The organism is Aeromonas enterica (genome assembly GCF_054052465.1).
In genome coordinates this window covers 1-46,618 of record NZ_JBSTYL010000033.1, presented here as the reverse complement: position 1 = coordinate 46,618, position 46,618 = coordinate 1, and the positions used below count along the sequence as shown (strand labels likewise).

At 61.1% G+C, this 46,618-nt stretch carries 48 protein-coding genes, 1 rRNA gene and 1 pseudogene; 28 read left to right on the top strand and 22 right to left on the bottom strand.

The features are described 5' to 3' along the window. Nucleotides 1–91: ribosomal RNA gene (rrf, locus tag ACW5XD_RS22085) — 5S ribosomal RNA — on the top strand; the annotation flags it as partial. 90 nt (nt 92–181) lie between these two features. On the opposite strand, the gene ACW5XD_RS22080 is transcribed toward rrf, so the two are convergent. Together ACW5XD_RS22080 and ACW5XD_RS22075 are read right to left on the bottom strand one after the other, a co-directional pair. Next, nucleotides 182–2,755, bottom strand: a complete 2,574-nt coding sequence (locus ACW5XD_RS22080) for a bifunctional acetate--CoA ligase family protein/GNAT family N-acetyltransferase (protein ID WP_456496741.1) — start codon at nt 2,753–2,755, stop codon at nt 182–184. 72 nt (nt 2,756–2,827) lie between these two features. Continuing rightward, nucleotides 2,828–3,019, bottom strand: a complete 192-nt coding sequence (locus ACW5XD_RS22075) for a hypothetical protein (protein WP_456496740.1) — start codon at nt 3,017–3,019, stop codon at nt 2,828–2,830. A 171-nt stretch (nt 3,020–3,190) separates the two neighbouring features. Between ACW5XD_RS22075 and ACW5XD_RS22070 the strand changes: the two genes are divergently transcribed. Further along, a complete protein-coding gene (locus ACW5XD_RS22070) occupies nt 3,191–4,063 on the top strand; it encodes a hypothetical protein (RefSeq protein WP_456496739.1) in 873 nt (290 codons plus the stop codon). On the opposite strand, the gene ilvY is transcribed toward ACW5XD_RS22070, so the two are convergent. After that, a complete protein-coding gene (ilvY, locus tag ACW5XD_RS22065) occupies nt 4,052–4,945 on the bottom strand; it encodes an HTH-type transcriptional activator IlvY (RefSeq protein ID WP_456496738.1) in 894 nt (297 codons plus the stop codon). The genes ACW5XD_RS22070 and ilvY overlap by 12 nt on opposite strands. Nucleotides 4,946–5,132: 187 nt before the next feature. On the opposite strand from ilvY, the gene ilvC reads away from it, so the two are divergent. After that, a complete protein-coding gene (ilvC, locus tag ACW5XD_RS22060) occupies nt 5,133–6,614 on the top strand; it encodes a ketol-acid reductoisomerase (RefSeq protein WP_456496737.1) in 1,482 nt (493 codons plus the stop codon). A 152-nt stretch (nt 6,615–6,766) separates the two neighbouring features. Here ilvC and pgi read toward each other — a convergent pair whose 3' ends face one another. Further along, complete coding sequence (pgi, locus tag ACW5XD_RS22055) at nt 6,767–8,416, bottom strand: glucose-6-phosphate isomerase (protein ID WP_456496736.1); 1,650 nt, start codon at nt 8,414–8,416, stop codon at nt 6,767–6,769. A 432-nt stretch (nt 8,417–8,848) separates the two neighbouring features. On the opposite strand from pgi, the gene ACW5XD_RS22050 reads away from it, so the two are divergent. Next, entirely contained in the window at nt 8,849–9,037 is a 189-nt protein-coding gene (locus ACW5XD_RS22050; protein ID WP_456496735.1) for a holin, read from the top strand. A gap of 165 nt (nt 9,038–9,202) precedes the next feature. On the opposite strand, the gene ACW5XD_RS22045 is transcribed toward ACW5XD_RS22050, so the two are convergent. The 5 genes and pseudogenes from ACW5XD_RS22045 to coaBC form a co-directional block, all read right to left on the bottom strand. Then, nucleotides 9,203–10,039 carry a mechanosensitive ion channel domain-containing protein gene (locus ACW5XD_RS22045; protein ID WP_456496734.1) on the bottom strand — a complete coding sequence of 279 codons (837 nt, stop codon included), beginning with the start codon at nt 10,037–10,039 and terminating at the stop codon, nt 9,203–9,205. Between the two features lie 150 nt (nt 10,040–10,189). Then, nucleotides 10,190–10,291: pseudogene (locus ACW5XD_RS22040) on the bottom strand (nucleoid occlusion factor SlmA); the annotation flags it as partial. A 118-nt stretch (nt 10,292–10,409) separates the two neighbouring features. Continuing rightward, nucleotides 10,410–11,006, bottom strand: coding sequence for a nucleoid occlusion factor SlmA (gene slmA / locus ACW5XD_RS22035; RefSeq protein ID WP_005321293.1), 597 nt, complete (start codon nt 11,004–11,006; stop codon nt 10,410–10,412). A 68-nt stretch (nt 11,007–11,074) separates the two neighbouring features. Then, on the bottom strand, nt 11,075–11,533 hold the full coding sequence (gene dut, locus ACW5XD_RS22030; RefSeq protein WP_005321291.1) for a dUTP diphosphatase: 459 nt from the start codon (nt 11,531–11,533) through the stop codon (nt 11,075–11,077). 89 nt (nt 11,534–11,622) lie between these two features. Then, complete coding sequence (gene coaBC, locus ACW5XD_RS22025) at nt 11,623–12,825, bottom strand: bifunctional phosphopantothenoylcysteine decarboxylase/phosphopantothenate--cysteine ligase CoaBC (protein ID WP_456496733.1); 1,203 nt, start codon at nt 12,823–12,825, stop codon at nt 11,623–11,625. Nucleotides 12,826–12,972: 147 nt separating this feature from the next. Between coaBC and radC the strand changes: the two genes are divergently transcribed. From radC to ACW5XD_RS21995, 6 genes are all read left to right on the top strand, one after another. Continuing rightward, nucleotides 12,973–13,647 (top strand): RadC family protein, encoded by a 675-nt coding sequence (gene radC / locus ACW5XD_RS22020; protein ID WP_290042846.1) that lies wholly within the window; start codon nt 12,973–12,975, stop codon nt 13,645–13,647. A 139-nt stretch (nt 13,648–13,786) separates the two neighbouring features. Then, the gene (gene rpmB, locus ACW5XD_RS22015) at nt 13,787–14,023 is read left to right on the top strand and encodes a 50S ribosomal protein L28 (RefSeq protein ID WP_005307492.1); all 237 of its coding nucleotides are present in this window, start codon (nt 13,787–13,789) and stop codon (nt 14,021–14,023) included. Between the two features lie 11 nt (nt 14,024–14,034). After that, nucleotides 14,035–14,202 (top strand): 50S ribosomal protein L33, encoded by a 168-nt coding sequence (gene rpmG, locus ACW5XD_RS22010; protein ID WP_005323752.1) that lies wholly within the window; start codon nt 14,035–14,037, stop codon nt 14,200–14,202. A gap of 90 nt (nt 14,203–14,292) precedes the next feature. After that, nucleotides 14,293–14,748 carry a hypothetical protein gene (locus ACW5XD_RS22005; protein WP_456496732.1) on the top strand — a complete coding sequence of 152 codons (456 nt, stop codon included), beginning with the start codon at nt 14,293–14,295 and terminating at the stop codon, nt 14,746–14,748. A gap of 30 nt (nt 14,749–14,778) precedes the next feature. Beyond that, nucleotides 14,779–15,591, top strand: coding sequence for a bifunctional DNA-formamidopyrimidine glycosylase/DNA-(apurinic or apyrimidinic site) lyase (mutM, locus tag ACW5XD_RS22000; protein WP_456496731.1), 813 nt, complete (start codon nt 14,779–14,781; stop codon nt 15,589–15,591). Nucleotides 15,592–15,769: 178 nt separating this feature from the next. Continuing rightward, nucleotides 15,770–16,639, top strand: a complete 870-nt coding sequence (locus ACW5XD_RS21995; RefSeq protein WP_456496730.1) for a VirK/YbjX family protein — start codon at nt 15,770–15,772, stop codon at nt 16,637–16,639. 76 nt (nt 16,640–16,715) lie between these two features. On the opposite strand, the gene coaD is transcribed toward ACW5XD_RS21995, so the two are convergent. After that, nucleotides 16,716–17,198 (bottom strand): pantetheine-phosphate adenylyltransferase, encoded by a 483-nt coding sequence (coaD, locus tag ACW5XD_RS21990; protein WP_043555919.1) that lies wholly within the window; start codon nt 17,196–17,198, stop codon nt 16,716–16,718. 222 nt (nt 17,199–17,420) lie between these two features. On the opposite strand from coaD, the gene ACW5XD_RS21985 reads away from it, so the two are divergent. Next, the gene (locus ACW5XD_RS21985) at nt 17,421–18,464 is read left to right on the top strand and encodes a glycosyltransferase family 9 protein (RefSeq protein WP_456496729.1); all 1,044 of its coding nucleotides are present in this window, start codon (nt 17,421–17,423) and stop codon (nt 18,462–18,464) included. 55 nt (nt 18,465–18,519) lie between these two features. Here ACW5XD_RS21985 and ACW5XD_RS21980 read toward each other — a convergent pair whose 3' ends face one another. Further along, on the bottom strand, nt 18,520–19,308 hold the full coding sequence (locus tag ACW5XD_RS21980; protein WP_456496728.1) for a glycosyltransferase family 2 protein: 789 nt from the start codon (nt 19,306–19,308) through the stop codon (nt 18,520–18,522). 241 nt (nt 19,309–19,549) lie between these two features. On the opposite strand from ACW5XD_RS21980, the gene waaF reads away from it, so the two are divergent. Both waaF and waaA read left to right on the top strand, forming a co-directional pair. Next, nucleotides 19,550–20,665: a lipopolysaccharide heptosyltransferase II gene (waaF, locus tag ACW5XD_RS21975; RefSeq protein WP_456496727.1), complete on the top strand. Its 1,116-nt coding sequence runs from the start codon at nt 19,550–19,552 to the stop codon at nt 20,663–20,665. 1 nt (nt 20,666) lies between these two features. Beyond that, a complete protein-coding gene (waaA, locus tag ACW5XD_RS21970) occupies nt 20,667–21,932 on the top strand; it encodes a lipid IV(A) 3-deoxy-D-manno-octulosonic acid transferase (protein WP_456496726.1) in 1,266 nt (421 codons plus the stop codon). A 69-nt stretch (nt 21,933–22,001) separates the two neighbouring features. Here the strand turns inward: waaA and ACW5XD_RS21965 are convergent, their stop codons facing one another. From ACW5XD_RS21965 to ACW5XD_RS21955, 3 genes are read right to left on the bottom strand one after another with little or no spacing between them, the layout of a single operon-like run. Further along, complete coding sequence (locus tag ACW5XD_RS21965; RefSeq protein ID WP_456496725.1) at nt 22,002–23,258, bottom strand: PTS ascorbate transporter subunit IIC; 1,257 nt, start codon at nt 23,256–23,258, stop codon at nt 22,002–22,004. Between the two features lie 52 nt (nt 23,259–23,310). Continuing rightward, nucleotides 23,311–23,598 (bottom strand): PTS sugar transporter subunit IIB, encoded by a 288-nt coding sequence (locus ACW5XD_RS21960; protein WP_456496724.1) that lies wholly within the window; start codon nt 23,596–23,598, stop codon nt 23,311–23,313. Between the two features lie 32 nt (nt 23,599–23,630). Beyond that, complete coding sequence (locus ACW5XD_RS21955) at nt 23,631–24,074, bottom strand: PTS sugar transporter subunit IIA (protein ID WP_456496723.1); 444 nt, start codon at nt 24,072–24,074, stop codon at nt 23,631–23,633. 251 nt (nt 24,075–24,325) lie between these two features. On the opposite strand from ACW5XD_RS21955, the gene ACW5XD_RS21950 reads away from it, so the two are divergent. The 4 genes from ACW5XD_RS21950 (at nt 24,326) to ACW5XD_RS21935 (ending at nt 27,027) form a co-directional block, all read left to right on the top strand. Next, on the top strand, nt 24,326–25,348 hold the full coding sequence (locus tag ACW5XD_RS21950) for a LacI family DNA-binding transcriptional regulator (protein ID WP_456496722.1): 1,023 nt from the start codon (nt 24,326–24,328) through the stop codon (nt 25,346–25,348). A 30-nt stretch (nt 25,349–25,378) separates the two neighbouring features. Then, the gene (gene acuI / locus ACW5XD_RS21945; protein ID WP_456496721.1) at nt 25,379–26,359 is read left to right on the top strand and encodes an acrylyl-CoA reductase (NADPH); all 981 of its coding nucleotides are present in this window, start codon (nt 25,379–25,381) and stop codon (nt 26,357–26,359) included. 74 nt (nt 26,360–26,433) lie between these two features. Continuing rightward, nucleotides 26,434–26,556, top strand: coding sequence for a hypothetical protein (locus ACW5XD_RS21940; protein WP_016349017.1), 123 nt, complete (start codon nt 26,434–26,436; stop codon nt 26,554–26,556). 135 nt (nt 26,557–26,691) lie between these two features. Then, complete coding sequence (locus tag ACW5XD_RS21935) at nt 26,692–27,027, top strand: DUF2799 domain-containing protein (protein WP_180344095.1); 336 nt, start codon at nt 26,692–26,694, stop codon at nt 27,025–27,027. A 22-nt stretch (nt 27,028–27,049) separates the two neighbouring features. Here the strand turns inward: ACW5XD_RS21935 and ACW5XD_RS21930 are convergent, their stop codons facing one another. Both ACW5XD_RS21930 and ACW5XD_RS21925 read right to left on the bottom strand, forming a co-directional pair. Then, complete coding sequence (locus tag ACW5XD_RS21930; protein WP_005321246.1) at nt 27,050–27,214, bottom strand: hypothetical protein; 165 nt, start codon at nt 27,212–27,214, stop codon at nt 27,050–27,052. 103 nt (nt 27,215–27,317) lie between these two features. Beyond that, a complete protein-coding gene (locus ACW5XD_RS21925; protein ID WP_456496720.1) occupies nt 27,318–27,755 on the bottom strand; it encodes a flagellar basal body-associated FliL family protein in 438 nt (145 codons plus the stop codon). Nucleotides 27,756–27,900: 145 nt separating this feature from the next. Here ACW5XD_RS21925 and ACW5XD_RS21920 point away from each other — a divergent pair, with 145 nt between their 5' ends. Beyond that, entirely contained in the window at nt 27,901–28,437 is a 537-nt protein-coding gene (locus ACW5XD_RS21920; protein ID WP_456496719.1) for a chorismate--pyruvate lyase family protein, read from the top strand. Beyond that, complete coding sequence (ubiA, locus tag ACW5XD_RS21915) at nt 28,434–29,297, top strand: 4-hydroxybenzoate octaprenyltransferase (protein WP_456496718.1); 864 nt, start codon at nt 28,434–28,436, stop codon at nt 29,295–29,297. The genes ACW5XD_RS21920 and ubiA overlap by 4 nt, the downstream gene beginning before the upstream one ends. 125 nt (nt 29,298–29,422) lie before the next feature. On the opposite strand, the gene plsB is transcribed toward ubiA, so the two are convergent. After that, nucleotides 29,423–31,846 (bottom strand): glycerol-3-phosphate 1-O-acyltransferase PlsB, encoded by a 2,424-nt coding sequence (gene plsB, locus ACW5XD_RS21910; protein ID WP_456496717.1) that lies wholly within the window; start codon nt 31,844–31,846, stop codon nt 29,423–29,425. A 204-nt stretch (nt 31,847–32,050) separates the two neighbouring features. On the opposite strand from plsB, the gene lexA reads away from it, so the two are divergent. From lexA to ACW5XD_RS21890, 4 genes are all read left to right on the top strand, one after another. Beyond that, the gene (lexA, locus tag ACW5XD_RS21905) at nt 32,051–32,674 is read left to right on the top strand and encodes a transcriptional repressor LexA (RefSeq protein WP_456496716.1); all 624 of its coding nucleotides are present in this window, start codon (nt 32,051–32,053) and stop codon (nt 32,672–32,674) included. 471 nt (nt 32,675–33,145) lie between these two features. Beyond that, nucleotides 33,146–33,433 (top strand): hypothetical protein, encoded by a 288-nt coding sequence (locus tag ACW5XD_RS21900; RefSeq protein WP_456496715.1) that lies wholly within the window; start codon nt 33,146–33,148, stop codon nt 33,431–33,433. Nucleotides 33,434–33,653: 220 nt separating this feature from the next. Continuing rightward, nucleotides 33,654–34,283 carry an SCO family protein gene (locus ACW5XD_RS21895; protein WP_456496714.1) on the top strand — a complete coding sequence of 210 codons (630 nt, stop codon included), beginning with the start codon at nt 33,654–33,656 and terminating at the stop codon, nt 34,281–34,283. A gap of 22 nt (nt 34,284–34,305) precedes the next feature. Further along, the gene (locus ACW5XD_RS21890; RefSeq protein ID WP_456496742.1) at nt 34,306–35,673 is read left to right on the top strand and encodes an MATE family efflux transporter; all 1,368 of its coding nucleotides are present in this window, start codon (nt 34,306–34,308) and stop codon (nt 35,671–35,673) included. 67 nt (nt 35,674–35,740) lie between these two features. Here the strand turns inward: ACW5XD_RS21890 and trmL are convergent, their stop codons facing one another. From trmL to ACW5XD_RS21875, 3 genes are all read right to left on the bottom strand, one after another. Next, complete coding sequence (gene trmL / locus ACW5XD_RS21885) at nt 35,741–36,205, bottom strand: tRNA (uridine(34)/cytosine(34)/5-carboxymethylaminomethyluridine(34)-2'-O)-methyltransferase TrmL (protein WP_456496713.1); 465 nt, start codon at nt 36,203–36,205, stop codon at nt 35,741–35,743. An 81-nt stretch (nt 36,206–36,286) separates the two neighbouring features. After that, entirely contained in the window at nt 36,287–37,642 is a 1,356-nt protein-coding gene (locus ACW5XD_RS21880) for an ATP-binding protein (protein ID WP_456496712.1), read from the bottom strand. Further along, nucleotides 37,639–38,334 carry a response regulator gene (locus ACW5XD_RS21875; RefSeq protein WP_456496711.1) on the bottom strand — a complete coding sequence of 232 codons (696 nt, stop codon included), beginning with the start codon at nt 38,332–38,334 and terminating at the stop codon, nt 37,639–37,641. The genes ACW5XD_RS21880 and ACW5XD_RS21875 overlap by 4 nt, the downstream gene beginning before the upstream one ends. A gap of 86 nt (nt 38,335–38,420) precedes the next feature. On the opposite strand from ACW5XD_RS21875, the gene fieF reads away from it, so the two are divergent. From fieF to ACW5XD_RS21855, 4 genes are all read left to right on the top strand, one after another. Beyond that, nucleotides 38,421–39,332: a cation efflux pump FieF gene (gene fieF, locus ACW5XD_RS21870; protein ID WP_456496710.1), complete on the top strand. Its 912-nt coding sequence runs from the start codon at nt 38,421–38,423 to the stop codon at nt 39,330–39,332. Between the two features lie 8 nt (nt 39,333–39,340). Continuing rightward, a complete protein-coding gene (gene cysE, locus ACW5XD_RS21865; RefSeq protein WP_456496709.1) occupies nt 39,341–40,120 on the top strand; it encodes a serine O-acetyltransferase in 780 nt (259 codons plus the stop codon). A gap of 21 nt (nt 40,121–40,141) precedes the next feature. Then, on the top strand, nt 40,142–41,422 hold the full coding sequence (locus ACW5XD_RS21860; RefSeq protein ID WP_456496708.1) for a hypothetical protein: 1,281 nt from the start codon (nt 40,142–40,144) through the stop codon (nt 41,420–41,422). A 347-nt stretch (nt 41,423–41,769) separates the two neighbouring features. After that, nucleotides 41,770–41,979, top strand: coding sequence for a cell division protein ZapB (locus ACW5XD_RS21855; protein ID WP_033136398.1), 210 nt, complete (start codon nt 41,770–41,772; stop codon nt 41,977–41,979). A 72-nt stretch (nt 41,980–42,051) separates the two neighbouring features. Here the strand turns inward: ACW5XD_RS21855 and elbB are convergent, their stop codons facing one another. Continuing rightward, nucleotides 42,052–42,702 (bottom strand): isoprenoid biosynthesis glyoxalase ElbB, encoded by a 651-nt coding sequence (gene elbB / locus ACW5XD_RS21850; RefSeq protein WP_456496707.1) that lies wholly within the window; start codon nt 42,700–42,702, stop codon nt 42,052–42,054. A 400-nt stretch (nt 42,703–43,102) separates the two neighbouring features. On the opposite strand from elbB, the gene polA reads away from it, so the two are divergent. Then, nucleotides 43,103–45,859: a DNA polymerase I gene (polA, locus tag ACW5XD_RS21845; RefSeq protein ID WP_456496706.1), complete on the top strand. Its 2,757-nt coding sequence runs from the start codon at nt 43,103–43,105 to the stop codon at nt 45,857–45,859. An 84-nt stretch (nt 45,860–45,943) separates the two neighbouring features. Here the strand turns inward: polA and ACW5XD_RS21840 are convergent, their stop codons facing one another. Further along, a complete protein-coding gene (locus tag ACW5XD_RS21840; RefSeq protein WP_456496705.1) occupies nt 45,944–46,483 on the bottom strand; it encodes a gamma carbonic anhydrase family protein in 540 nt (179 codons plus the stop codon). Between the last annotated feature and the right edge of the window lie 135 nt (nt 46,484–46,618).

The window sequence follows — 46,618 nt, the reverse complement described above, 5'->3', positions numbered from 1 at the left end:
CCACCTGATCCCATGCCGAACTCAGAAGTGAAACGCGGTAGCGCCGATGGTAGTGTGGCATTCGCCATGCGAGAGTAGGACACTGCCAGGCTCCCAACATTGAAAGCCCGCTCATCTGAGCGGGCTTTTTTATTGTCTGAAATCAGTTACTTATAAGCGATAAACTGTTGACTCCCCTTCTTCATTGGCCCTGACTGGCACAGGGTAACTCCATATTGACCACCCCATCTTCCAGCTGAATATCGATCTTGAAGCCAAGCCGCCTGGCCAGATTGATCATGCCGCGATTGCTGGGCATGGTCATGCCCGATAGCTGGCCAATGCCCCGTTCTCTGGCGTAGCGCACTATCTTCTCCATCATCAGCTTGCCGAGCCCGAGTCCTTTCAGGTCGGAACGTACCAGAATGGCAAATTCTGCATCGGATAGGTCCGGGTTGGAAATGGCCCGCACCACCCCGAGGATCTGCTGACTGAGAGCGCCGTCCTGCCCGACGGCAACGAAGGCCATCTCCCGGTCGTAGTCAATCTGGGTCATGCGGGCCAGTTCTTCGTGACCCAGTTCACCCACATCGGCAAAGAAGCGTTTGTACCTGTCTTCATCCGATACCTTGAGCACAAACTGCTTGTGGGCGGGTTCATCCTCCGGCCGGATCGGGCGCAGCAGCACATGGTTCTGATCCTTGAGCCAGGCTCCCTCTTCCAGTTCGGTGGGATAGGGGCGTATGGCCAGCGTATTGAGTCCCTGCACCACAGGCATCAGTGTCAGGCTGGCATCCAGAATGACCATCTCGGCCCCGCATGCCTGCAACGGATGCAGGTCCAGCTCCTGGATTTCGGGGAAGGCCAGCAGCAGCTCCGACAGCTGGCACAGCACCTGACCCAGAGCGTCAATATCGAGTTTTTCGGGCGTGGCCTGCTCGCGGATCTTGCGACTCTTGAGGGCACCAATGATCTGGTAACGTGCCAACGCCTGGTTCAACGGCGGCAGGGCCGCCATCATCTCCTGCGGTTCGGCGCCTGATTCACCGAGCAGGATGACGGGGCCGAATATGGGGTCTTGTTGCAGCCGGATCCGCAGCTCTAGCCCCCCACTGCGGCGCGCCATGCGCTGCACCAGCAGGCCTTCGATGCGGGCGCCGGGATCGTGCTGTCTGACCCGATCCAGAATGGCATCCGCAGCCTGGGCGACTTCGGCCGAGGTACGCAGGTTGAGCATGACGCCGTGTACCGCCGACTTGTGAAGGATGTCCGGCGAGCGCAGCTTGACCGCGACCGGATAACCGATCTGCTCTGCGGTCAGGGTAGCCTCAATGGCATCGGAGACGATCCAGGTCGGCAACGTAGAGAGCCCGGCGGCTTGCAGTATGGGGTGCACCAGGTGGGTATCGAGCGTGAGCTGTTTGCGCTCCAATGCTTGGCGGATCAACTGCTGACACAGCTCGACGTTGAGCTTGTCACCCTGCAGGGAGGCTGGCGTTTCCATCAGCTGCTTCTGGTTGCGGCGGTATTCCACCATGTGCATGAAGGCGGCGACGGCGCTCTCCGGGGTACGATAGGTAGGAAATCCTGCCTCGCTGAACAGACGACGCCCCTCCTGCGCCGAGTATTCTCCTGCCCAGTTGGTCAGGATATTGAAACGCCTGGCCCTGGGATGTTGTTTGACGTAGTCGATCAGGCTGCGGGCCAGTTCGGCTCCGCGCGCCGTGAGGGACGGGGCGTGAATGAGCAGGATGGCGTCGGCTTCATCCCCTTGCAGCAAGGTCTCCAGCGCCTGCCGATAGGCGGCAATATCGGCATCACTGCCAATGTCCCGTGGTGGCATGGCCAGTTTGCCGCCCCGTTCCAGCAATTTGTCGATCGCCATGTTGGCCAGTCCACGGCCGTTGGAGATGATGGCCAGTCTTTCCCCCTTGAGGGTGAGGGAGTGGCTCAGAGTCTCGACTGCGGCAAACAGCTCGTGGGTATCTCGTACCCGCAGCATGCCTGCGCGCCGAATGGCTGCATCGTAGACGTTGTCGAGGCCATTTGCCGGATCGTGACGGCCGCTCTTGAGCACCAGGATGGGCTTGTTGCGTGAGGCCGCCCGTGCTGCCGAGAGGAAGTGGCGGGCATCGTGCAGCTTGTCCATGTAGAGCAGGATGGCGCGCGTGGTGCCATCGCGAGAGAGCTGATCCAGCAACTGGCCGAAGTCGATATCACAGTGATCGCCGAGGGAGATGAAGGCGGAGAAACCCAGCTCATGTTGCTTGGCCCAATCGAGGATAGTGGTGCTGACGGCGGCTGACTGGGAGAGAAACGCCACCTGGCCCGGTTTGGCCGCGATGGGGGAAAAACTGGCGTTGATGCCTTGACCCGGCAACAGCATGCCCATGCTATTGGGGCCGAGCAGGCGAATACCGTATTGGCGACTCAGCTGTTGTAGCTGCGCTCTCTCCTGCATGGAGAAGTCGGCAGCCAGTATGATGGCCGCTCCGGCGTTTTTCTTGCCCAACTCCTCGATGAGTGGCAGTACACGTTCGCGTTTGGTACATATGATGGCGAGATCGGGGGAAACCGGCAGGCTGCTGATATCGGGATAGGCCAGTACGCCGGCGATGGCCCTGTTGTGTGGGCTGACTGGTAGTATGGGGCCCTTGAACTGGCCCGCGAGCAAGTGCCTGATCACCACATGACCCGCTTTCTGCGGGTTGGTCGAGGCACCGATGACGGCGATTGACTGGGGTTTGAAGAGCCGATCCAGGCCGCTTTGTTTCATGGGCACTCCCGTGGGTGGCGGATGGTGCCAGTGTAATACGCTTTGACTGCCTGTTCTGTGACCGGTTGCGGATCACTGTTTGGTGAGGGCACTGGCTCGCAGATAAAACTTCATCTTGCCCTGGATTTGGCGCACCGCCGCCAGATGGCGTTCCTGCAGATAGATATCTTGCTCCCGATCCAGCGGGGTTTGCGGTATCCCCAGGCTCTGCAGGTACTCTTCAAACAATTGTGAGCTGTTGATTTCGATCAGATGACGCATCATGGCGAGGCTCCTTCCATTCAGGCTGAACATAGAGTCTAGTCTGTGACCGCCATCTCGTTATGGCCATTGTCAGATTTGACACGAAGCAGCTCACACATCTGCGGGGTCAGGCTCAGGTACCGGGCGTGCACGCATTATAGTGAGTGCATGAAGCGCTGAGGGGCGAGGGATATGATCAGGATCTGGCTATGGTGCATCACATTATTTACTGGCAGTGTCTTGGCTGCCGAGTCGAACATTCGGGTCTGGAACTTGCTGCTGGATCATCCCAATCCGGCCGTGGCCAGTCTGCTGCGCCTCTCCCTCGATCTCACCATTCCCGAATATGGCCCCTATCGCCTGATTGCCAGCCCGCCGATGGAGCAGGGGCGAGCCGTCAAGGAGTTGCGGGGGGGCGAGCTGGTGCAGGTCGGGGTATTCGCGCCCGACGAGGAGCGGGAACGCACCCTGCTGGCTATCCATATTCCGCTGGCGAAGGGCCTACTGGGCTGGCGGGTTTGCCTCATCCGTCCGGGGGATGAGGGACGGTTTGCCAGGATTCACTCCTTGGCTGACTGGTATCACTCCGGGCTTACCATAGGTCAGCACAGATCCTGGCCCGATACCCGCCTGCTCAAGACGAATGGCCTCAGAGTCGTGGTGGGCAGTCTGTATGAAGCCTTGTTCAACATGCTGCGCAAGCAGCGTTTCGACTGCTTCCTGCGCTCGGTCATTGAGATCGAGGATGAACTCAAGCAGCATCCGGATCTGGCCATCGAGCCTCATCTGGTGTTCCGTTATCCGTTGGCGCTGCTGTTTTTTGTCTCACCCAAATATCCCGAGCTGGCGCAACGCATCAAGCTGGGGTTGCAGCGTGCGCACCAATCGGGTGCCTTCGAGCGGGTTTTTGGGGAGGGATTCGGCAGCACGATTCGTCGTCTGAAGCTGGATGAGCGGGCCATGCTGGAGTTGGATAACCCGGATCTGCCCGCCAGCAGCCGCGCCATGATGGCCGACCCAACTCTCATCTATGTCCCGGTCTCAGTCAGCTCGTCAGCGCAGTGACCCCTGGCCGCGCGCTGTATCCCAGAAGGCGCGGATCAGCGGCTCTTCCAGCCGCTTCTTGAGCACAGCGATGCCGACATCAAACGGCTTGAGCGCTGGCTTGGGCAGGGCGATGCGTACCTTCTCGCCCATAGGGCTGTGGTCGATCACCGCCGCCGGCACCAGCCCCACTCCGAAGCCGAGGGCCACCATGGCGACTATGCCCTCGTTGCCGGCTACCTCCGCGTAAATATTGGGGGCGATCCCTTTGTTGCGAAACCACTGGTCACAGCGCTTTCTCGCCAGCCCTTGCTCGGAGAGGATCAGCGGCAGCCGCTCCCAGTCAGGCTCTCCCTGCAAGAACCACTGGTTGGGTTGAGGCGGGTTGCGTGGGGCGATGAACACCAACGGTACCTGTTGCAGGCTGGCAAATTCCAGTTTGGCGGAGAGTGCATCCGGCCGCGCGGCTATGGCGAGATCGGCCTCGTCGGCCAGGACCTTGTCCACCGCCAGCGCCGGATCGCCGGTCTCCAGCTTGATCTCCAGCTGGGGATAGCGGCGACGAAAGCGCTCCAGCACCTCGGGCAGCAGAAAGTAGCTGGCGGTGACCGAGCAGAACACCCGCAGCCGCCCTTGCAGCGGTTCGTCGCTGCGTTTGAGCTCCAACTTGAGCTGGCGCCACTCCTGCAACAGGCCGCCACCGAACTCCCGCAGCTTCTCGCCAGCGGGGGTTAATCGCACCGAGCGGTTGTCCCGATCGAACAGCACGCAGCCGGTTTCTTGCTCCAGTCGCTGGATGGCACGGCTCAGGGTGGAGGGGCTGACCGCCATGGCATCGGCGCTTTTGCCGAAGTGGAGTGAGTCGGCGAGGTGGAGAAACAGCTCGAGATTGCGAAGGTCCATCTTTCAATTCCTGCCGCGGCGCGTTTGCCGATCTGGGATGACACTGGGTGAGATCGCCAAGAATAATCTTTCAATTCTTGCAACATACTGTTTCGAATATATCAGTTCAGGCAATAAGTGTCCCGCGCTATAGTGGTTCAGACAACGCCGTTACCCGGCATGGAATCAATCGAACGGAGCAATCACCATGGCTAACTATTTCAACACCTTGAACCTGCGTCAGCAGTTGGCCCAGCTGGGCAAGTGTCGTTTCATGCAGCGGGCGGAATTCGCCGACGGTTGCGACGTGCTGAAGGGCAAGAAGGTGGTGATTGTGGGCTGTGGTGCCCAGGGGCTGAACCAGGGTCTGAACATGCGCGACTCCGGGCTGGATATCTCCTACGCCCTGCGCAAGGCAGCCATCACCGAGAAGCGCGCCTCCTGGCAGAAGGCCACCGACAACGGCTTTGCGGTCGGTACCTATGAAGAGCTGATCCCGAGCGCCGATCTGGTATTGAACCTGACCCCGGACAAGCAGCACTCCGACGTGGTGAAAACCGTGATGCCGCTGATGAAACAGGGCGCCGCGCTGGGCTACTCCCACGGCTTCAACGTGGTGGAAGAGGGGCAGCAGATCCGCTCAGACATCACTGTCGTGATGGTAGCGCCGAAGTGCCCGGGTACCGAGGTGCGTGAAGAGTACAAGCGTGGTTTCGGCGTACCGACCCTGATCGCCGTTCACCCGGAGAACGATCCCAAAGGCGAGGGCATGGCCATCGCCAAGGCATGGGCCTCCGCTACCGGCGGCGACCGTGCCGGCGTACTGGAATCCTCCTTCGTGGCGGAAGTGAAATCTGACCTGATGGGTGAGCAGACCATCCTCTGTGGCATGCTGCAGGCCGGTTCCCTGCTCTGCTACGACAAGCTGGTTGCCGAAGGGACCGACAAGGCCTACGCCGGCAAACTGATCCAGTTCGGCTGGGAAACCATCACCGAAGCCCTCAAGCAGGGCGGCATCAGTCTGATGATGGACCGTCTCTCCAACCCGGCCAAGCTGCGCGCCTTCGATCTGTCCGAGCAACTGCGTACCCTGATGCGTCCGCTGTTCGAGAAGCATATGGATGACATCATCGCCGGTGAGTTCTCTCGCGGCATGATGGCCGACTGGGTCGAGGATGATGCCAAGCTGTTCGGCTGGCGCGAAGAGACCGGCAAGTCCGCCTTCGAAAACGCGCCGGCGTTCGCTGGCAAGATCGCCGAGCAGGAGTACTTCGACAATGGCGTGGTCATGGTGGCCATGGTCAAGGCGGGCGTCGAGCTGGCGTTCGAAACCATGGTGGCTTCCGGTATCTACGAGGAGTCTGCCTACTACGAATCCCTGCACGAGCTGCCGCTGATCGCCAACACAGTTGCTCGCAAGCGTCTGTATGAGATGAACGTGGTCATCTCCGACACCGCCGAGTACGGCAACTACCTGTTCGCCAACGCCGCAGTACCCTTGCTGCGTGAGCACTTCATGCCGACTCTGAAGGCCGGCGATCTGGGTGCCAGCAAGGCGGAAGGGCAGAGCGTGGACAACCTGGCACTGCTGGCGGCCAACGAAGCGACCCGCAACCACCCCATCGAAGCGATCGGTCAGGTACTACGTGGCTACATGAAGGATATGAAGCGCATCGCCGTCGGCGGTTAAGCAGGCATCGGGCAGGATGATGAAGGTGCGGGGATGACGATCCCCGTCGCCGCTCGGACTGGACACCCGATCGGCCAGAGTCCTAACCTGACCAAGCATAAAAAAGCCCCGCTCATTGAGCGGGGCTTTTGCATTTAGAAATGCCTGATAAATCAGGCTTTCCACGCTTTCCAGGTGTTGATCAGACCGTTGGTGGAGCAGTCGTGGCTGGTGACAGCCACATCGGTGTTGAGCTCCGGCAGGATCTTGTTGGCCAGCTGTTTGCCCAGCTCCACGCCCCACTGGTCGAAGGAGAAGATGTTCCAGATTGCGCCCTGTACGAAGATCTTGTGCTCGTACATGGCGATCAGGGCACCCAAGGTTTTCGGGGTCAGGCTCTTGAACAGTATGCTGTTGGTCGGGCGGTTGCCTTCGAACACCTTGAACGGCACCAGATCCTTGACCTGCTCCAGGGTTTTACCGGCGGCCAGGAACTCGGCTTCGACCTGTTCTTTGCTTTTGCCGAAGGCCAGCGCTTCGGTCTGGGCGAAGAAGTTGGCCAGCAGTTTCGGATGGTGGTCACCGATCGGGTTGTGGCTGATGGCCGGTGCCAGGAAGTCACAGGGGATCAGCTTGGTGCCTTGGTGGATCAGCTGGTAGAAGGCGTGCTGGCCGTTGGTGCCCGGCTCACCCCAGATGATGGGGCCGGTCTGGTAGTCAACCGGCTTGCCGTTGCGATCCACCTGCTTGCCGTTGGATTCCATGTTGCCCTGCTGGAAGTAGGCAGGGAAGCGGTGCATGTACTGGTCGTACGGCAGAATGGCTTCGGACTCGGCACCATGGAAGTTGTTGTACCACAGTCCGATCAGCGCCAGCAGCACAGGCACGTTCTGCTCATAGGAGGCAGTGGCGAAGTGCATGTCCATCTCGAAGGCGCCTTGCAGCAGGGCTTCGAAGTTTTCGAAACCGACGGACAGGGCGATGGGCATGCCGATGGCAGACCAGGAGGAGTAGCGACCGCCAACCCAGTCCCAGAACTCGAACATGTTGTTGGTGTCGATGCCGAACTCGGCCACGGCCTTGCCATTGGTGGAGAGGGCAGCGAAGTGCTTGGCAACGTGGGCCTTGTCACCGGCGATCTTGATGAACCAGTCGCGGGCGGTCAGGGCGTTGGTCATGGTCTCCTGAGTGGTGAAGGTCTTGGAGGCCACCAGGAACAGGGTGGTTTCCGGATCGATCTTCTTCAGGGTTTCGGCGATGTGGGTGCCATCGACGTTGGAGACGAAGTGCATCTGCAGGTGGTTTTTGTAGGGGCGCAGCGCCTCGGTGATCATCACTGGGCCGAGATCCGAGCCACCGATACCTATGTTGACCACGTGCTGGATCGCCTTGCCGGTGTAGCCTTTCCACTCGCCGGAAATGATCTTCTCGCAGAAGCCCTTCATCTTGGCCAGCACGGCGTTCACTTCCGGCATTACATCCTTGCCGTCGCACTCGATGGGACGGTCGGAGCGGTTGCGCAGGGCCACGTGCAGTACCGAGCGGCCTTCGGTCATGTTGATCTTCTCGCCATTGAACATGGCATCGATCGCGCTGCGAAGATCGGTCTCTTTGGCCAGATCAACCAGCAACTTGAGGGTTTCCTCGGTGATCAGGTTCTTGGAGTAGTCGACCAGAATGTCGCCGCCAAAGGTGAGGGAGAACTTGTCAAAGCGCTTCGGGTCCTGCGCGAACAGATCCTTGAGCCGGGTCTCTTTGTTAGCTGCAAAATGGGCTTCCAGCGCCTGCCAGGCCTGGGTCTGGGTTGGATTGATATTTTTCATAGGATTACCGATCTTCCAAGTTGTGTTTGAACCTTGCAGGCAAGGCTCCCGCCAAACCTTATTATTCGAGCACTCTATCGGGCCCATTATACCGAGCACATAGTGCGGCTCGTGTAACAGAGCTTTACCAATTGTCTGCCATCGACCGAGTTTACAACCAAAACGCTGCGATTATGAGTCACTCATGGCCAGGGGATCTTGAGTTTGCTCATACTTCACCCGGCTTGCGCAGGCTGAAAGGGCTTTCATCTATGGCTGGCTGCGGCTTGCTGCCTGGCAAGTGCGTGTTACAGCTAAAGGGGTATCTGATAGCCGCTTTTCGGCTCATTTTATGAGCAAACGCAAATTGTCGGGGTTGGGCCTTGGCTAGCATATGAGCCGAATGGACGAGATCTCCCAGGGATGGCCACTGTCTGGAATGAGGAGATCGATATGAAACACGTATTATCCCTGTTTGCCCTGAGCCTGATCGCCACCGGTCTCATCGGCCTGTTGACCATGGTGCTGACCAGTGCGGCGCCGACTCTGGAGATACGGGTGCTGGCCGTGATCGGCGCCATACTGGGGGGCTATGTGCTGGTGCAGCCGTTGCTAAACCGGATCGCTCGTCGACTGGTCTGAGGGGACAAGCCGGCCTGCCCGTATGGATGGGCGTGTCGGCCCATGATGATTGCTGAGCAATTTCCGGCCCCGGTGGCCGGATTTTTTATGCCTGCGGTGTGCGCATGAGGCCCAGAAACGACCATGCCAGCCCGGAGGCTGGCATGGTGGCATTCAAATCCAGATTCAGATCTGGGGTTTTTGCATGTGCATGACCATCTGCGGGAAGGGGATCTCGACACCTTCGGCGTCGAAAGTCAGCTTCACCTTCTCGTGAAAGTCGAACCAGACACCCCAGTAATCGGCGGTCTTGACCCAGGGGCGTACCACGATATTGACCGAGGAGTCTGCCAGGGCCGCGACGGCGATGGTAGCGGCAGGATCCTTCAGGATGCGTGGCTCTTCATTCACCAGGCGTTCCAGGATCTGTTTGGCCTTGCGCAGGTCCGAGCCGTAGCCGATGCCGAAGGTCATGTCGACGCGACGGGTATCCATGCGGGAGTAGTTGACTATGGTGCCGTTGAGGATGGCGGAGTTGGGCACCACCACCATCTTGTTGTCACCCGAAGTGAGGGTGGTGGTAAACAGCTGCACCGACTGCACGACGCCCGCAGTGCCCGCCACTTCGATAAACTCGCCCGCCTTGATGGGGCGGAAAATGATCAGCAGGAAGCCGGCGGCGAAGTTGGAGAGCGAGCCTTGCAGCGCCAGACCAATGGCCAGACCGGCGGCACCTATGATGGCGACGAAGGACGCGGTCTGTACCCCGACCCGACCGAGGGCGGCGATCACCACGAACACCAAAATGGTGTACTTGAGGATGCTGCCGACGAAATGAGTGACTGTGGTATCCAGCTTGCGGGCCTGCATCACCTTGACCACTGCGCTGCTGAGGAGGTTGGCGGCGATGTAACCGACCAGTAAGGTGATCAGGGCGGCCGCGATGTTGACGGCATACTCGAGCAGCAGGCCCTGGTTATTGACCAGCCATGTCTGCGCTTCGGTAATGATTTCGGGTTCCATAGGGTGTCCTGTCAGGCAGTAAAGGTTTATGACGCGTGAATCTAACACTGGAATGCGACAATCCGGGTCGTATCTGGTGCTCATCCCCTCTTTTTTGCCACAAAAAACAAGGGAGGCCAAGGCCTCCCTGTTTGTACCACCCCGTCTGGTTCAGCTTTGTAGCAGCTGGCTGCGGATGAATAGCCATTGATCCTCGAAGCCGGCGGTGGGCTTGAGTTTGAACTCGGAGCGAACGCATTGGCCGATCCGCCCCATCTGGTTCAGCTTTGTAGCAGCTGGCTGCGGATGAACAGCCATTGATCCTCGAAGCCGGCGGTGGGCTTGAGTTTGAACTCGGAGCGAACGCATTGGCCGATCCGCCCCGTCTGGTTCAGCTTTGTAGCAGCTGGCTGCGGATGAACAGCCATTGATCCTCGAAGCCGGCGGTGGGCTTGAGTTTGAACTCGGAGCGAACAAACTGGCTGATGCGCCCCTCGGTATAGGCCAGCAGCAGATTGGCCAGCATGGTCTCGTCAAGCTGGAAGCCCTGGCCTTCCCGCAGCCGCTTTTCCCGCAGTACCTGCTTGATCTGGGTCTCCAGCTTGTCGAACAGGATGCTGATGCGATCCCGCAGCCGGTCGTGTTCGCCGAGCAGAGCGTCGCCGTTGAGGATGCGGGTGATGCCGGGGTTGCGCTCGGCGAACACCAGCAGCAGCTGGAGGATGTGATGGCAGCGGGCCATGGTGTCCTTCTCTTCGGCCATGATCAGGTTGACCCGTGACAGCAGGGAATCCTCGATAAAGTCGATCAGCCCCTCGAACATCCGCGCCTTGCTGGGAAAATGTCGATAGAGGGCGGCCTCAGAGACACCCACCTCGGCTGCCAGACGTGCCGTGGTAATACGCTGGCCAGGACTGGTCTCCAGCATATGGGCGAGTGCTTGCAGGATCTGATCGCGCCGACTCTGTTTCTGATTACTGCTTGCCATGGATTCCCCTAAAAAAACAATGGCTTGATTCTATTATTAGGCACGGCCACAAGGGCCTGTGTGGTCTGTTATTGGCGACCAGAAGAACCAAAACCGCCTTCACCCCGTTCACTCTGATTGAACTCATCGACCAGTTGGAAGCTGGCCTGCACCACCGGCATGATCACCAGCTGGGCGATGCGCTCGCCGGGCTGCATGGTGAAGCTGTCGTTGCCACGGTTCCAGACCGAGACCATCAGCTGGCCCTGGTAATCGGAATCGATGAGGCCGACCAGATTGCCCAGCACTATGCCGTGCTTATGGCCGAGGCCGGAACGGGGCAGAATGGTGGCACACAGGCCGGGATCCTGGATATGGATAGCCAGACCGGTCGGTACCAGAATGGTGTCACCCGGCGCCAGAGTGATGGGCGCATCCAGCAGGGCGCGCAGATCCATGCCAGCAGAGCCCGGTGTGGCGTAAGCAGGCAGCGGGTACTCGGTGCCGATGCGGGCATCCAGAATCTTCAATTCAATTTGTGTTGTCATGGATAGTTCGTTTTTCAATGAGTGCTTGTATGGACGCCCAGCATGGCCAATGCAGTCTGTGTCGTCGTGAGTCGTTCGCCTGCCGGGTGCTAGCCCCGGTAGTGACGTGCAATCAGGGCGATGAGGTGACGGGCCAGCGTCAGCTTATCGGCCAGCGGCAGAGGGGCTTGACCCCCTTGCCAGAAGACGGTCAGGGCGTTGTCATCGGCATTGAAGCCCTGGCCTGCGCGGGACACGTCGTTGGCGGCGATCATGTCCAGCCGCTTACGCTGCAGTTTATCGAGGGCGTATTGTTCCACATCCACGGTTTCGGCGGCAAATCCAACGGTGAAGGGCTTGTCTGATAGCGCCCCCACAGCGGCGATGATGTCGGGATTCTTGACCAGGGTCAGCACCATCTGGTCGTTGTCGCCGGTCTTCTTGATCTTCTGGCTGGCCACCTGCTCGGGCCGATAGTCGGCCACGGCGGCACACCCGATGAAGAGATCGCAGTCGGCCACCCGGCTCATCACCGCCTGATGCATCTGCTCGGCGCTCTCCACATCGATTCGTGCTACCCCGCCCGGTGTCGGCAGAGCGACCGGGCCGCTTACCAGCGTCACCTCGGCCCCCGCCTCACGGGCGGCGCGGGCGATGGCGTAACCCATCTTGCCGGAGCTGTGGTTGCTGATGTAGCGCACCGGATCCAGCGGCTCGCGGGTCGGCCCTGCGGTGAGCAGCAGTCTGACGCCCGCCAGCAGCGGCTCGGCGGCCAGTTGCTGGCAGCAGCGCTCAACCAGTTCGAGGGGATCCAGCATACGGCCCGGGCCCACGTCACCACAGGCCTGGCTGCCGGAATCCGGGCCCCACAGCAGGATACCGCGACTGGCCAGGGTCTTGAGATTGGCCTGGGTGGCAGCGTTGAGATACATCTGCTGGTTCATGGCCGGGGCCAGTGCTACCGGTGCCGGTGTCGCCAGACAGAGGGTGGTGAGCAGCTCGTCGGCCATGCCTGCGGCCATGCGGGCCATCAGATTGGCGCTGGCCGGGGCGATCAGCACCAGATCCGCCCACTTGGCCAGTTCGATGTGGCCCATGCCCGCCTCGGCGGCGGGATCCAGCAAGCTGTCGGCCACCGGATGGCCGGAGACGGCCTGCAGGGTCAGCGGGGTGATGAACTCCTTGGCGGAGCGGGTCATCACAACCCGTACCTCGGCTCCCTGATCTTTCAGGCGGCGTACCAGTTCGGCACTCTTGTAGGCGGCGATCCCGCCACTGACACCCAAGAGGATGCGTTTATCGGCCAATCTCATCTGCTGCTTCTCTTCCGGCTCACTCTGACTGGTCGGCTAAGATACCACAGGCAAGGGATGACGACAGAGGCTGACATGGGGGACTTGTGGTCGGGCTCCCGTGATTTTTTGCTATGTTTTCTCTCAATAGGCATGCGGGAGAGACAAATGAGCATCAAGGAGTGGCCAGAGGATGAGCGTCCCCGAGAGAAGCTGTTGCGCCAGGGGCCCGGCGCCTTGTCCGATGCCGAGTTGCTGGCGATCTTCCTGCGCACCGGCGTCAACGGGCTGAGCGCGGTGGATCTCTCGCGCCAGCTGTTGCAGCAGTTTGGATCCTTGCGGGCGCTGCTCGGGGCCGATCAGTCGGCCTTCTGCGATGCTCATGGGCTGGGTCCGGCCAAATACGCCCAGCTGCAGGCGGTGCTGGAGATGGGCAAGCGCCATCTGGCCGAGCAGTTGCAACGGGGCGATGCTCTCACCTCGCCCCAGTTGACCCGGGATTATCTGCAGGCCCAGCTGCGGGATCGGCCGCGCGAAGTGTTCGCCTTGTTGCTCCTGGACAACCAGCACAGAGTGATTCAATTCGTTGAACTTTTTTACGGAACCCTCGACTCGGCGAGCGTCTGGCCCAGAGAAATCGTGCAGATCGCGCTCAAACATAATGCAGCCGCCGTGATTCTGGCGCATAATCACCCGTCCGGCGTGGCCGAGCCCAGTCGGGCCGACCGCCAGATCACGGATCGGATCTTGGCCGCCTTGGCCCTGATCGATATCAGAGTGCTGGATCACTTGGTGATCGGTGATGGCATCACGGTTTCTTTCGCAGAGCGTGGTTGGTTGTAACTGGGCTCTGGCACTGTATTAGTTGATCTTTGATCACGGATGCTGTATAAAATGCCGCCTTCTGTTTGCCCCGCAATCGAAGGCCAGCGGGGCAGATATTTGCTCGAGCAATAATGAAGTAAGATTTGGAGAGACTGACATGTCTAGAGTATGCCAAGTAACCGGCAAGCGCCCGGCAGTTGGTAACAACCGTTCGCACGCTAACAACGCGACCAAGCGTCGTTTCCTGCCGAACCTGCACACTCACCGTTTTTGGGTTGAGAGTGAAAAACGCTTCGTAAGCCTGCGCGTATCCGCAAAAGGCATGCGTATCATCGACAAGCGCGGCGTTGAAGTGGTTCTGGCTGAACTGCGTGCCAGCGGCGTTAAGGTATAAGGAATTAGATCATGGCTAAAGGTATTCGCGATAAGATTCGTCTGAACTCCAGCGCCGGTACTGGTCACTTCTATACCACTACCAAGAACAAGCGCACCATGCCCGAAAAAATGGAGATCAAGAAATTTGATCCCGTTATTCGTCAGCATGTGATCTACAAAGAAGGCAAAATCAAGTAATCTCTTGGTTTTGTCGCAAAAACCCGGCCTTGTGCCGGGTTTTTTTATGGCTGGAATTCAGTACACTGCCGGTTCTAAGGGGGGCTTGCCATGTTCAGATTGAGCCGAAAAGGCTGGAATAACGTGATCATAGTGGCCGTGCTGGCGGTGATCACCCTGCTGCACCGGCTGGAGACAGCCCAGCAGGAGAACAGCGCCCAGCGCGCCCGTCCCCTGTTGCCGGACAGTGCCGTCGTGCTCACCTGGCAGGGACCGAGCTGGCAGATCGAGCGCATTGGTCAGGGCTGGCGCAGCGGGCCGGATCTTGGGCTCAGCAGTGCCCAGCTGGCCGCTCACATCGAAAGCTGGCAGGGGTGGTTGTTGCCACCGGGTGGCGCAGTGCGGGGCACGCCTGTCACCCTCAAGATATGGATCGCCGGTCAGAGCGACCCGATTGAAGTGGGGCTCTATCAGGACAGCGGCAAGTTTGCCGCCCTGCTATCCCCTTCGACCTGGCTCAGCCTGAGCCAGGAGCAGTACCGCAGTCTGCTGCGTCCCGCTCCCTAACCCCTTTTTCAGCGTCAGCACGAGGATCCTATGCCTGAATTACCGGAAGTCGAAGTCAGCCGCCAGGGCATCTCCCCCTGGCTCACCGGCATCAAGGTCACTCGCGTCGTGGTGCGGGATGGTCGGCTGCGCTGGCCGGTGCCGGGCGAAATTCAGGAGCTGGTGGATCTCACCATTCACAGGGTCAGCCGCCGCGCCAAGTATCTGCTGCTGGAGACCGACTTCGGCACCGCCATCCTGCATCTGGGCATGTCGGGCAGCCTGCGGGTGCTGGATATCGGCACCCCGGCCGAGAAGCACGATCACGTGGATATAGAACTCGCCAACGGCAAGCTGTTGCGACTCAATGATCCGCGCCGCTTCGGCGCCCTGCTGTGGACCCGTGAACCGGCCGAGGCGCACGCCCTGCTGGTCAAGCTGGGACCGGAGCCGCTGACCGATGCCTTCAACGCCGACTACCTGCAGGCGCGTGCCAAGGGGCGCAGCACCGCCATCAAGACCTTCCTGATGGACAATCAGGTGGTGGTCGGGGTGGGCAACATCTACGCCAACGAGGCGCTCTATGCCGCCGGCATTCATCCCAAGCGGGCAGCGGGCAACATCAGTGCCGAGCGACTGGCGACTCTGGTGGCCGAGATCAAGCGGGTGCTGGCCGAGGCCATCAAGCAGGGCGGCACTACCCTCAAGGATTTCACCAGCGCCGATGGCAAACCGGGCTATTTCGTGCAGCAGTTGCAGGTCTATGGGCGAGGTGGCCAGCCCTGTTTTCATTGCCACATCCTGCTCAGTGAAATCCGGCTGGGGCAGAGAACCACGGTGTTTTGCTCCCACTGCCAGCGCTGAATGGCCGTTATTTCGGTCTGAAACGGCCAAGTTGTAAGAGAGTATTTCCAGTCTGTTGAAGATTTGCGCGCCCGTCACTAGTATCTCGACCGTTCAGGCAGTTTGAGAATATAAAATGACAGCTAAATCAATAGACTGGGACCATTTATCCCGGCAGGGGCACTATTGTGCCCAAAAAATGGCCCGCTTCCTCTATCCCGATGACAGCGCCCGCAAGACCTTCAATCGCGCCAAGTTCGTGTTGCGCAGCCTGCTCTATCGGCAGCAGCTGAGCCGGGTGTTCGAGCTGTTTCAGGCCGAACCCCTCAAAGCTCTGCCTGCCCACTATCCCGAGCTGCTCGACAAGCCGATGCGGCCCTATCGTTTTGCCGGCTCTACCGCGACCGAACGGGTCGAGATGCTGGAAAACCACTACCGGCTGCTGCTGGCCCGTTATCCTGCACTGATCGATCCACTCTATCTGGGGGAAGGCATAGCGCTCGGTCACTATCCCGAGAGCGAGTGCCGCATCGTGCTGCGTCATGATGGCACCTTTCGCCGCGAGGCGGAGCTGGCGCTTTCCATTGTCGATCGGCAGGGCAAGCGTCTCTACAGCTGTGCCTTCTCGATGGCGGGCACTCCCAGCAAGCTGGCCCTGGTGATTGGTTCTGTGCAGGGGCCCGAGCCTTGCGTCGAGCAGGCGCAGGACAAGGTGCGGGCGCTGACCAAGGAAGGCCAGGGTCTGAGGCCCAAATCACTGGTGGTGATGCTGGTGATGCAGCTGGCCGAAGCGATGGGCGCCGAGCATATTTCGGCGGTGCGAATGAAGGCGCACATCTATCAGGCCAGGCGCTACAGCAAGAAGAAGAAAGCCTGTCTGCAGGCAGATTATGACGAACTGTGGCAGGAGTTTGGTGCCATCGATCAGGATGAAAACTTCGTGCGGTTGCAGCCTGCCCAGCGCAAGCCGCTGGAGGAGATCGCCTCCAAGAAGCGGGCCATGTACCGGCGTCGCTACGCGTGGCTCGACACGTTGGCGCTCTCCTGCCAGCAGGTGCTGGCTCGCTAGGCAGGCTGACGACCAATGCCGGCGGGATGAATGTGCTCCTCAAGAAACAGGCTACCTTCGGGTAGCCTGTTTTTGATCACTTGCCTTGTTTGGCGGCGATGGCCTTGGCGACGATCGGATCGACAAACTGGCGTATGTCCCCCCCGTGCAGGGCGACTTCCTTTACCAGGGTGGAGGAGATGAAGGAGTTCTCCTCCGCCGGGGTGAGGAAGACGCTCTCCAGCTCCGGCATCAGGCGGCGGTTCATGTTGGCCAGCTGGAATTCGTATTCAAAGTCGGAGACGGCGCGCAGGCCGCGGATCAGCACGTTGGCCTGCTGCTCTTTGGCGAAATCCACCAGCAGGCCGGAGAAGCCCACCACCTTGACGTTGGGCAGGTGGGCGGTCACTTGCTGGGCAAGCAGGACACGTTCTGCCAGATCGAACAGCGGGCGCTTGCTCGGGCTGTTGGCGACGCCGACCACCACTTCATCAAACAGTCTGGCGGCCCGGCCAATGAGGTCGGTGTGGCCATTGGTGATGGGGTCGAAGGTGCCGGGATAAATTACCTTGTTGGTCATGTTGTTGATTCCTGCAACCTGGGAATTTGGTCGCATTATAGGGTCTGTTGGCGTTTTGTCGCGACCGGGATGGGGTGAGTGCCGGGGCGAGGCGCTAAGTTTGGTCGTTCAAATCGCTGTCGCCTGGCGTCTTCGCTTGAGAATAGCCCTGCATCAGGCAAGAATACCCGCACCGCGCATCAAGCCTCCTTGCATTGGTGACAGGGAGCAAAGGGATTTTTTATGAAACGTATTCTGGTAGTACGCAATGACAAGATTGGTGACTTCATGCTGGCCTGGCCGAGCTTTGCCATGCTCAAGCACTCCATGGAGTGTCATGTGACTGCCCTGGTTCCTGCCTACACGGCGCCGTTGGCCCGCCTCTGTCCCTGGATCGACGAAATCATCCTGGATCCGGGTTCACGGGCCGACAAGGAACAGCAACGTGCCTTGCAGGCGCGCATCAAGGCGGCCGCCTTCGATGCCTCCATCTGCCTCTTCTCCAACTCTCGCAACGCCATGCTGGTGTGGAAGGCGCACATCCCTTACCGGCTGGCCCCTGCCACCAAGCTGGCCCAGGTGCTCTACAACCAGCGCCTGATCCAGCGCCGCTCCCGCTCCCAGAAGCCGGAGTACGAATACAACCTGGATCTGGTGCGCCGTTTCCTTGCCGACCAGCAGGTGAGCGCGGTGGAGCCGCAGGGCCCTTACCTCAGCTTCGATGCCGAGAACCTGCAACAGGTGCGCGAGCAGGTTGCCACCCGCTTGAAGCTGGATGCCAGCCGCCCTTGGCTGATGGTGCATGCCGGCAGCGGCGGCTCGGCCAACAACCTCTCCATCGAGCAGTACGCCCGTCTCATCATCAAGCTCAATCAGGCCTGCCCTGAGTTGCAGTGCATACTGACGGCGGGGCCGGGGGAGGAGAAGATCGCCGAACAGCTGGCGGCCGAGTTGCTGGCCCACGGCGGTAACGGCTGGATCTACCGTTCCGACGAGGGGCTGCCCAAGTTCTGCCAGGTGATGGCCAATGCCGCCCTGTTCGTGGCGGGCAGCACGGGGCCGCTGCACATAGCCGCGGCGCTGGATGTGCCTACCATAGGCTTCTTCCCGGCGCACCGCTCGGCCACGCCGCTGCGCTGGCGTCCGCTCAACAGCGAGGGGCGCCACCTGGCGTTCAGCCCGCCGGAAGACAGCGATCATCCGGAAGACATGAGCCAGCTCGATCCCAAAACCATGGCGGCGGCGATCGCCCGCTGGGCACCACCCTTCTGGCGGACAGAGAGCTGATAGATGCAGACAGGGCCCCTCGGGGCCCTGTCTCGTATGGGGGACTGCTGGCGGCTTACTTGTCAGCCTGATCCGGCGCCTGCGGCTGCTGGCGGATCCAGAGGTCGGCGTACTTCACGAAGGTGGAGTGGGCCGATAGGATGGCCAGCAAGAGCCCCTGTTTGCCATCGAGGAAACCCGCCTTGAGCAGGTACATCTTGAGGAAGCAACCCAGCGCATGCACCAGCCCCTGGCTGAGGGAGCCCTTCTTGCCACGGGCGGTGCGTTGATCGGCCCAAGCGCGGGCATAGCCAGCGGATTTGACCAGGTAGTGCTCCAGATCCCGATAGGTGAAGTGGAGCAGGTCGCCGTGCAGGTTGACGATCTTCATGTTGGCGCGCACCTCCACCTTCTCGTGCACCAGCACCTCGTTGTAGCTGGTGAGCGCTTTGGGGTAGAGGCGCAGCACCCGATCCGGATACCAGCCGCTGTGACGGATGAAGCGGCCAAACACCCAGGAGAGGCGCGGGATCGAGTAGATGGTATCGCTGGCCGGGTTGGCCATGACGGTGGCGATGGCCGCTTTCAGCTCGGGAGTGAGCCGCTCGTCGGCATCCAGCCACAGCACCCACTCTGACTGGACATGGGACTGGGCGAGGCGGCGCTGGCGACCGAAGCCCGGCCATACCGGGTTGACGAAGAAGCGGGCGCCGAATTCGGCGGCGATGGCAGGGGTTTCGTCCTGGCTGCCTGAGTCCATGATGACGATCTCGTCCACCAGGCCATCGAGGGAGGCGAGGCAGGCTCTCAGGTTTTCGGCTTCATTCTTGACGATCAGGACGGCCGCCAGGGTCGGTTTTTTCACGGATTAAGGGCTCTTGTTGGCGCCCGGCTGGCGGGCCATGCTCGAATTGGCGCCCATTCTAGCCTAAAACGGCAGGCGGGGCATGGTTCCGGCGCCTATGGTGCGTCAGTTTCAAATGGCTTCTTTTTTGGCATGAGAGCGGGTGGTACGGGGATCTTCTGTTATTTCTCGGGCCATTCTTGGGGCATAATCTCGGCCAGCAACGATTAACCGCAGGGCTTGGCCCCAAGAGACGCGTGAGATGAAGATATTGGTGATCGGCCCCTCCTGGGTCGGCGACATGGTGATGTCCCAGAGCCTCTACAAGGCGATCAAGGCCAATCACCCCGACAGCGAGTTGCATGTGATGGCGCCCGCCTGGTGTGGCGCCCTGCTGGAGCGGATGCCCGAGGTGGACAAGGCGATCCCCATGCCGCTCGGCCACGGCGACTTCAAGCTGAGCGCCCGTCGTCGGCTCGGCAAGCAGCTGGCGGCGGAGAAGTACGATCAGGCCATCATACAGCCGAACTCCATGAAGTCGGCGTTGATCCCCTGGTTTGCCAGGATCCCGGTACGCACCGGCTGGAAGGGGGAGCACCGCTTCGGCCTGCTCAACGACATGCGCAGCAACAAGTCCGCCTTCCCGCTGATGGTAGAAGCCTATCTGGCGCTGGCCTATCCCAAGGCGCAGATGAAGAGCCGGGCCGACATTCCCGCCATTCCTCATCCGTCGCTCAACGTCGATCTCATCAATCAGGGCAAGGCGCTGGATCGGCTCGGTCTGGATCGCGCCCGCCCCGTGCTGGTGCTCTGCCCGGGGGCCGAGTTCGGCCCGGCCAAGCGCTGGCCGGAAGGGCACTACGCCGTGGTGGCGCAGAAGCATCTGGATGAGGGCTGGCAGGTGTGGATCTTCGGCTCCGGCAAGGATGTGCCCGTGGCCAACACCATTCGCGACCGGATCAATCCCCTGTCGCGCCCCAACTGCCACGTGCTGGCGGGCAAGACCAGCCTGTACGAGGCGATCGACCTGATGGCGCTGGCTGGACGGGTCATCGCCAACGACTCCGGCCTGATGCATATAGCTGCCGCCCTCAACCGGCCGCTGATCGGGGTCTATGGCTCCACCTCGCCGCTCTACACGCCGCCGCTGGCGGACAGGGTCGAGATCGTCCACACCGACATCGAGTGCCGCCCCTGCTTCAAGCGCACCTGCAAGTTCGGTCACCTCAAGTGCCTGATCGAGCTGATGCCGGAGCAGGTGATAGAGGCGGGCAGGCGACTGGAGTGCGGCGAATCGCCGGCTCAACCGATCGTGCTGCAAGTGGGTGAGCCGCCGCGCTTCGTCTCCGATCCTGGCAAGCGATCGGAGCCGAAATAGCATGGGCTATCGGCTGCTCTACAACCTGCTGATCCACCTGGGCTTGCCGCTGGCGCTACTGGCGCTCTACAAGCCGAGGAAGGGCAAGCCCGGCTTTGGCGCACGCTGGGCCGAGCATCTGGGGCGAACGCCCGCCAGCGGGCAGGAGGCGCCGCTCTGGATCCATGCAGTGAGTGTCGGCGAGACGCTGGCCATCACGCCCCTTATCCGGGCCCTCAAGGCCGAGCGGCCGGACTTGCCGATCCTGCTCACCACCACCACTCGCACCGGCGCCGAACAGGCGGCCAGACTCGGCGATCTGGTGGTGCATCGCTACGCGCCGCTCGACTACCCCTGGGCGGTGGCCGCCTTCCTCAAGCGCATCAAGCCGCGCGCCCTCTGGGTGATGGAGACAGAGCTGTGGCCGAACTGGCTGGCGGCCTGCGAGGCGCGCCACCTGCCGGTGACCATCATCAATGCCCGCCTCTCGGAGCGCTCCTGCCAGCGCTATGCCCGTTTCCAGGGGGCGTTTGATGCCCTCAGCCGGCCGCTGACCCACTTGCTGTGCCAGCATCAGGACGACGCCGACCGTTTCGCCCGTCTTGGCATCGGTCGCAAGCGGCTGGCGGTGACCGGCTCCATCAAGTTCGATATCCAGTTTGGTGACGAGGTGCAGGCCAGAGGGCGTGCCCTGCGCCAGCGTCTGGGACAGGACAGGCCGATCTGGATCGCCGCCAGCACCCATCAGGGGGAGGACGAGCAGGTGCTGGCCGCCTTCGATCTGCTGCTCATACGCCATCCCGACGCGCTGTTGATCCTGGTGCCGCGTCATCCCGAGCGGTTCGACCGGGTGGCCGAGCTGTGCGCGCCCTATGGTTGTGTGCGGCGCACCGGCGACGCCCCGATCCACGAGACGGACAAGGTCTATCTCGGCGATACCATGGGTGAGTTGCCGCTGATGCTGGCGGCGGCCGATGTGGCCTTTGTCGGTGGCAGTCTGGTCAAGATCGGCGGTCACAACCTGCTGGAGCCAGCGGCGCTCGGCAAGCCCTGTCTGACCGGCCCCGCCTACTTCAATTTCAGCGACATCACCCGCCAGCTGGTGGCTCAGGGGGGCGCTGCCATCGTGGCCGATGCCGCCGCATTGGGCGAGCAGGTGAGCCAGTTGTTCGATGATGTGAACGCCTGTCGCGAGATGGGGGAGCAGGCCTGTGCCGTGGTGCTGCGCAATCAGGGGGCGCTGGCACGCACCCTGTCTCACTGCCTCGCCAGCCTGGAAAACGACTGAATCCGGGCGGATGGGCACGAAAAAACGGAGCGCATGGCGCTCCGTTTTTGTTTGTCGTGGGGCTCTTGGTCAGCGCACGATCAGGCCAAGCAGTATGCCCACCACACCGAAGTCGGCATCGCTGAAGGTGGTGTTGGCAAAGCCGAGATCCCCCAGTACCGGCAGCAGGAACACCGGCAGGAAGGTGATCAGCAGGCCGTTGGCGAAGGCGCCAAGCAGGGCACCGCGACGACCGCCAGTGGCGTTGCCGAACACCCCGGCCGCCGCGCCGACGAAGAAGTGCGGCACTACGCCCGGGATGATGACGGTCAGTCCCAGCAGGTAGAGCAGTACCATGCCCACCAGACCGGCGGTGAAGCTCGACAGGAAGCCGATCAGCACCGCATTGGGGGCGTAGGGGAAGACGATGGGGCAGTCGAGTGCCGGTTTGGCGTTCGGTACCAGCTTGTCGGAGATCCCCTTGAAGGCCGGCACGATTTCGGCGATGACCATTCGCACCCCCTGCAGGATGACGTAGACGCCGGCGGCGAAGGTGATGGACTGCATCAGGGAGAACATGAACCAGTGCTTGCCCTTGGCGACGCTGGCGACGAACTCGGGGCCCGCGAAGGCAGAGGTGATGAGGAAGATGATGCCCATGGTAAAGGAGATGGCCACCGGGGTATCGCGCAGGAACAGCAGGCTCTTTGGCACCTGCACCTCTTCACTGCTGTGGGCCTTGTTGCCGAACTTGGCGCCGATCCAGCCGGCCAGCACGTAGGAGATGGTGGAGAAGTGACCGAGCGCCACTTCGTCGGAGCCGGTGATCTGCTTCATGTAGGGGTGGGCGAGGGCCGGGAACAGCACCATGGTGACGCCGACCACCAGGCTGCCGACCGCGATCAGCGGTATGCCGCTCATGCCGCCAGCGGAGAGGATGGCTGCCACCATCATGGACATGAAGAGGGTGTGGTGACCGGTCAGGAAGATGAATTTCCACGGGGTGAGGCGGGCGATCAGTATGTTCACCAGCATGGCGAAGAACATGATCATCGCCATCTCCTTGCCGAACGACTGCTGGGCGATGGAGACGATGGCCTCGTTGTTGGGAACCACCCCCTTGATGCCGAAGGCGTGCTGGAAGATGGTGGCAAAATCGCCGAGGGAGTTCACCACCAGGGTGGCACCGGCCCCCAGGATGACGAAGCCCATGATGGTCTTGACCGTGCCCTTGATGCACTCGGTCACCGGTTTCTTCTGGGCAATCAAACCGATGAGCGCGATCAGGCCGACCAGCACGGCCGGCTCCGACAGCACGTCAAACATCAGAAAATTGAAAAATTCCATGGTCAGCTCCAAGCAGATGGAAGAGGCGGCCCGCAGGCCGCATGGTGGATCCTTAGAGTGCGCCCAGTTCGCGCAGGGCGATGGAGAGCTTCTCTTTCATGGCGGCCTTGTCGACCATGTTGTCCAGCGACACCAGCCGGCCGTTGACCCCCATGCTGACGAGCTGCTCGGCGATGTCGCGGGTGGCCACGAACATCTCGGCGGTTTCACTGCCGGCGGAGGCGAGATCCCTGTGATCCACCTCGGCAGTGACTGCCAGCTCCTTGAGGATGCTCTTGATGCTCATCTCCATCATCAGGCTGGTGCCCAGGCCGTGTCCGCATACAACCAGAATTTTCATCGTCTCTTCCTCTGTCGGGCGCAGGGCGCCGCTCAGTAACGCGCCAGAATGCGCAAAATGTCGTCTTTGGTGTCGGCCGCCATGATGGCCGCCACGTCCTCTTCGTTCATGAACAGCTCGGCCAGCTGGGCGATGGTCTCCACGTGGGAGTTGCTGTCGCTGGCGGCCAAGGTGATCAGCAGCCGGACCGGGTCATTGCCCTCGGAGCCGAAGTTGACCCCGGTTTTCAGCACTGTCAGCCCCAGGCCGAGGCGGTTGACCCCGTCTTCCGGGCGAGCGTGGGGCATGGCCAGGCCAGGGCCCAGCACGTAGTAAGGGCCGAGCTCTTCGTGTGAGCGAAACAGCGCGGCCACATAGGAGGGCTCTATGGTGCCGTTGGCCAGCAGGGGAGCGGTGGCGAGCTCGATGGCATGACGCCAGTCGCGGGCACCCGCTTCGATGGAAATGACCTCTTCGGTCAGCAATTGAGTCAGCATGGCAATGTCCGGCTGGATGAGATGGCGCCAATCTAGCGATCTTGTCCCGTGATAACTGTGAGCGCGATCTCGAAAGTTAGCGCTACCAGATAGCGCTAACATCGAACTGTGATAGCGCTATCATTTATGCCATGAATGGGATTCATCTTGCCCCGCCATGCGCTCAAAGGGGGTAAAATCCGGTTTGAGCAAATAGTCAGTGCTGCACTTTTGCCTTAAAGTGAGCACCCGTATGTCGAGGAAGGGAAGGGATGTCAGAAGCGAAGAAGCGCCGTAGCACGGGTCGGGTGACCCTCAACGATGTGGCCCAGCTGGCCGGCGTGGGGGCCATGACGGTGTCGCGTGCCCTGCGTACCCCCGCGCTGGTGTCAGACAAGATGCGCGAGCGCATCGAGGCGGCGGTGGATGAACTCGGCTATATCCCCAACCGGGCTGCGGGGGCGCTCGCCTCCGCCACCTCCCAGACCATAGTGGTGATCGTGCCTAGCCTGACCGAGCGCGGTTGCGGCGACATGATCGCCGGGCTGCAGCAGACCCTGCTCGATGAGGGCTACCAGATCATGCTGGGGGATGCCCATCACCTCAAGCAGCAGGAGGAGAGTCTGCTGACCAGCTTCTTGCAGCACAACCCGGCTGCCGTGGTGCTGTTTGGCGGCGATCCCGGCGAGACCATTCGCACCCGCCTGCAGGCGGCCCGCCTGCCAGTGGTGGAGGTGGGGGCCATGGCACGTCAACCCATCGACATGAATGTCGGCGTCTCCAACTTCGATGCCGGCTATCAGCTGACCCGCCATCTCATCGAGCGCGGTTATCGCAACATAGGTTTTCTCTGCGCCCGCCAGGAGCAGTGGATGCTGCAACAGCGCATGCAGGGCTGGCAGAAGGCGCTGCTGGACAACTACCTTTCCCCCGATGCCATCATCAACACCTCTGAGCTGCCGAGTTTCAGCACGGGGGCGGCCATGCTGGGGGAATTTTTGTTGCGCTGGCCTGAGCTGGATGCGCTGGTGTGCGTCAACGACGAGCTGGCGGCCGGGGTGCTGTTCGAATGCCAGCGTCGCCACCTGAGCGTGCCGGGCAAGCTCGCCATCGCCGGATTCGACGATCTGGACGTGGCGCGCGCCTGTTATCCGGCGCTCACCTCGGTCCGGATCCCCTATCGCCAAATGGGGCAGGAGGCGGCCGAGCTTATCCTGCGCCAGCTGGCTGGCGACCCCGTCATGGGCACGGCCCTGACCCTGGATTTTCAACTGCAGAAGCGTCAAAGCAGCTGATCCCGTTTCACACTCATCAAAGAGGCAACCATGTTCAAGGCTCTGTTACTGGAAAACCAAGACGGCACGACCACAGCGACCCTGACCCAGCTGGCCGAGAGCCAGCTGCCGGCCGGCGAGGTGCGGGTGGCGGTGAGCTACAGCTCCCTCAACTACAAGGACGGGCTGGCCATCACCGGCAAGGGCAAGATAGTGCGCCAGTGGCCGCTGGTGCCCGGCATCGACTTCGCCGGTACCGTGCTGGAATCGGCGGACGACCGCTATCAGCCGGGCGACAAGGTAGTGCTGACCGGCTGGGGCGTGGGGGAAGGACACTGGGGCGGCATGGCCGAGCAGGCGCGGGTCAAGGCCGACTGGCTGGTGCCGCTGCCGGCCGGGCTGGATGAACGCCAGGCCATGTGCATCGGCACCGCCGGCCTCACCGCCATGCTCTGCATGCTGGCACTGGAAGAGGCGGGCGTCACCCCACAGAGCGGCGAGATCCTGGTGACGGGCGCCGCGGGTGGGGTGGGCTCTACTGCCGTGGCCCTGCTGGCCGCGCTGGGTTATCAGGTGGCGGCCCTGACCGGCCGTCCCGAGGAGCAGGGAGCCATGCTGACCGCGCTAGGTGCCGGCCGCATAATGCCGCGCAGCGAACTGCTGGTGCCCGCCAAACCGCTGGAGAAGCAGCTGTGGGCCGGGGCGGTCGACACAGTCGGCAGCCAGGTGCTGGCCAAGCTGCTGGCCCAGATGAACTACGGTGGCGCCGTGGCCGCCTGCGGCTTGGCGGGCGGCTTCGATCTGCCGACCAGCGTCATGCCCTTCATCCTGCGCAACGTGCGGTTGCAGGGGGTCGATTCGGTGATGTGCCCGCTGGCGCGCCGTCAACTGGCGTGGCAGCGACTGGCGCGGGATCTGCCCGCCAGTTTCTTCGCACAGGCGGTCGCCGAGATCGGGCTGGAGCAGGTGGTGGAAGCAGCCGAAGCCATCACGCAAGGCCGGATCGCGGGTCGCACCCTGGTCAAACTTTGATCCTGCCTTGACTGGCGAGCCCCATTTTTCTGGATAGACTTTGAGTGCGGGTGCACTATCCAAGGAGAATGAGCATGGGTGGACACAAGCCGGATTACGATCTCGATGACGATTGGGAGCCGGAATCCTGGGAAGAAGAGCTGGATGAATGGGAAGACGAGAGCTGGCAGGATGATGACCCTCTCGACGACCAGTAATCCGCGTATTGAATACACAGGCGGGCCTCGGGCCCGCCTGTTTTTTTGGGCGGCTCACAGGAATGGGGACGAGCGCTTGGTCGGCGGCATCAGGCTGGCTAGAATGAACTGCCCAAACGACACTCAAGGATGATTATGCGACTCTCTGTCATAGTGTTTGCCGCCCTGCTGGGAGGCTGTGCCTCCCACTCGGATGATCCGTGCGAGAAGGTGTGGAGCGAGGTGGGGGAGGCGGATGGCAAGCTGGGCTTCACCACTGAGCGGGTCGAGTTTCACCAGACGCAGTGCGGCAAGAAGGTGGATGCCGAGCTGTGGAAGCAGGGACACCAGAAGGGACTGGCCTGGTATTGCCGGCCGGAGCACCTCTATCTGGCTGGCCGATCTGGCGGCGAATATCGTGGCGTCTGTCCCAACGACATACAGGCGCGCAGATTGTTCGAACAGGGGCGCCAGGGCTGGACCGATCAATAGCCTGCCGCGCGGATGACCTGCCTTACTCTTCTTTCAACCGCAGCGGCTGACACAGATAGCTCTTGTCATTGGCGCTGCGGGCGCACTTGCCACAGACAAACTTGGGTTTGCGCACTATCTTGCGCAGGGTCTTGAGATCGGTCGGGATCTCGCTGCGACGCCATTCACACAGGGTCTTGTTGCCCATACCGACTACCTCGACAACTCAGTGGGGGCTAGTGTAATCAATTTTCATTTCGAACACAGCAATACGGCCACCCCGGGGTGGCCGTATTGCTTGCCTGTGTCGATTACTGGTAGAGGAACTTGGTGAAGATCAGCTCGCGCACCGCCTTCTTGCCGGTCTCTTTCACCAGCAGCTCGTTGACCCGGGTCTGGCACTCCTTGCGCAGCTCCTCGCGGTTTACCAGCGACTTGATTTGCTCGCCCGTCTTGCTGCCCATCAGGCGTATGATGGCGTCGCGAATGAGCGGGTCGTGCTGCTCCAGCAGCTTGAGATCGGCTTCGTTTTCGGCCATCAGCTCTACCGTAACCCGGATATAGCCGAGGGTTTTGCCATCGCTCAGATAGTTGGTGATGATGTCGGGATCGAGGGCGTGGTAGAAGAAACCGGGCTTGGCAGCCGCCTCTGCTCCTTCGGCGGGGGCAGCCTCCCCTTCGGATGACGCCTGCACGTGCAGGACGCCACAGCTCAGCAACAACACCAGCAGAATTTTGAAGATCTTCATATAGATGGCTCATCAGCGGCAGATACCCCATTTTTGATGTTGCCATCGGGGCCGTCAAGCACGGATGTTCTTACAATTCTCGATTGATTTACGGATAATAAACCGGATTTTAACCTGATAACGGAAATCTCCGGATGGTGAAGCTGTGAAGTCCGAGTTGACTGTTCCTCTTGTCCAGCTTGTCCCGTGGCAGGCTCCCGCAGAGTGCGAGCCGCCAGAGGCACTGCGGCCCTGGTTGCTGGAGACCGACTCCATGACCCAGCGCCTGCGTCGCCACAATCGCCACTTCTCGCTGCAACTGCTTGGCAATCGCAGCGTCTTGTTTGGCGTCGATGAGCAGCAGCTGGTGGCCGCCGAGCAACCCCAGGGGCTGTGCCGCGAGGTGATACTGCACGGCGATCGGGGGCCGGCCGTGCTGGGCTGGACCCTGTTTGCCGAAGCCGCCCTGCAAGAGAGCGGGCTGCACGAGCTGGGTGAGCAGCCTTTGGGCGAGCGTATCTTCGGTGACGAGCCCGCTCGGCGTGACCATCTGCAATTGGCCTGTTTCGAGATTGCGAGCAATCCCTGGTGCCCGGCCGCCATCGTTTGGGGACGTCGTTCCCGTCTGTTTCTGGGGCAATGGCCACTGCTGGTCCATGAACTCTTCTTGCCCTCGCTGTCATCGAATAAGGAGCCGGAGTGAATTTGTTAACCAAGGAGCGGGGACTGGCCTACGTGCAGTTGGCCCGCATCGACAAGCCCATCGGTACCCTGCTGCTGCTGTGGCCGACCCTGTGGGCGCTCTGGCTGGCGGCCGATGGCCTGCCGGATCTCTGGACCCTGCTGGTGTTCGTGGTGGGAGTGTTTCTGATGCGCTCCGCCGGTTGTGTCATCAACGACTATGCGGATCGCAACTTCGACGGTCACGTGAAGCGTACCGCCGGCCGACCGCTACCCATGGGCAAGGTCAAGCCTCGGGAGGTGCTGATGCTGTTCGCCGTGCTGGCGCTCATCTCGTTCGCCCTGGTGCTGACCATGAATCCGCTCACCATAGGCCTGTCGTTCGCGGCCCTGCTGCTGGCGGTCTGCTACCCCTTCATGAAGCGCTACATTCCGATCCCGCAGCTGGTGCTCGGCATGGCCTTCTCCTGGTCAATTCCCATGGCCTATGCGGCCCAGGCCAACGCCTTGCCACTGGTGGCCTGGCTGGTGTTTCTCGCCAACCTGCTGTGGACCATCGCCTATGACACCCAGTACGCCATGGTAGACAGGGACGATGACCTCAGGCTCGGCCTCAAGTCCAGTGCCATCCTGTTCGGTCGCCATGACAAGCGGATCATCGGCGCGCTGCAACTGGCCACCCTGCTGATCCTGCTGGCGGTGGGTCAACTGAGCGGGCTGGGCTCCAGCTACTACTGGTCGCTGCTGGCGGCAGCGGCGCTGTTTGTCTACCAGCAGCGGCTGATCCGGGAGCGGCAGCGGGAGGCCTGCTTCCAGGCCTTCCTCAACAACAACTATGTGGGGGCGCTGGTGTTTGCTGGGGTCGCGCTCAACTACCTGTGAGCCAGCCGCGCTGACACGGGCCGCCCGGGACGCTCACTATTCGAGAGGCAGGGGAAACCCTGCTGCCATGAAAAAGGCCGCATGCTGCGGCCTTTTTATTGCTCTGTGTTTGGCTCTTCCCAGGGTCAGAGCCGGTTGCCCGCTTGTATGGTGCGGCGGATCTTGTTGCTCAGCAGCGGCACTATGTTGTCGGCCAGCGCCTGGAAGCGGCCCAGATCCGGTTTGCACTCGGGAGAGAGGTAACCCTCCTTGCGCAGGGTGTGGATCAGGGTGCTGAACAGCTTCTGGTCGAAGAATTCGGGGGCATTGATGCCGTGCAGGGTGCCGAGGCGCTCCGCCATCATCAGGCCGTCCGCCTCCAGCTGCTCCGCCTCGATATGGGGCTGGGCCAGCACCCGGGTCAGCACGATGGCGTAGCGCTGCAGCGTCTCCTGAATGCTCTCGGCCAGCAGCAGCAGGCGCATCTGGTTGCCCGGATTGACCCAGTAGCCACCGTCGCGGGCCTCGATCAGCTGCTGACGTTGCAGTTCGGCCAGCAGAGCATCGACCAGCTCCGGCAGCTCGTCCTCTTCGTAGCGCAGGAACAGCTCCGTCTTGAGCAGCGGGTAGATGTCGACGCAACGGGCGACTATCTCGCTGCGTGAGATCCCCTCGCAACGCTCGATCAGCGCCGCCACCAGAGAGGGCAGGGCGAACAGATGGAGTATGTTGTTGCGGTAGTAGGTCAGCAGGATCGCCTGATAACGGTCCAGGCTGATGATCTGGCCCAGCTTGTCCTCGCTCACCTCGAACTTGTTGAGCTCCATCGCCTGATCCAGCAGAGTTTTGGCATCCTCGTCCGGGATGGTGCTCTGCGGGCTGTAGGGCACCTGCTTGAGCAGATCCAGATAGGTGTTGATCTGGGCCTGCAGTTCGTCGCGGGTTAGGGCGTGGCGCTCGGCGGCCAGCAGTGCCAGAGAGCTCAGGGTCAGGCCATTGACGGCGGCGGCATCGTTGATGCGGGTCATCAGCAGCTCGGCCAGCTGGTTGACGGTGGGCGCCATCCACTCTGGGCGATCCTCCTGACCTATGTCGGCCTTCCACGCCGGCACATGCTCATTGAGGTAGCTGTTGAGGGTCAGCGGCTCGCCGAAGTTGACGAAGCCCCGGCCATAGTTGCGCAGCTTGCGCAGTATGCCGAGCACCTGCAGGAAGCTCTCCTTCTCCTTGCGGCTGCCCTTGAGCTCGTTGTGGTAGGTATTCACCTCCATCACGTGTTCGTAGCCCAGATAGACGGGCACCAGGGTAACCGGTCTGTCCAGCCCGCGCATCATGGCCTGCAGTGTCATGGCCAGCATGCCGGTCTTGGGTGGTAGCAGGCGGCCGGTACGGGAGCGGCCCCCTTCGGTGAAGAACTCCACCGAATAGCCCTTGGCAAACAGCAGGTTCAGGTATTCGCGAAAGACGGTGCTGTAGAGCGGGTTGCCCTTGAAAGTGCGGCGGATGAAGAAGGCGCCGCCGTGACGAAAGAGCGGGCCCGCCGGCCAGAAGTTGAGGTTGATGCCCGCCGCTATGTGGGGCGGCACCATCCCCTGGTGGTAGATGACGTAGGAGAGCAGCAGGTAGTCCATGTGGCTGCGATGGCAGGGCACATAGACGATCTCGTGCCCTTCCTGTGCCAGCTGGCGCACCTTCTCGGCGCCGTTGACCGACAGGCCGCGGTAGAGCTTGTTCCATAGCCAGCCGAGGAAGCTCTCGCCAAGACGGATCAACCGGTAGGAGAAGTCGGAGGCGATCTCGTCCATGTAGCCGTGGGCGCGTTTCTGCGCCTTTTCCAGGCTGATGCCGTCGCGCTGCGCCTCTTCCTCGATCGCCTGCTGGATTACGTTCGAATCGAGCAACTGCCTGAACAGCAGGTTGCGGTTTGGCAGTTTCGGGCCGGTGGCCGCCAGCTGCTGGCGGCTGAAGTGGGTGCGTGCCACCCGCGCCAGCTTGTGGGCGATAGCCTCGTCGGTGCCGTGCTTGTCAGCCATGTGACGCAGGGAGAGCGGCGGGGAGAAGCGCACCAGATTCTCGCGACCCTTGAGGATTACGATCAGTGCCTTCTTGAGGCGGTTCGGTGCCAGGCTGCTGATGATGTTCCAGCCGGAGGCTTCCTCGCCTTCCCGGCCGGGCGCGCGGCCCCAGAACAGAGTGACGGGCACCACCTGGATGTCCAGCGCCAGATCCTGCTTGTGCAGATCCAGCAGCTGGTGGAACTCCTGCAGGAAGGGCAGCGGTTTGCTGCGCTTGCCAAACAGGGGAGGCGGACGGTCCAGACAGACATAGCGCGGCAGCAACTGGCCGTTCAGCTCCAGCGGCGTGAAGGGGCCGGGCAGGCCGAGATCCTCGCAGCACTGCTGCAGTGTCATCAGATCGGTGATCGAGCTGGTTTTCAGGGCGTAGACGATGGGTCTTGCCGGATCCAGCTTGAGCTCGGTGATGGGATTTTCCGGCAGGCTTTTGTGATTGACCAAGCCACTGACCGGCCATTGCAAGATGGCTCTGGAAATCTTCTGTCCAAGGGACATGTGCGTCTGCTCTCCGAAAAAATGCGGCGTGAGCATAGCAAATCACCGGCGGCTTGTCGCCGAGAGGTACGATGAGTCGAGTGCGCCGGATCAAAACAACGGCAAATGAGCGCCGGGCAATGACAAATGTCAGCTGCGCCTTGCCTTGACCACAGCACTGTATATACTGCCAGTGTGCTGTATAAAAAGACAGGTGCCAATACTATGAAACCTCTTACCCCCCGCCAGGCCGAAGTGCTGGAGCTGATCAAGGTGAACATGAGCGAGACCGGTATGCCGCCGACTCGTGCCGAGATTGCCCAGAAGCTTGGTTTCAAGTCGGCCAATGCGGCCGAGGAACATTTGAAGGCCCTGGCCAAGAAAGGGGTCATCGAGATCATGCCAGGGACCTCCCGCGGCATCCGTCTGTTGATCGAAGAGGAAGAGGTGCTGGAAGAGAGCGGTCTGCCCCTGATCGGCAAAGTCGCGGCCGGTGAACCTATCCTGGCGCAGGAGCATATCGAGAGCCACTACCAGGTAGATCCCGCTCTGTTCCACCCCCGGGCGGATTTTTTGCTGCGGGTGCAGGGCATGAGCATGAAGAACATCGGCATCCTGGATGGCGATCTGCTGGCGGTACACAAGACTCAGGAGGTGCGCAACGGTCAGGTGGTGGTAGCGCGCCTCGATGAGGATGTCACCGTCAAGCGCTTCCAGCGCAAGGGCAGCCAGGTGTGGCTGCTGCCGGAAAACGAAGATCTGGAGCCCATAGCGGTGGATCTCTCCAGCCAGCAGCTCACCATAGAGGGCCTGGCCGTCGGCGTGATCCGCAACGCCGACTGGATGTAATCATCTTCACCACGACACGGCCTCCTGCGGGAGGCCGTGTCGTTTCTGCATTCCTTTTCCCATGATTTCAATCAGATCCTGATACCCGCCATTTTGTCTGCGATGAACGGCCGCAGGTGACTCATTTCAGATATATCATTTGGTAAGGCAGTGGACTTGCTGTACTGCCCGCGGATGCTCGACAAGGCGCTTTCCCCCTTCGCAGGTGGGAAAGGCACCCAAGGGCAGCTGGGATCCATGACAACAGCCTCACGTGCGCTGGCCAGCAATGGCGTTTGGCCGACTCACCACCGAGAGGGGCGATATCGCGGGATAAGAAGGGAGAGTGGTCAGCATGGCGCCGACGGCAACAACCGGCCGGGTAATGTAAGGCACACTCGCGCAGTCGACTCGCGGCAGTCATCGGTTTGATCGCCCTGGCGGTGGTGGACGATGCAGGTCGGCGTGACCTCTTGGTCAAGGAGGACAGGTATGGCTTCAAGCTCGCCATGGGATCCGGGTCTGGCATCGCCCGTTTCTTCCATCACACGTTTCATCAAGGGTAACCGGATGACCCGTTTTTACGCGCTCTGGGTGCATCACAAGGGCGCCTGCTGGACCATCTGGCTGGGTTGTCCCAAGGACAAGATAGTTCGCCTGGTCCGTCTGTTTCACAGTCATCATGACAGGGGGCCGGCGGAGACTTGCTGGACGGCCCCCGTCATACCGCTACACACACTGGCTCGCCGTTCCCATGAGCGACGCAGGCTGCAACCCTGATATCATCGCGTGCTGCTGACAGCCCCACCCTGACGGTGGGGCTGCTGTTTTGTGGCGTCGTCTGCTGGTGATCTGCCCACTGCGTCATCTTCTGACCGATGTCGGATGCCGAACCGGCGTCTGGCACATGGGATAGTCAGGTCCGGGAGTGTCTAGGTTACAATGGCTCGTCTATTCGGGCCCGATCTGCGGGCATGTCGAAGTGAAAGGGTCTGTTTTTATGGTTAAACCACGTTATCCCCTGCTGTTCCTGTTGCTGGTCGGGGGCATGATGGCCGCATTCTACTGGAACCAGCCTTCTCTACCCGAGCGTGCTGACTACTACCCGGCGGGGCGGGACATCAATCCGTTTGCCTTCACCGACGAGGATGGTCAGCCCTTTGTGCCTGCCAGTCTGGTGGGACACTGGACCTTCTTGTTTGTTGGCTATACCTTCTGCCCGGATATCTGCCCGACCACGCTGGCAGATCTGCGCTCTGTCTATCCGGCGCTGAAGACGATCGCGCCCAGCAGCCAAGTCGTATTCATTTCGGCGGATCCACAGCGGGATGACGCAGCCCGCCTCAAGACTTATACCGCCTTTTTCAATCCCGAGTTCAAGGCGGCAACCGGCCCCCATGACAAGCTGTTCCCGTTTGTGCGCAATCTTGGTCTTATCTACTCCATCGCCGATCAGGGTAAAAAGGAGTATCTGATCGATCACTCAGCTTCCATCGTGCTGATCAACCCGGACGGCAAGCTGGAGGCTGTATTCCGCCCCCAGGTGAGCCAGGGACAGGTACCACGCGTAGTCATGGCGACCCTGGTGTCCGATTTCGCCAAAATTGTGCAGCTGGAAGGCGGCGCGTGATGCGGGTCACGTGTCTGTTGCCATGGTGATCCCGCCCTGGTTGAAAGACGGCCGGCGCCATAGCGCCGTGTTTGCACTCGCTCTGCCCATGGTGTTCTCCAATATCACCACCCCCCTGCTGGGGCTGGTGGACACCTGGGTGATCGGTCATCTCGGCCAGGCCTGGTTTCTCGGTGGCGTCTCGGTTGGGGCGACCCTCATCAATCTTATCTTCTGGCTGCTGGGTTTCCTGCGCATGTCCACCACCGGATTGACTGCCCAGGCTCATGGAGCCGGCAGCCCGCACGGCCAGCTCGACACCCTGGCGCGTGCGCTTGGCCTTGCCGTGGGGCTGGGGCTGGCCCTGTTGCTGCTGTTGCTGCCCTTTCTGCCCTCGCTCATTGCTCTCAGTGGCGGCTCCGCCGAGGTGCAGGGTTATGCTGGCGAATATGTATCGGTACGGATCTGGAGCGCCCCGGCGGCGCTCTGCAATCTGGTGATCATGGGTTGGCTGCTGGGCATGCAGGATGCCCGCAGTCCCATGCTGCTGCTGATCTTCACCAACCTGGTCAATATGGTGCTGGATACCTGGTTCGTGCTGGGGCTGGGCTGGCAGGTGAAGGGGGTCGCCGCCGCTTCGCTACTGGCAGATTACAGTGCCCTGGGCGTTGGGCTCTGGCTGGTGAACCGCTATCTGCGCCGGCTTTCACCCGAGGTATGGCAGGGGGCCTGGCAGCGCTGGCGTCAGTGGCCGGCCTTGCTGAGATTGCTCAGTCTGAACCGGGACATCTTCATCCGCTCCCTTTGCCTGCAACTCTGTTTCGCCTTCATGACGTTGCAAGGGGCGCGACTGGGAGACGTGGCAGTGGCCGCCAATGCGGTGTTGCTCAACTTCCTGATGCTCATCTCCTACGGGCTGGATGGCTTTGCCTATGCGGTGGAGGCCATGGTGGGCCGTGCCATAGGTCGGCGGGATCGGCAGGGGCTACGCGAGGCCATAGTGTTGAACCTGGGGTGGGCGCTGCTCATCGCGATCGGGTTCTGCCTGCTGTTTGCGGCGGGCGGCAGTCGGCTCATCGCCCATATCACCGACATTCCGGCGGTGATCGCCGAGGCGAATCGCCAGCTGCCCTGGCTGATCGTCATGCCGTTGCTGGCGGTCTGGTGCTTCCTGCTGGATGGGGTTTTCATCGGCGCGACCCGGGCCCGCGAGATGCGCAACAGTATGCTGGTGGCGGTACTGTGTGGCTTCTTCCCCATCTGGTGGCTTTGTCAGGGTTGGGGTGTGGCCGCTTTGTGGGCCGCCATGGGAGCACTGATGGCGGGGCGGGGTCTGACGCTGGGGTGGCTGTGTTGGCAACTGGAACGGGATGGTCGCCTGCTGCACTCACCCCAAGGGTTGGAGTCATAGTCCGGCTGGTATGATCCGATCGTGAGGGCGGGCCGGATGGGATCCCTCATCACATGTGCTTGAGGGTTTAAAGCGAGCCTTGATAGCCTAGTTGGCGCCAGCTCTCATACACGAATACCGCTACTGCATTGGCCAGGTTCATGCTGCGGCTCTGGGGCAGCATGGGGATGCGCAACCGCTGCTCGAATGGCAGGCTCTCGATGATTTCGGCCGGCAATCCGCGGCTCTCCGGGCCGAACAGCAGGGCATCGCCGGGAGCAAACTGTACGGCCGAGTGGGCGGTGCTTCCCTTGGTGGTGCAGGCAAATACTCGCGTGGGCGCCACCTCGGCCAGAAAAGCGTCATAGCCAGGCCAGCGCTTCACCTCGGCAAACTCGTGATAATCGAGCCCGGCCCGTTTCACCCGCTTGTCATCCCACTCAAAACCCAGCGGTTCTATCAGGTGCAGCCGGTAGCCGGTGTTGGCGCAGAGACGGATGATGTTGCCCGTGTTGGGCGGGATTTCCGGTTGGTAGAGTACTATGTCGAGCATGGCGGGATCCTGATGAAGGCCGAGATTGGGGCGAAAGGGGCGCCAGCATACCCAGCGCCCGGGTGGATGAAAAGAGGCGACTCAGCCGATGGGCAGGCGGATGGTGATGGTCAGCCCGGCCGGCTGGTTGCTGCTGGCGCGTATGGTGCCACCGTGGCGCTGGATTGCTTCCGAGGCGATGGCCAGTCCGAGCCCGGTGCCTCCAGTCTTGGCGTTGCGGGCATCATCCACCCGAAAGAAGGGCAGAAACAGCTGGGCTTGCTGCTCTACAGGCACACCAGGGCCGTCGTCGCGTATGGTCATCACCCACTCCCGCCCCTCCAGATACCAGTCCACCTTGATGAACTCGCGCGCGTACTTGAGCGCATTGCGCAGCGGGTTTTCCAGCGCCCGAGCCAGCAGTTCGGGCCACATCCGGATCGATTCGGTCGGCAGGGGCGGCAGACGCAACTGCTTGCCGCTCTGGTTGGCCTCGAACATGGCGTCGTCCAGCATGGGTTCCAGCAGCTCGGCCAGCGGCATCACCACCGGCGCCTCCACGTGTTGCTGCACCCGCGACAGGTCGAGCAGATCGCCGATCAGTTTGTCGAGCCGGCCTATCTCAGACTCGATCCGTGCCAGCTCGCTGCTGTCCCCCTGCTTGCGACGGATTAGCGCCTGCGCCAGCTGGATGCGGGTGAGCGGGCTGCGCAGCTCGTGGGAGATATCGGAGAGCAGTTGTTTTTGCTTCTGGATCATGTTCTTGAGGGTATCGACCATGTGGCTGACGTGATCCGCCAGCTGGCCGATCTCGTCACGCCTGCCCAGGTTGGGGATCTGCATCTCCAGGTTGCCCTCCGCCAGCTGGGAGACCGACTGTTGCAGCTGCAGTATGGGGCGGGTCAGCCGCCAGGCCAGCAGCAGACAGAGCGGGGTGCTGACCAGCATGGCGATGCCCAGGATCTGGATCGGGTGATCCAGGATCTGGATGAACAGGAACAGATAGGAGTTTTCGACATTGAGGCCGAAGTAGACGTGATAGATCTGGCCGCGATGCTCCATCTGGAAGGGGCCGGCGATGGCCCGCTTGTGTTCGCTACCCAGCATGGGCTTGGCCGGGTTGTCCGAATCGAGCATGAAGCGGATCACGAACTTGCTCAGGCGAGTGGTGGATTGCATCTGGCCTGTCGCATCGCGTAGATAGATGTTGTCCACCGGCAACAGGCCCGCCGCGTTTATGGCCTGAACCAGATCGAAATCCTGGTCGGGATCCGCTCCCTTCTGCAACGCCTTGAGGTTGTTGTTCATCCGGGTCATCTCGTGCTCCGGCAAGGGGATGATGTTGCGGGGATCCAGAGTCGGCAGTATCACCACGGCCGCCAGCACCAGCAACAACATGAACCAGAACCAGAGAAAAATCTGGGTGGAGAGGCCATTGAAAGTGCGAGCCGTGCTCATGCCTGCTCCAGCCACAGATAGCCGCGTCCACGCACCGTCTTGAAGCGGGGCTGGCCATCGGTGCGCTCCGGCAACTTCTTGCGCAGGTTGCTCAGGTGCATGTCGATGGCGCGATCGAAGGGCTCCAGCTTCTTGCCGAGTACCTGCTCGGAGAGATGACTTTTGCTGATGATTTGGCCGGGGTTGCGCAGCAGGCATTCCAGCAGCCCGAATTCGGTGGCGGTGAGTTCCAGCAATTGATCGCCGCTGCTGGCCTGTTGCAGGCCGGGTTGCAGCACCAAATCCATGAAGTGCAGCTCTTCGGAGCTGCCGCCACGCTGGCGCTGGGCACTCTGGGTCCTGCGCAGTATGGCGCGCACCCGGGCCAGCAGCTCCCTGTCGTCAAACGGCTTGGCGAGGTAGTCGTCGGCCCCGGCCTCCAGTCCGTTGACCCTGTCCTGGCTGTCGCCACGGGCGGTCAGCATCAGCACCGGGGTATCGTGGGTCTTGCGCAGCCGGGCCAGCATGGCGAAGCCGTTGAGCCTGGGCATCATCACGTCCAGCAGCACCAGGTTGAAGTCCTGCTCGGCCAGTCGCTGCAACCCCTCTTCGCCATCCTCGGCGACGGTGACCTGGAAGCCTTCCAGGGTCAGAATTTCGGTGAGCAGCTGGGTCAGCTCGAGATCGTCGTCGACCAGGAGTATTTTGTGCATCTGAAGTCATTCCGCTGATTTTTCGCGCCAAGCCGGCGCAGAGGTCAGGGTATAATAGATTTTTAACCGCAAGAGGAAAGCCGGTTTTGAGCCATCAACAATATTCCCGCTGGGTAACGCTGGCCAGCACCGCCGCCGTTACCACGGCTACCCTGCTGATCACCGGCAAACTGGTTGCCTGGCTGATGACCGACTCCTCGAGCCTGCTGGCCTCTCTCACCGACTCCTTCATGGACGTGAGTGCCTCCATCATCAACTTGTTGGCTATTCGTTATGCACTGGCACCGGCCGACGACGAGCATCGCTTCGGGCACGGCAAGGCGGAGTCGCTGGCGGGCCTTATTCAGTCGGCTTTTATTTCCGGTTCGGCCCTGTTGCTGGTGATGAATGGTATCTCCTCTCTGCTCAATCAGGCGCCGCTGGTGCGGCTTGAGGCGGGTCTCTGGGTCAGCGGCGGCTCCATAGTGCTGACCCTGTTGCTGGTCAGCTTCCAGAGCTTTGTTATCCGCAAGACCAACAGCGTGGCCATCAAGGCCGACATGTTGCACTACCGTTCCGACCTGCTGCTCAACGGTGGCGTCTTGCTGGCGCTGATACTGGCGGGGCAGGGCTGGTTCTGGGCCGATGGCCTGTTTGCCATCCTGATCGGGCTGTTCCTGCTGTGGGGCGCCATCCACATCGGTTATGAATCGGTACAAGCGCTGCTCGATCGTCAGTTGCCAGCCGAAGAACAAGCGAGAATAATGACTCTCTGCTGTGAGGTGGAAGGTGTCCACGGGGTGCATGATTTGCGTACCCGTCAATCCGGCCCGACCCGCTTCGTGCAGTTGCATCTGGAGCTGGATGATCAGCTCCCTCTGATCAAGGCCCATCAGATCGCCGATGAGGCCGAACTGGCGGTGCGTCAGGAATTTGAGCGCATGGATGTCATCATTCATATGGACCCCATCTCTGTGGTGCACAAAGAACAGCAAGGCACTCCATCAGAACAACAGTAGGCTGCAACATGGATGATCTGGTTGCCAACACCTGGCAAAAAATTGAGCAAGAAGCGGCATGCATGGTGACCGAAGAGCCCATGCTGGCCAGCTTCTTTCATTCCACCATTCTCAATCACAAGAACCTGCGCTCGGCCCTCAGCTTCCAGCTGGCCAACAAACTCGACAGCGCCACCATGCCTGCCATCGCCCTGCGCGAGGTGATCGAGCTGGCTCTGCGCAGCGAGCCCGAGCTGCTGGCGGCAGTGGCGGCCGATATCTGCGCCGTGCAGGAGCGTGACCCTGCGGTCGATCTCTTCTCCACCCCGCTGCTCTACCTCAAGGGCTTTCATGCCCTGCAAGGTTATCGGGTCGCCAACTGGCTGTGGCGTCAGGGCCGCCGCTCGCTGGCGCTCTACCTGCAAAACCAGATCTCGGTGGTGTTCGGGGTCGACGTGCACCCGGCGGCGCGGATCGGCAAGGGCATCATGTTTGACCATGCCACCGGCATAGTGGTCGGTGAGACGGCGGTGATCGAGGATGATGTCTCCATCCTGCAGAGCGTGACTCTGGGGGGGACCGGCAAGGAGAGTGGCGATCGCCACCCCAAGATCCGCGAAGGGGTGATGATAGGGGCGGGCGCCAAGGTGCTCGGCAATATCGAAGTGGGCGTGGGTGCCAAGATAGGTGCCGGCAGCGTGGTGATCAACCCGGTGCCGCCGCACACCACAGTGGCGGGCGTACCGGCCAAGATAGTGGGCCGCCCGGAGTGCGACAAGCCTTCGCTGGATATGGATCAGTGCCTCTGATCCCCTGACCGAGACGATTCGATGGCCAAGCGCTGGTCAGGTTACCTGATCCTGGGAATGTGGCTGCTCAACCTGCTGCACCTCTATCTGGGATTCTCCCCCTGGCCTGCGGCCATCGCCGCCTGGGCCGCCTCCCTGCTCACCTGGCCCTGGCTGGTAGGGGCGGCCAAACGGCAGGCTCTTGCTCTGTATGGGGCGGCGCTTGCGCTGCTGATTTTCTCCTGGTGGCGGGGAGCCAGCCTCAACCCGGCGGACTGGCTGCTGCCCAACATCAACATGCTCACCATGTTTGCCGCCGTGAGCACCCTCAACCTGGCGACGTCGGGTTTGCTGACCGGCACTGCCTCCTGGTCCGGTCGCAAGGGGCTGTGGAGCACCATGGCCAGCCTCAACCTGCTGGGTGCCGTCATCAACCTCTCTGTACTGTTCATCATCGGCGATCGGTTGGAGCGGGGGGGCACCCTGGAGCGGCGTCAGGTGATGGTGCTGAGCCGGATCTTCTGTGCGGCGGCCTTCTGGTCCCCCTTCTTCGTCGCCATGGCGGTGGCACTCACCTATGCCCCTGGCCTGCAGCTGTCGAGCATTTTACCGTTTGGCGTGATCGCCGCGCTGTTGGCGATGGGGCTGACCGCCTGGCAGGTGGAGCGACTCGGGGTAGAGGACTTTGCCGGTTATCCGCTGCGACTGCAGACCCTGGGGCTGCCGATAACCCTGGCGCTGCTGGTATTGCTGATCAAGCAGATCTGGCCGCAGCTTGGCATTCTGGCGGTGATCGCCCTGGTGGCACCGCTGCTGGCGCTGCTGTTCATGCCCAGAGCCGGGCGAGGCGCCGCTCTCAAGCGGCAGGTGGTGGAGCGCTTCCCCGCCATTGGTGGTCAGCTGGTGCTTTTTCTGGGGGCCGGCCTGCTGGCCGCCGGTATCAACAGTGCGTTGTCGGTCATCGATCTCGGTGCAGGCCACGGGCTGCCGCTGTTCAACCACTTTGGCTGGCTGGAGTCCTCGCTCACCCTGCTGCTGATTTTACTGGTGGCCATCGTCGGCGTGCATCCGCTCATCAGCATCTCCGGGCTGGCGCCGCTGCTCTGGCCGCTGACGCCGGATCCCAGCCTGCTCGGCATGTGCTTCCTGCTGGGGTGGGGGCTGGCGACCGGCACCAGTCCGCTCTCGGGATCCAACCTGGCGCTGGCGTCCCGCTACAACCTGAGTGCTGGCTTGATCCTGCGCTGGAACCTGCTCTATGGCCTGCTGATGTACGTCTTCGCCTGTTTGTTGCTGGGGGCTTATATCACGCTGCACGGCTGACGGGGTAATCTGGAGGTCGAGCGCGACGCGCGGTACGGACTCGAGATTGGTGGCCTGTTGCCGGCAGCGGAATCACGCCGCACGGCTGACGGGATAATCTGGAAACCGGGTTCGACGATATGCCCGTGGTCACTGCCTCGGCTAAGGTTGTCTGTCGGTTGTCAGGGTCTTGTCGCGCTCCGGGCGCAGGATGCGAGAAAAACAGACGCATATTTAGGCAATACATCTATGGAAGGCGCATTTTACAGCGCACTGGCTTGTTTGTGCCGATGCCCTCAGGGTATGCTGGCTTCACGCGCTTGAATCGCCCTCTGTGGGGCATCGCAATTGAACATACAGGTATGCATATGTCACTAGAAGTCCTTGAGCAACTCGAATCCAAAGTACAATCCGCCGTTGACAACATCTCCCTGCTGAAGATGGAGCTGGACGAGCTGAAAGAGCAAAACAGCAAGCTGCAAGACGAAAACCATCAGCTGCGCAACGAGCACGTTGCCTGGCAGGAACGTCTGCGCGCCCTGCTGGGCAAGATGGATCAGATGGGCGAAACCATCTAATCCACAGCCGGTTGGCAACATTGAAAACGAGCCGCTCCATGAGCGGCCCGTTTGTTTGTGGCGGGTCGGTGATCAGAGGGTCAACAGCTGTTTGACCGTCTTCTCGATGCCGTCCGCCGCTTCGACTATGTTGTTGGCCAGCATGTAGGCGGGGGTGGAAATCACCTTGCGCTCCTGATCCACCACGAACTCGTTGACCGGGCAGTTGAGATGGCTGCCGCCCATTGCCTCGATGGCGTTTGCAGTATCCTCGTCATGGCCTATGGTGGCCAGGGTGCCGGCACCGTAGATCAGCGGGATCATGGCCGGTGCGATGCAGATGTAGGCCGCTGGCTTGCGGGCATTGGCAAAGCTCCGACACGCCTTCAGCACATCCGGCTGGATCTGGCACCCGGCGCCCTTGGTGGCGAAGTCGCACAGGTTCTTGGCCGCGCCAAAGCCGCCGGGAACCAGCAGGGCGTCGTAATCAGCCGCATCCAGCTCGGTCACGTCCTTTATCTGGCCACGGCAGATGCGAGCCGCCTCGACCAGCACGTTGCGGCTCTCGCCCTCGATGACTTCACCCGTCAGGTGGTTGACTACATGCAACTGTGCCACGTTCGGGGCGAAGCATTGGGTGGTGGCGCCATGGCGGGCCAGTGCCAGCAGGCTGATGACGGCTTCATGGATTTCTGCTCCGTCAAAGACGCCACAGCCACTCAAAATTACGGCCACTTTTTTCATGGCAAACTCCTCGTTGTTGAAAATGTGAGCCAGGATAGATTGTTGTACTTTTGTATGGTTATCGCTCGCCATCCGCTGGTCAAGTCATCTCGCTGTGCTAGGATTGTTTCGTTTTGGATCCTGCCGTATCTACTCCCTTAAATCTTTTTCCACATTGATCGAGATCATCCCAACAGTCTTGCGATCGGTTTTTACGATCTCAATATGCTGTTTTATATGGTTTTTATATTTTTTGTGCACAGTTTTATCACTGTGTCTCATACTGCGCCCCATTTTTGAACACAGACTTATCCACAGCTTGAGTCCCCTTGGTTGCCCGCTTAGGTTGCTGCTGCAACCCTTGGTGTGAGGGGGGCCCTGTGGCATCCTAGCGGCTGTTTATCTCTGGCAGGACGATTTCATGGCCCCTAGCAACCCCCTTATTCTGGTCGACGGCTCCTCTTATCTTTACCGCGCCTTCTTCGCCTCCCAGCAGGCCGATATGCGCACATCGACCGGTTTGCCGAGCGGCGCCGTCCGTGTCATGGCCAACATGATGCGCAGCCTGCGCAAACAATACCCTGACTGCCATGTGGCCGTGGTGTTTGACGCTAAAGGCAAGACCTTCCGCGACGACATCTATCCCGAGTACAAGGCGACCCGTGCCAGCATGCCGGACGATCTGCGTAGCCAGGTCGCCCCTATTCACCAGATGATCAAGGCGATGGGCTTCCCCTTCTTGATGGTCGAAGGGGTCGAGGCCGATGATGTGATCGGTACACTCGCCCGCCAGGCGACTGAGAAACAGTTGCCTGTGCTGATCAGTACGGGTGACAAGGACATGGCGCAGCTGGTCTCAGACCACGTCACCCTGATCGACACCATGAAAGATGTGAAGACCGATCGGGAAGGGGTGATCGAGAAGTTTGGCGTGCCGCCCGAACTCATCATCGACTATCTGGCTCTGATGGGTGACAAGGTCGACAACATCCCCGGCATGACAGGCGTTGGCGAGAAGACAGCGCTGGCCCTGTTGCAGGGGATCGGCAGCATAGACGAGATTGCTGCCAATCTGGACAAAGTGGCGGCCCTCGGCTTTCGGGGTTCCAAGGCGTTTGCCGACAAGTTCCGCGAGCAGGAAGAACAGGTTCGTCTCTCCTATCGACTGGCAACCATCAAGACCGACGTGGCGCTGGAGCAGGATCTGGAACAACTGTTGCTCAAACCGGTCGACAAGGAGTCCCTGCTGGCGGTCTATCGCGAATACGAGCTGCGCAACTTGATCAAGGAGCTGGAGTCCGGTGGCGAAGAGGGTGCCGGCCCGGAAGAGGGGGGCGATGACACAGCTGCCCCCGTTGCCGCCATCGAAACCGACTACCGTTGCATTCTGGACGAGGCCGAATTCGACAGCTGGTTGGCTCAGTTGCAGGTAGCGCCGCTGTTCGCCTTCGACACCGAAACCACCAGTCTCGACTACATGGAGGCACGCATCGTCGGGGTCTCCTTCGCCGTCGAAGCGGGCAAGGCCGCCTATGTGCCCTTTGGTCACGATTATCTGGGGGCGCCGGTGCAGTTGACCGAAGCCGTGGTGCTGGGCAAGCTCAAGCCGTTGCTGGAAGATCCGACCCGTCTCAAGGTGGGTCAGAACCTCAAGTACGATCGCAACGTGCTGCTCAACCACGACATCGACCTGCAGGGCATCGCCTACGACACCATGCTCGAGTCCTACGTGCTCAACTCCACCGCCAGCCGTCACGACATGGATTCGCTGGCCAAGCGCTATCTCGGGGTCGAAACCACCTCGTTTGAAGATCTCGCGGGCAAAGGGGTCAAGCAGCTCACCTTCAACCAGATCGAGCTGGAGCAGGCCGCCCCCTATGCGGCGGAAGATGCCGATATCACCCTGCGCCTGCACCAGACTCTGTGGGGCCAGCTGGAGGCCGTGCCCGGCCTGTGCCAGGTATTCAGCGACATCGAGCTGCCGCTGCTGCCGGTATTGGCGCGGATGGAGCTGCTCGGGACCACCATAGATCCCAAGCTGCTGCACCAGCAGAGTCAGGAGATCGAACTGCGTCTGGCCGAGCTGGAGCGTCAGGCCCATGAGCTGGCCGGGCAGGAGTTCAACCTCTCCTCACCCAAGCAGCTGGGGGAGATCCTCTTCACCAAACTGGGGCTGCCGATCATCAAGAAGACTCCCAAGGGGGCGCCGTCCACCGCGGAAGAGGTGCTGGCCGAGCTGGCGGAGACCTACGAGCTGCCGCGCCTGCTGATGGAGCACCGCACGCTGGCCAAGCTCAAGTCCACCTATACCGACAAGCTGCCGCTGATGATCAAGCCCCAGACTGGGCGGGTACACACCTCCTATCATCAAGCGGTGGCGGCCACCGGCCGTTTGTCCTCCTCTGACCCCAACTTGCAGAACATCCCGGTGCGCAACGAACAAGGTCGCCGGATCCGCCAGGCCTTTATTCCGAGCGCCGGTTACAAGCTGGTGGCGGCTGACTACTCCCAGATCGAGCTGCGCATCATGGCACACCTCTCCGGTGACAAGGGGTTGCTGACCGCGTTTGCCGAGGGCAAGGACATCCACAAGGCAACGGCTGCCGAGGTGTTCGGGGTGGCGCTCGATGCGGTCACTACCGACATGCGCCGCAGCGCCAAGGCGATCAACTTCGGCCTCATCTATGGCATGAGCGCCTTCGGCTTGGCCAAACAGCTGGGGATAGGTCGCGCCGAGGCGCAGAAGTACATGGATCTCTACTTCGAACGCTACCCGGGCGTGCTGGAATACATGGAGCGCACTCGTCAGCAGGCGGAAGCGCAGGGCTATGTCGAGACCCTGTTTGGTCGTCGCCTCTATCTGCCGGATATCAAATCCCGTAACGCCGGTCTGCGCAAGGCCGCCGAGCGGGCCGCGATCAACGCCCCCATGCAGGGGACGGCCGCCGACATCATCAAGCGCGCCATGATCAACGTGGATGGCTGGATCCGCGGCATCGAGGATGAGTCGATCCGCATGTTGATGCAGGTACACGATGAACTGGTGTTCGAGATCCGCGAAGAAAAGCTGGAGGAGTACGTCGCCATCATCAAGGAGAAGATGTCGGCGGCGGCCGAGCTGCATGTGCCCCTGCTGGTTGAAGCGGGCACCGGCGACAACTGGGATCAGGCCCACTAACGCTCTGCAATCTGTTGCGTATGGATAGCTATATAAGAAGAGAAGCCCGGCATCACGCCGGGCTTCCTGTTTACAGCGCGTGTATCAGGCCTCTTGCAGGTACTCGTCCTTGAGCAGGACATAGTTGTCGGCCGAGGTCTTGAGAAACGCAATCTCGGCAGGCTTGAGCGCCCGGGCCTGTTTGACCGGGTTGCCCATATAGAGGAAGCCGGCTTCGAGTCGCTTGCCCGGCGGCACCAGACTGCCGGCGCCTATCATCACGTCATCTTCTACTACCACCCCATCCAGAATGATGGCCCCCATGCCGACCAGCACCCGGTTGCCTAGGGTGCAGCCGTGCAGCATGGCCTTGTGGCCGACGGTGACATCTTCCCCGATCAACAGCGGATAGCCGTCAGGATTGCCGGCACTCTTGCGAGTGAGGTGCAGCACTGTGCCATCCTGAATATTGCTGCGAGCACCGATGCGTATGTGGTTCACATCACCCCGGGCCGCCACCATGGGCCAGATGCTGGCATCGTCGGCCAACTCTATATCTCCCACCAGGGTGGCGCAGGGGTCTATATATACCCGTTTGCCCAGTTGCGGGCGTTTTCCCTTGTAAGGTCTCAGTCGCAAGTCCATCTTGGCCTCCTTGTTTTCGGCCATTCTAGCAATCCAGGGCCAGTTTCTGTGGATAAGTTTGTACAAAAGCTGTGGTTGGTTATGAATAACTAAATAAGTGCCGATTTTTGCAGTTTTATTGCATTGCGACCCTTG

Coding starts and splice junctions, on each gene's coding strand:
- ACW5XD_RS22080 (WP_456496741.1), bottom strand. CDS start 2,755: ATGAAACAAAGCGGCCTGGATCGGCTCTTCAAACCCCAGTCAATCGCC.
- ACW5XD_RS22075 (WP_456496740.1), bottom strand. CDS start 3,019: ATGATGCGTCATCTGATCGAAATCAACAGCTCACAATTGTTTGAAGAG.
- ACW5XD_RS22070 (WP_456496739.1), top strand. CDS start 3,191: ATGATCAGGATCTGGCTATGGTGCATCACATTATTTACTGGCAGTGTC.
- ilvY (WP_456496738.1), bottom strand. CDS start 4,945: ATGGACCTTCGCAATCTCGAGCTGTTTCTCCACCTCGCCGACTCACTC.
- ilvC (WP_456496737.1), top strand. CDS start 5,133: ATGGCTAACTATTTCAACACCTTGAACCTGCGTCAGCAGTTGGCCCAG.
- pgi (WP_456496736.1), bottom strand. CDS start 8,416: ATGAAAAATATCAATCCAACCCAGACCCAGGCCTGGCAGGCGCTGGAA.
- ACW5XD_RS22050 (WP_456496735.1), top strand. CDS start 8,849: ATGAAACACGTATTATCCCTGTTTGCCCTGAGCCTGATCGCCACCGGT.
- ACW5XD_RS22045 (WP_456496734.1), bottom strand. CDS start 10,039: ATGGAACCCGAAATCATTACCGAAGCGCAGACATGGCTGGTCAATAAC.
- slmA (WP_005321293.1), bottom strand. CDS start 11,006: ATGGCAAGCAGTAATCAGAAACAGAGTCGGCGCGATCAGATCCTGCAA.
- dut (WP_005321291.1), bottom strand. CDS start 11,533: ATGACAACACAAATTGAATTGAAGATTCTGGATGCCCGCATCGGCACC.
- coaBC (WP_456496733.1), bottom strand. CDS start 12,825: ATGAGATTGGCCGATAAACGCATCCTCTTGGGTGTCAGTGGCGGGATC.
- radC (WP_290042846.1), top strand. CDS start 12,973: ATGAGCATCAAGGAGTGGCCAGAGGATGAGCGTCCCCGAGAGAAGCTG.
- rpmB (WP_005307492.1), top strand. CDS start 13,787: ATGTCTAGAGTATGCCAAGTAACCGGCAAGCGCCCGGCAGTTGGTAAC.
- rpmG (WP_005323752.1), top strand. CDS start 14,035: ATGGCTAAAGGTATTCGCGATAAGATTCGTCTGAACTCCAGCGCCGGT.
- ACW5XD_RS22005 (WP_456496732.1), top strand. CDS start 14,293: ATGTTCAGATTGAGCCGAAAAGGCTGGAATAACGTGATCATAGTGGCC.
- mutM (WP_456496731.1), top strand. CDS start 14,779: ATGCCTGAATTACCGGAAGTCGAAGTCAGCCGCCAGGGCATCTCCCCC.
- ACW5XD_RS21995 (WP_456496730.1), top strand. CDS start 15,770: ATGGCCCGCTTCCTCTATCCCGATGACAGCGCCCGCAAGACCTTCAAT.
- coaD (WP_043555919.1), bottom strand. CDS start 17,198: ATGACCAACAAGGTAATTTATCCCGGCACCTTCGACCCCATCACCAAT.
- ACW5XD_RS21985 (WP_456496729.1), top strand. CDS start 17,421: ATGAAACGTATTCTGGTAGTACGCAATGACAAGATTGGTGACTTCATG.
- waaF (WP_456496727.1), top strand. CDS start 19,550: ATGAAGATATTGGTGATCGGCCCCTCCTGGGTCGGCGACATGGTGATG.
- waaA (WP_456496726.1), top strand. CDS start 20,667: ATGGGCTATCGGCTGCTCTACAACCTGCTGATCCACCTGGGCTTGCCG.
- ACW5XD_RS21965 (WP_456496725.1), bottom strand. CDS start 23,258: ATGGAATTTTTCAATTTTCTGATGTTTGACGTGCTGTCGGAGCCGGCC.
- ACW5XD_RS21960 (WP_456496724.1), bottom strand. CDS start 23,598: ATGAAAATTCTGGTTGTATGCGGACACGGCCTGGGCACCAGCCTGATG.
- ACW5XD_RS21955 (WP_456496723.1), bottom strand. CDS start 24,074: ATGCTGACTCAATTGCTGACCGAAGAGGTCATTTCCATCGAAGCGGGT.
- ACW5XD_RS21950 (WP_456496722.1), top strand. CDS start 24,326: ATGTCAGAAGCGAAGAAGCGCCGTAGCACGGGTCGGGTGACCCTCAAC.
- acuI (WP_456496721.1), top strand. CDS start 25,379: ATGTTCAAGGCTCTGTTACTGGAAAACCAAGACGGCACGACCACAGCG.
- ACW5XD_RS21940 (WP_016349017.1), top strand. CDS start 26,434: ATGGGTGGACACAAGCCGGATTACGATCTCGATGACGATTGGGAGCCG.
- ACW5XD_RS21935 (WP_180344095.1), top strand. CDS start 26,692: ATGCGACTCTCTGTCATAGTGTTTGCCGCCCTGCTGGGAGGCTGTGCC.
- ACW5XD_RS21930 (WP_005321246.1), bottom strand. CDS start 27,214: ATGGGCAACAAGACCCTGTGTGAATGGCGTCGCAGCGAGATCCCGACC.
- ACW5XD_RS21925 (WP_456496720.1), bottom strand. CDS start 27,755: ATGAAGATCTTCAAAATTCTGCTGGTGTTGTTGCTGAGCTGTGGCGTC.
- plsB (WP_456496717.1), bottom strand. CDS start 31,846: ATGTCCCTTGGACAGAAGATTTCCAGAGCCATCTTGCAATGGCCGGTC.
- lexA (WP_456496716.1), top strand. CDS start 32,051: ATGAAACCTCTTACCCCCCGCCAGGCCGAAGTGCTGGAGCTGATCAAG.
- ACW5XD_RS21900 (WP_456496715.1), top strand. CDS start 33,146: ATGGCTTCAAGCTCGCCATGGGATCCGGGTCTGGCATCGCCCGTTTCT.
- ACW5XD_RS21895 (WP_456496714.1), top strand. CDS start 33,654: ATGGTTAAACCACGTTATCCCCTGCTGTTCCTGTTGCTGGTCGGGGGC.
- ACW5XD_RS21890 (WP_456496742.1), top strand. CDS start 34,306: ATGGTGATCCCGCCCTGGTTGAAAGACGGCCGGCGCCATAGCGCCGTG.
- trmL (WP_456496713.1), bottom strand. CDS start 36,205: ATGCTCGACATAGTACTCTACCAACCGGAAATCCCGCCCAACACGGGC.
- ACW5XD_RS21880 (WP_456496712.1), bottom strand. CDS start 37,642: ATGAGCACGGCTCGCACTTTCAATGGCCTCTCCACCCAGATTTTTCTC.
- ACW5XD_RS21875 (WP_456496711.1), bottom strand. CDS start 38,334: ATGCACAAAATACTCCTGGTCGACGACGATCTCGAGCTGACCCAGCTG.
- cysE (WP_456496709.1), top strand. CDS start 39,341: ATGGATGATCTGGTTGCCAACACCTGGCAAAAAATTGAGCAAGAAGCG.
- ACW5XD_RS21860 (WP_456496708.1), top strand. CDS start 40,142: ATGGCCAAGCGCTGGTCAGGTTACCTGATCCTGGGAATGTGGCTGCTC.
- ACW5XD_RS21855 (WP_033136398.1), top strand. CDS start 41,770: ATGTCACTAGAAGTCCTTGAGCAACTCGAATCCAAAGTACAATCCGCC.
- elbB (WP_456496707.1), bottom strand. CDS start 42,702: ATGAAAAAAGTGGCCGTAATTTTGAGTGGCTGTGGCGTCTTTGACGGA.
- polA (WP_456496706.1), top strand. CDS start 43,103: ATGGCCCCTAGCAACCCCCTTATTCTGGTCGACGGCTCCTCTTATCTT.
- ACW5XD_RS21840 (WP_456496705.1), bottom strand. CDS start 46,483: ATGGACTTGCGACTGAGACCTTACAAGGGAAAACGCCCGCAACTGGGC.